The sequence below is a fragment of the Achromobacter sp. GW823-FHT04E03 genome (assembly GCF_058796095.1).
Genome location: NZ_JBXAIJ010000001.1, coordinates 616,265 through 673,751 on the forward strand (window position 1 = coordinate 616,265; position 57,487 = coordinate 673,751).

Consider the following 57,487-nt stretch of genomic DNA (forward strand, 5'->3'; position numbering starts at 1 on the left):
GCGACTACGCGGGCAAGGTGATAGCCGGACCCGCGGAATGGATGGGGCAGGAGGTGTGGGGCACGGGCGGCGACCTGGGCATTACGCGCGACGGGACCCACGCGCGCTACCTGGTGCTGCCCGTGGCCGCCTTGGTGCGCAGGCCTGCCCACATCGCAGCGGCCAGCGCCGCCATGGCGGGCGTGCCGTTTGTCACCGCCTATGAAGGGCTGCGCCGCGCCGGCCTGTCTGGCCCGGGCCAGACGGTGGTGGTGTTCGGCTCGAACGGCAAGGTCGGGCAGGCCGCCATCCAGCTGGCCAGCCGCGCCGGCGCCCGGGTGATCGGGGTGGAGCGCGGCGGCGAAGGCTACGTCGGCCATGCGGTTTCAGGCGTGTCGGTCATCGATGGCAGCCGCGACGGGATCGCCCAGCGTGTCATGGAGCTGACCAGCCAGACGGGCGCGGACATTGCCTACAACACGGTGGGCTCGCCGTACTTCGCCGCGGCGCTGGAATCGTTGAAGGTGGGCGGGCGGCAGATCGTCATTTCCACCCCTGACCGCAACGTGCCCTTCGACATCCAGGCCTTCTACCGCCGCGACCTCCAATTGATCGGCGTGGACAGCCTGAAGCTGGACTCGGCCCGCTGCGCCGCGGTGTTCCGCGAGCTGCTGCCCGGCTTCGGGGACGGCAGCCTGCAGTCCTTTCCGGTCAGTCCGGCCGCCGTGGTGCCGCTGGCGCAAGCCCGCGAGGCCTACATCAAGGTGCTGGAAGGCGCGCAGGACCGGCCCGTCCTCGCCCCCTGATCCGCGACCCGCTTTATCCGGCCGATCGCCTGTCCGTCATGGGCGATCGGCTTTTTTTTCGCGCAGCAGAAGCATAAAAGGAGACAAACCATGACACTGCACCGCAGACATTTTCTTCAATACGCGACGGCCCTGGCCGGCGTCGTGGGGCTTAGCGCCACGCTGCAGGCCCAGCCGGACTATCCGGCGCGCCCCATCAGGATGGTAGTGCCGTTCACGGCGGGGTCGACCACCGATGTCATCGGCAGGACGGTGGCGGAACAGCTGGAGAAGAAACTCGGCCAGCCGGTGGTGGTGGAGAACCGGCCGGGCGCAGGCGGCGTGCTGGGCGCCACCATGGTGGCGGGCGCCGCGGCCGATGGCTACACGGTGCTGGTGCACTCCGCCGCCCACGTGGCCAACCAGTCGCTCTACGCCAACCTCAAATACGACACCCTCAAGGACTTCACGCCCGTGACCATGCTGGCCTCGATGCCGAACGTGATCGTGGCGTCGAACGCGCGCAACTTCAAGTCGCTGAAGGACCTGGTGGAGCGCGCCCGCGCCGAACCCGACCAATATACCTACGGCTCGTCCGGCAGCGGCAGCGGCGCGCACATCGCGGGCGAAAAGTTCAGGGCCGCGACTGGCATCCAGGCTATCCACGTGCCGTACCGCGGCACGCCGGAGGCGGTCAACGACGTGATCGCCGGCCGGGTCGACTGGTTCTTCCTGCCATTGCCGCTGGCGCTGCCCATGGTCAAGGCTGGCAAGCTGACCGCGCTGGCGATCAGCGCCGACCACCGCTCGCCCGCGTTGCCGGACGTGCCCACGACAGCAGAGGCTGGCTACCGCGACGTGGACCAGCTGTTCTGGGTGGCCATGTTCGTGCCGGCCGCGACGCCGCCGGCGGTCCTGGCCAAGCTGCATGCCGGCACCGAACAGGCGCTGCGCTCGGACGCCACGCGCGAGCGCTTCGACAACCTGGGGGCCGAGCCCGCGCCCATGCCGCAGCAGCAATTCGCCGAGCTGATCGGCCGCGAAATGGAAAGCACCGGCAGCCTGATCCGCGGCGCCGGCATACGCGTCGGCAATTGAGTCGGGGAAACTGGGGGGAATATGTCAATAATCAGAAGAATCGGGCTGTTGGGAGCCTGTGCGCTGGCGGGACCGGCGCTTGCGCAATCGTCGTCGCTGACCCTGTTCGGCCACATCGACCTGAACGTGACCAGCGCCACCGCAGGCAGCACTTCCAAGATCGGCATGGACCAGGGCGGCTACATGCTGCCCAGCCGCATCGGCATGCGCGGCACCGAGAATCTGGGCAACGGCAACTCGGTGGGGTTCTGGCTGGAGGCGCCCATCCTGCCGAATAGTGGCGGGCCGCAAGGCCTGAACTGGACACGGCGTTCGACCATCAGCTTGAGCAACGAGCGCTACGGCGAACTGCGGCTGGGGCGGGACTACACCGCGGCGTTCTGGAACGTGTCCTCGTTCTCGCCCTTCGGCACCGTGGGCGTGGGCGGCAGCAGCAACATCATCAAGGGCTGGCCCTTGGGGATGGAGGGCGCCACCACGCTCTCGCGCGCCAGCAACATGGTGGCGTACTTCCTGCCGAAGAAACTCGGCGGGATATACGGACACCTGAACTATGCGCGCGAAGAAGACCTGCGCGGCGCCGACTATGCCGGCGGGCGGCTGGGCTACCAGTCCGGTCCGCTCAATGTCGCCGCCGCATACGGCAGGACGTCGATGGGCAGCGGCGAGCACTACGAAACCGCGACCCTGGGCGCCAGCTATGACTTCCGCGTGGTGAAGCTGTTTGCCAACTACCTGCAGCAGAAGATCGGGTCGGACAAGCAGCACGTGGCCCTGGCGGGCGCGTCGGTGCCTGTGGGTGGCGGCCACGTGAAGCTGTCGTACTCCCGTTCCACCCAGAGCGGACAGTACGAAGGCGACGACGCGCAGCAGTTTGCGCTGGGCTACACCTACGCGCTCAGCAAGCGCACGGTGCTGTACACGGCGGCGTCCTTCATCAAGAACGAGGGCAATGCCGCCTTCGTGACCGGGGACGTCGCGCCGGAAGGCGTGCCGGGCGCGAACTCGAAGGGCTTCCAGGTCGGGATCAGCCACTCGTTCTGAGCGTGATGCGCTGCGGCCCCGCTCAGTGCGGGGCTGCAATTTTTTATTGGACCGCCTTGGCAGGCGCCGCCGGCAACACCCCGGAATCATGCACCGGCTTGCCGCCCAGCAGCGTGAGCACCGAATTGATGGCGTGGATCTGGTCCGCCGGCATCGTCAGGTAGGGCTGGTCCAGCACCGCCAGGTCGGCCAGCTTGCCGGCGTTCAGTTGCCCGCGGTCGTCTTCGTCGAATGCCAGCCAGGCGGCCTGGCGCGTGTAGAGCGCCAGCGCTTCCTCCCGCGTGAGCAAGGCGCCGGGCTCGCGCAGCACGGTGGCGCCGATGGCGCGTCCCTGCACGTGGTACTCCACGGCCTGCCAGACGCCAGCCACGCCGATGCGGGTCGAATCGGTGCCGCCCGCGACCGGCAGACCCAGGTCCAGCGCCGTGCGCACCGGCGGCGAATCCTGCTCCGCCCCCTTGGGATTGGCCTCGCGTATCGCCTCGCCCTCGAAGTGCGGACCCATCTGCACCGTATAGGCCAGCCCCAAACGCGCCATGCGTTCCAGCGTGCGGCGCGAGCCGGTGTTCAGGTGGGCGATGGACCAGCGCAGCGGGCGCAGGTCGTGGTCGCGGCCGACTTCCTCGAACACGTCGAGGATGGCGCTGGCGGCATCGTCGGTGTAGGCGTGGATCTCCAGCGGGATGCGGCGTTCGGCCGCGTAGCGGGCGATGCGGGCGAGTTCCTGGCGCGCTTCGGCCGGCGGGTTGAATCCCGGGCCCATGCGCACGCCGTCGTTCATGGCGGATACCAGGTTTTCACCCAATCCCAGGAACGCGAGCTTGCCGTCGTCGTGGCGCGGCGGGCGGAAGGCCATGATGTCGCGGAACCATTGCGCCTCGCCGCCCGCGCGCATGGCCGAAATCCGGTAACCCGCGCGCACGGTGAGTTCGCCACGGTCGCGCAGCGCGTAGAGCGGCTCGTAGGCTTCAGCGCCGCCGGCCGACGGATCGATGAAGCCCGTCAGCCCGCGCGCGTTCATGGCGCGCAGAAAGGCTTGCAGCCCGGCGGGGCGGTCGGCGGTATGGCTCAGGCGGGCGAACAGCGCGTTGAACGGGCCGATGCCGCCCAGCAGCCTGCCGGTGGCGCGGCCCTGCGCGTCGCGCTCGACCGTGATGCCGTGCAGTTCCGGCGGCTGCGGGCCGTCCAGGCCCAGGGCTTCGATGCCGCGGCTGTTGAGCAGGGCGTAGTCGTACAGGTATTGGACATAGGCGGGATGCCCGGGGACCGCCTGGTCCAGGTCGGCGCGGGTGGGCGCGCGGCGCTCGCGAAATTGCCGCGGATGCCAGGATCCGACCACCGCGACCCAATGGTCGCGCGGGCGTTGCGCGGCGTCGCGGGTCAGCCGGCCCAGCGCGTCTGACAGGCTGGGCGCGTCGTACCAGTAGGTTTCGAACGCATAGGTCTGGCCGCCGCGGATGGCGTGGATATGCGTGTCGATGAGGCCGGGTATCACCGTGCGGCCCTGCAGGTCCAACTGGCGCGTGGCCGGTCCGACGTGTTGCTCGACATCGCCGTCCCCGCCCACCGCCACGATGCGTTCGCCCTGGATCGCCAGGGCTGTTGCGCGCGGCGCCGCGGGGTCCATGGTGATGATCTGGCCATTGCGCAGCACCAGGTCGGCGTCGCGGCTGTGGGCGGCGCAGGGCAGCGCGGCTGCCAATGCGAGGACAAGCGCCGTGGTTCTTTTCATGTGTCGTCTCCGGTCATCGAGGGGGTTCAGTAGCGCCATAGCGCTTCCAGGCCAAAAAAATGGACGGTTTCGGCGCGGCCGGTGTCGCGGATGAAGCTTCCGGGCCGGAACACCGAGTAGGCGGCTTCGAAACTCAGGTGGCGCGACACTTCCCAGCCCAGCACCACGTCGGCCTGCGTGCCGATGTAGCGGGCGCGGCTGGCGCCGGCCGGGCGCAGCAGATTGCCGGCCACGCCGTACACGCCGTCCTGCAGGCTTTGACGCCAATAGAAGACCGCCGCGGTTCCCAACGTCCAGCCGGAGCCCAGGTCCAGCGTGAGCGAGGGATGCAGGTTGATCAGGTTGGAAGGGCCGATCAGGCCCGCTTCGCCGAAGTACTTGCCCTTGGGGAAGAAGACGGCAAAGGTCTGGAGCTTGGGATCGTCCGGATTGCGGTCGCCGCTGATGATGTTGGCCTTCAGGCCTACGCGCGGCTGCAATGGCGTGCCGCGGAAGGTGTAGCTCACGTCGCTGGCGAGCGACCAGGCGCGCGCCGGCGCGCCGGCGAAGCTGCCGTATTGGTAGACCGCTTCCAGGTCCCAGCGCCAGGAGGCGTGCTGGCCGAAGTAGCGCGCGCCCAGCGCGTTGCGGGTTTCGGGGCCGCTGCCCTGGTTGTAGGTGGCCGAGTCGCTGGACAGCGACAGCAGGTAGGCATCCAGGCCGGTGTCGCCCAGGCCGCCGGGCGCGGACCAGGTGCCGTAGAGGCCGCCGAGCCGGCGCTGGGAGTCGGCGCGGTCGCTGAAATCGTCCGGATCGTTGCGCACCGGGCGCACCAGGAAACCGTCCACGCGCAGCCCCTGGCCTGCCCAGCTGAGCGCGCCGCCGTCGAACGAGCGCAGCACGTTGGGACCGTAGCGCGCCGAGATCAGCCGTTCGCTGCCATAGGCCATGACCTGGCGGCCCGCGCGCGCGGTCCAGGTGCCCCCAGCGCCGGCAAGAGAGACGTCGACGAAAGCCTGCAGCACGTCGCTGCCGGTGTCGTCGGGCGGTCCGATGGAGCCGGTGTCGCGTTCGGCATGGGTCAGGTTCAACTGGCCGAAGGCGCGCACCTGCCGGCCCAGCCGCAGGTCGGCATAGGGCAGGAAACGGTACAGCTGGTAACCCTCGTCGGGTACAGCCGCGTCGCCGAATTCGTTGTTGCGGTAGCGCTCATAGCGGGCGCGCAGCTCGGCGCCCAGGGTCAGCGCGGAGGAATCGCCCAGCCGGATCCACTTGCCGGCTTCGCCCCAGGCGCCCGTGCGCTTGGCCGGGTCGTCCAGGTAGCTGTAGTCCTCGGTATAACGCCAGGGATCGATGGGCGGCAGCGCGGACCCGGCGGCCTGCGCGGCGCCGATTGCCAGCGCGGCCAGCGGGAGGATTGCGAGTCTGTGGAAGTTCAAGTTGCCTGGGCTGCAGCCGACGCGTGCAAGCGTCGACAGCGGTAAAAGTGACCAGGCGGCAAGATAGATTAAGGACAATGGCGTCGGTAGTCGCCATTTTTAGCCCTGGCTGTCCTGAAAACGGAACGCTGGGCTAGTCTTCCTGCAACTTCCCGAAGCGCTCCGCCAGATAATCCACCAAGGTCCTGACCGACGACAGCAGGCCGCGCCGCGACGGGAACACCGCATGTATCAGCTCGCGGCGCGGGGCCCAGTCAGGCAGCAGCCGGACCAGCTGTCCCGCCTGCAGCTGTTCGCGCACCATCATGGTGGGCAGTTGCACGACGCCCACGCCGGCCACCGCCGCGTTGCGCAAGGCGATCATGTCGGTGGTGATCATCCTGGGGGCAAGCGAGACGGTGGCCTGCTGGCCGTCCTGCTTGTACAGCTCCAGGCGATAGGCCTGGTTGGGCGAGCCCAGCGCCAGGCTGGGCCAGGCGCCCAGGTCGTCCGGGGTTGCGGGCTGGCCGCATTGGGCCGTCAGGCCCGGGCTGGCGACCAGGCTCTGGCCGCGGTCCGACAGCACGCGCATGACCAGTTCGCTGTCTTCCAGCGGAGGCGGCCGCACGCGGATCGCCACGTCCACGGCTTCACCCAGCACGTCGACCCGGCGGTTGGTGGCCTCCAACTGTATGACCACGCGCGGGTACTTGATCATGAAGTCGGCGAGCATGCCGCCCACATGGGTATGCAGCAGGGCGATCGGGCAGGTCAGCTTGACCACGCCGCGCGGCTCGACCTGGGCCGCGTCGATCACTTCCTGCGCGGCTTCCGCTTCGGCCAGCATGGCCTTGCAGCGCTCGTAGTAGGTCTGGCCTATGTCCGTGACCATGAAATGCCGGGTCGAGCGCTGGATGAGGCGCACGCCGAGGCGCTCTTCCAGCAGGGCCAGCCTGCGGCTGAGGCGGGACTTGGGCATGCCCAGCGCACGTCCCGCGGGGGCAAAGCCCTGGTGCTCGACGGTCTGCACGAAATAGAAAAGGTCGTTGAGATCCTGCATGGGCATCCCTTTGGTTCAAAAAATAGAACGCTGAAAGCAAAAAATCGGTCTTCCGACAATTTTGTTCTATTTTTAATATTTGTGCAGCCATAAGGCTTCTGATTCGGCCACAAGCCGTCGACCTTTCAAATTAGGAGTACACCATGTCCGCACCCGCCAACTTCAACGGCCAACGTCCTGTTATCGACGCCGACGACGCCGTCATGCTGCTGATCGATCATCAGAGCGGCCTGTTCCAGACCGTGGGCGACATGCCCATGCCGGAACTGCGTGCCCGCGCTGGCGCCTTGGCGTCGATGGCCACGCTGGCCAAGATGCCCGTCATCACCACGGCTTCCGTGCCGCAAGGCCCGAATGGTCCGCTGATTCCCGAGATCCACGCCAACGCCCCGCATGCGCAATACATTGCGCGCAAGGGCGAGATCAACGCCTGGGACAACCCCGAATTCGTTGCCGCCGTGAAGGCCACCGGCCGCAAGACGCTCATCATCGCCGGCACCATCACCAGCGTGTGCATGGCGTTCCCGGCCATCAGCGCCGTCGCCGACGGCTACAAGGTGTTCGCGGTGATCGACGCCTCTGGCACGTACACCAAGATGGCCCAGGAAATCACGCTGGCGCGCGTGGTGCAGGCCGGCGTGGTGCCGATGGACACTGCCGCCGTGGCCTCGGAACTGCAGAAGACCTGGAACCGTGAAGACGCCATGCAGTGGGCCGAGGTCTACACCAAGGTGTTCCCGGCCTACCAGCTGTTGATCGAAAGCTACTCCAAGGCGCAGGAAGTGGTGAAGAACAACGAAGTCCTGGATTCGCAGCGCTGATCCGCTTCGATATAAGCGGAGGCCCGGGCCTCGCGGCCCGGATCAAGCCGCCACGCCATGCCGCTCGGCGATGCGCAGCAGCAAGGCTTCCAGTTCCTGGAGAATGGGCCGGTGGTCGTCCACCCGCCTGACCAGGGCAGAAGGCATGGCGGGCAGGTCGATCTCGACGAATGCGATCTCGGGTGTCGCGTAATAACTGGCGGCGCGCTTGGTCAGCATCAGCAGGCCTTCGCGCGTGTTCACGGCCGCGATGCCCTCGCGGATCGTGCGCACCACCGGGCCGTCGCCGATGGGCTTGCCCTTGGGCGTGTGGCGCGGAAAGTGGTAGTCCTGCCATTCCTGGTTGACCGATCCCGGCACCATGCGCACCAGCCGTTCCTCGGCCAGCAGCTCAGGGTCCAGCAGGGTCGCCGCGGCAAACGGGTGATCAAGCGGGACGCACAGCATGCGCTGGTCCCGCAACACGATGGGCCCATGGCACAGGCCGTCCGCGCCCAGCGGCAAACGGCAGAACGCAATGTCGACCGAGCCGTCGGCCACCGCCGCGTAGTGGGTGACGTAGGTCAGTTCCACGAACTCCAGCTCCACGTTGGGATGCGCGGCCTTGAATTCCGAGACCAGCGGGCGGTATAGCTCGTAGAAACCGCCGCCCAGGAAGCCGATGCGCAGATGGCGCGGCTTGCCCGCGGCCTGGCGCTTGCAGTCGTCCAGCGCGGCTTTCAGCATGACCACGGCCGGTCCCGCGCCCAGCTTCAGGGTTTCGCCCAACGGCGTAAGCGCGACGCGGCGGCTGCTGCGCTCGAATAAGGGGGCGCCCAGCGTCTTTTCCAACGCCTTGACCGCTTCCGATACGGATGACTGGCTCATGTGCAGCGCTTCCGCCGCGCGGCCGAAATGCAGCTTGTCCGCAACGGCCAGAAAACAATCGAATTGGCGTAGATCCATGGCTCCGGGGCACCTTCCGTGCGCGTAGTAGTCGTTCTTATATCAATCGGGATTAACGATTGATGGCTTGAATAATAGCGCTTGTTCGCGCCAGGCCCGATGGGCAGAATTCGACCTGTTCACACAAGCTTAGCTCATTGATGAGCGATAAGGAGACAGGCATGAGTTCATCTATGCCAGAACGATCAGGCCCAAAAGAATCGGCAGAACCGATTGAATTCCTGGTCGAAGGGGATCTGGTGCGCGGTACCTTCTACCGGCCCGAGCAGGCCAGCGGCCCGGTCGGCGCGGTCGCGCTCGCGCACGGCTGGTCCATGGTCGCCGGCGGCGACCTGGAAGAGTACGCGGCCGCTGTGGTGGCCCGGGGCCTGGCCGCGCTGACCTTCGACTTCCGCAATCTCGGCCGCAGCGAGGGCATGCCGCGCCAGGAGATCGATCCGCAGCGGCAGATCCAGGATTTCCGCTCGGCAATTTCCTATCTGCGCCAACGTCCGGAAGTCGACCGCGAGCGCATCGGCATCTGGGGCAGCAGCTACAGCGGCGGCCACGCGCTGACGGTGGCCGCCATCGACCGCCGCGTCAAGTGCGTGGTCAGCCAGGTTCCGACCACCAGCGGTTTCTCCGCGGCCCAACGGCGCGTGCGCTACGACAAGGCGCAGGCGCTGCAGGCCGCGTTCGAAGCCGACCGCGAGGCACGCGACGCGGGCCAGCCGCCTGCGATGCTGCGCATGGTCGATGCCGATCCCGACGCGCCGGTCGCCTATCCGGGCCCGGACTCCTACAACTACATGACGGGCGAAGCGCGCCGCTGCCCAAGCTGGGTCAATGAGGTCACGTTGCGGTCGCTGGAACTGGCCCGCGCCTATGAGCCCGGCATGTACGTGCGCCGTATCGCGCCCACGCCGCTGCTGATGATCGTCGCCACCGGCGACGGCCTGACGCCTGCCGATCTGCAGCAGGACGCTTTCAACGCAGCGCATCAGCCCAAGGAGTTGCTGCTGCTGCCCGGCGGCCATTACTCGGTCTACACGGAACATTTCGAACGCACCAGCAACGCCGCGGCCAATTGGTTCGCGCGGCACCTCGGCCAAGACCAGCACGGATAAAAAAATGACGACGACAATAATGATGGAGACACAGGACCGCCAACGCCGCCACGCTTCGCTGCGCGCGGCGGCCGTGGGCAATGCCCTGGAATGGTTCGACTGGACCTTGTACGGCACGTTCTCGGCCTATCTGGCCATGAACCTGTTCGACCCGTCCGACCGCGGTTCGGCGCTGCTGGCCACGCTGGCCGTGTTCGCGGGCGGATTCCTGGCGCGGCCGATCGGCGGCTGGCTGTTCGGCCGCATCGGCGACCGCTACGGCCGCAAGTTCACGCTGGTCCTGACCATGTGCCTGCTGGCCCTGACCAGCCTGGCGATCGCGCTGCTGCCCACCTATGAGCAGGCCGGCGTGCTGGCTTCGGTATTGCTTTTCATCTGCCGCCTGATGCAGGGGCTGGCGCATGGCGGCGAGTCCGGCGTGGCCTATACCTATGTTGCCGAAATCGCGCCGCCCGCGCGGCGCGGGCTGTGGTCGAGTTCGGTGTTCGTCAGCGTGACCATCGGCGTCATGGCCGCGACCGCGCTGGCGGCGTTGCTGACGTCCTGGCTGGGCAAGCCCGCGATGGAAGCCTGGGGCTGGCGCGTGGGCTTTGGCGTGGGGGCGCTGCTGGGCGTCTACGCGCTGTTCCTGCGCCGCAGCGCAAGCGAAAGCGAGGTCTTCGAACACAGCGCGGAGCAGGGCGGTACGCAGAAGGTGTCGGCGCGGCAGGCCTTGAAGATCGCCCGCAACATCGTGATGATCGCCGCGGCGTCCAACGCCACGTATTACACCTGGGTCACCTTCGCGCCGGCCACGGCCATCGCGACCAAGGGCATGGATCCGGCGGGCGCCTACACGGCCAGCCTGATCGCGCAGTTGGTGTGCCTGTTGTGGCTGCCGGTCTGCGGCTGGCTGGCGGACCGCTACGGCCGCAAGCCGATGGTGATGGCCTTCGGCCTGGGCGTGGCGCTGGCGGTGTTCCCGGTATCGCACATCGTGACCGACCAGCCCTGGACGCTGTTCGTGGGGCAGTTGATAGGCCTCCTGGTTTGGGCGCTGCTGGCGGCGATCTTCCCCGCCGTGGTGGCCGAACAGGTGCCGACCGGCGCGCGCGCCATGGGCGTGGGCTTCATCTCTTCGCTGTCGGTCGCGATCTTTGGCGGCACCGCGCCCTACATCAATGCCTGGCTGGGCGCCCAAGGGCTGGATTGGGTCTACACGGCCTACGTGGGGGCGCTGGGGCTGATGGCGTTTGCCGGCGCCTTCCTCATCAAGGAGACGGCGGGCATGGACCTGAACGACATCCGCCTGCCGGGCGAGGAAGCCGGCAACACAGCAGTCAACAAGGCCGCCAAGCGCGCGGCATTCAACTGAACTCCAATTTTTTCATCATCACATGAGCAAAATGAACTATCCGGATCTGGCAGGGAAAATCGCGGTTGTCACGGGGGCCGGGGGCGGTATTGGACGCGCCATGGCGGCGGCGTTCCGCCAGCAGGGCGCGACCGTGGTCGCCACCGACCTGGACCTTGGGGCGCCGTCCGGCGTGGACGCGGATTGCCGCCAACTGGACGTCACGCAAGCGCAGGCGGTACGCGCACTGGCCGACGCGGTGGCTGCCCAGTACGGCGCGCTGGACGTGTGGGTCAACAACGCCGGCTTCATGGCCCGCATGCCCGCCCTGGACCTGGACGAAGCCGCATGGCAACGCACCATGGACATCAACCTGAAAGGCACGTTCTTCGGCGCGCAGGCGGCTGCGCGCCACATGATCGCGCAAGGCAGCGGCGCCATCATCAACCTGTCCAGCTATGCCGGCGTCAAGCCGCGCCCGAACTGCGCCGACTATGCGGCTGCCAAGGCCGGCGTGGCCCATCTGACCCAATGCCTGGCGCTGGAGTGGAGCCCCAAGGGGCTGCGCGTCAACGCCATTGCGCCCGGCTTCATCGAAACGCCGATGAGCAGCTGGATGCACGCCGACGCCGCCACCTTTGCCGAATACGTGGAGCGCCTGCCGGCGCGCCGCGTGGGCCAGCCGTCCGAGATCGCCGACGCGGCGCTGTATCTGGCTTCGCAGGCATCCGGCTATGTCACTGGTCACGTGCTGATGGTCGACGGCGGAGTGTCCAAGACATGAGCGACGACAAGGACGTGGCATCGTGGTGGAACGGCAAGGCGGCCGTCGTGACGGGCGCGGCCAGAGGGCAGGGCGCGGCCGAGGCGCTGCGCCTGTTGCAGGCCGGCGCAACCGTCTACGCGCTGGACGTCTTGCCCGAAAGCGATGCGACCTGGGCGGAGTTGCGCGCGGCGGCGGGCGCGGATGCCGAACGGCTGCGCATCCGGGTCGCGGACGTGGCCCGCGAATCCGATTGGCTGGCGTTGGCCGATGAGATTTCGGCTGCGGGCGTGCCGCTCTACGGCCTGGTCAACAACGCTGGCGTGACCCTGCGCAAAACCGTGACCGAGACCACGCACGCGGAATGGCGGCGCCTGCTGGACATCAATCTGGACGGGCCATTCCTCGCCATCCGCAACCTGGCCGCACTGATGCCGCAGGGCGCGGCCATCGTCAATACGTCGTCGACGGCGGGGCTTACCGGCTACTTCAGCGCAGCCTACACCGCCAGCAAGTGGGCCCTGCGCGGCCTGACGCGGGCGGCATCGCTGGAACTGGCGGGGCGGGGCATACGCGTCAACACCGTATGCCCCGGCCTGGTGGAAACGCCGATGATCATGCAGCCCAATGCCGTGCATGACGCCGGCCGGGCGCGCCTGTTCTATGAAGGCAACCGCGACGCCACGCCGCTGTCGCGCGGCGCGGATGCCGATGAGATCGCGGCGGCGGTAATGTTCCTGTTGGGGCCCGAGGCTTCGTTCATCACCGGCGCGGACCTGCCGGTCGACGGCGGCATGACGGGAGGAGGCGTGTACTGGCGGATCGGCAAGTCCACCGGCAATCTGTAGCCGCAGTCCCGGGCCGCGGCCCGGGACTGGCCATTGCGCAAGGGCGGAGGCTTAGTGCTTGTCGCCGTAGATATTGCCGGCAATGCCGCCGGCGGCGGCGCCGATGGCGGCCCCAGTCCAGCCGCTGCCGCCCGCGATGGCGGCAATGCCCGCGCCGGCCGCGGCGCCGATGGCCGCGCCCGACAGGGTGCCTTGCTGCTTGGAACTCATGTTGGTGCAGGCTACCAGCGACCCCATCATGAGGCCTATGGCGATCGATCGGATGACTTTCATGGTTGACTCCTAGCGGGCGCGCTTGGCGGGAGCGGCCGGCGTGGCCGGCGCCGCGGGCGCGACGATTTCGAACCAGAGCGTTTCGACCACGGGGCGGTCCATCCGGGTCGGATTGGCCGCGTACCAGCTATCCAGCCGTTCGCGCACCGAATCGAGCGTATGGCTCTGCAAACCCTTGGCGAAACGCGGGATCAGCGTCTGGTTGTCCGCCGGCGCGCGGCGCTGCTGATAGGCCTGCTCCACCTGGATGAGGTTCGCCATGCCCAGCAGGTAGGCCTTCTTCAGATTCGCGTCGGACTCCGACCATTGCTTGCCGGTGATGATGGGCGCCGGGTCGGTAGGCGCCGCTACCACCGGCGCGGCGACCAGCAGTGACAGCGCAAGGGCTGCCGGGCCTAACAGGTGTTTCACTTTCATCATATCGCTCCTTGGTGGAACAAAAGACAGAAAAACAACCAGAACGCCATGCGCGCAGTTCGCTTGCAATGGCCAAGCGCCAGGCGACCAGATCAATTTAGGCTTGAAAGCATGCTTGCGCAAGAGGCGTGCCGCTCTGCCATCGGGCTTCAACACGGACCTGGCGCAGACGTTACCGATTCTGGCAAGCCTGTTCAAATGAAACAGCGTTCGCCGCCTTTGGAATTTCGCTGTACATATTGCTAGCTGTCGCGTCGGGCGGCATGGCCCCCTCGATGCCGGCAGGCACATAGAAGACAAATAAACCCGAGGAGGAGTCAATGCGTACGTTCAATCGCAGGGCCGCGGCATTCCTGGCGAGCGGGCTGATTGCAGTGCTGGCAGGCTGCGCGTCGCCCGGAGGCAAGAAAGAAACCGTCGATATGAAGGGGCTGTCCCAGCCAGTGGAGATCGTGCGCGACCGCCACGGCGTGTCCCACATCTACGCGCAGAACCAGGATGACCTGTTCTTCGCCCAAGGCTTCAACGCGGCGCGCGACCGCCTCTGGCAACTGGACCTCTGGCGCCGCCAGGGCGAGGGCAAGATGGCCGAACAGTTCGGTCCGCGCTTTGTCGAGCAGGACCGCGCGGCTCGCCTGTTCCTGTACCGCGGCGACATGCAGGCCGAATTCGCCAGCTACCACCCGCAGGGCAAGGCGATCCTCACGTCCTTCGCGGCGGGCATCAATGCCTACATCGATTGGGTCAAGGCGAATCCCGATCAGATGCCGCCGGAATTCAAGCTGACCGGCACCGAGCCCGGCTATTGGAGCCCCGAGACCTCGCTCATCCGCATCTATGGCCTGACCCGCAATCTCAACGAAGAGGTGCGGATGGCGCAACGCGTCGCGGCGCTGGGCCTGAACGCCGTGCAGGGACTCAGCACCTTCGAGCCGCCCTTGGCGCTGCAGGTGCCTGCCGGACTGGACGTGCGCGACGTCGACAGCAAGGTCCTGGGCGACTACAACCTGGCGCGCAACGGCCAGAAATTCGTCGCCGCCGACTTCCCGCGCAGCCCGCTCGCGGCCGCCGAGCGCGAAAAACTTGCGCAGGAATTGTCCGCGAATCTGCTGGCGTCGCTGGATCCGGCGTTCGACCCCATGGCGACCCGCTACGAGAGCAACAACTGGACCATAGCCGGCCAGCATACGGCCAGCGGCAAGCCCATTCTTGCGGGCGATCCGCACCGGTCCATCACCATGCCTTCGCTGCGCTACATGGTGCACCTGAACGCGCCGGGCTGGAACGTGATCGGCGCGGGCGAGCCGGCGCTGCCCGGCGTGTCCATGGGCCACAACGACCGCATCGCTTTCGGGCTGACGATCTTCGCCTTTGGCGACGAAGAAGACCTGTACGTCTACGACACCAATCCAGCCAGGCCGGACGAATACCGCTACAACGGCCGCTGGGAAAAGATGCGCCAGGTGGATGAGTCGATCCCCGTGCGCGGGCAGGCAGCGGCAACGCGCCAGCTGAAGTTCACCCGCCACGGCCCGGTGATCTACGTGGATCCGGTGAAGCGCAAGGCCTACGCCTTGCGCGCGGCCTACCTGGAATTCCCCGGAACCGCGGCCTATCTGGCCAGCCTGCGGCTGAACCAGGCGCAGAACTGGAACGAGTTCGTCGCCGGCATGGAAAAGCACTACACGCCCAGCGAGAACATGGTGTATGCCGACGTGGACGGCAACATCGGCTGGTTCGGCGGCAGCATCGCGCCGATACGCCCGCGCGCGGATTGGTCCGGCATGCTCCCCGTGCCCGGCAATGGCGAGTTCGAATGGCGCGGCGTCCTGCCGGGCAGCGCGCTGCCCCGCGCCTACAACCCTCCCGAGGGCTATGTCGCCACCGCCAACGAATACAACCTGCCGGCCGACTACCGCTACAAGGACATGTCCGCCCGCACCTGGGCCGAACCCTACCGCGTGCAGCGCATACGCGAGGTGCTGGCCGACAGCAAGGGGCAGACGGTCCAGAGTTCGCAGGCGCTGCAGTACGACAACCTGTCCATTCCGGCACGCACTCTGACGGGCTACGCGAAGTCGCTGAATTCGGCCGATCCCGCGACGTCGCAGGCCTTGAGCATGCTGAAGGACTGGGACGCCCGAGTGGGAACGGAATCGCGCGCGGCCACGGTGTACGAGTTCTGGCTGCCCGAGGTCGTCAAGCGCGTGACTGAACTCTACGTGCCTGCCAACGGCCGGGCCGCCTTCGGCAATCTGTCCACCGCCAAAACGCTGGAAAAGCTGGCTACGCCGGACAGCGCTTTCGGTGCGCAGCCGCAGCAGGGCCGTGACGCGCTGCTGCTGCAGGCGCTGAACGACGGCTTGCAGAAGCTGCGCGCCAAGCTGGGACCGGATTCCTCGCAATGGCAGTGGGGCAAGCTGCATCACATCCAGTTCGAGCACAGCCTGGCCAGCCTGTTGCCCGAGGCCACCGCCAATGCCTACGGCACGCCGCGCTATCCGGTCAGCGGCGACAACGACACCGTGCACCGCGCCACCTTCCGCGCCAGCGACTTCCGCCAGACCAGCGGCGCGTCATACCGCCAGGTGATCGACGTGGCCGACTGGGACAACTCGCGCATGCAGAACGTGCCGGGACAATCCGCCGACCCGCGCAGCCCGTATTACCAGAACCTGCTCAAGGACTGGGCAACGGGCGAGTATTTCCCCATGGCGTTCAGCCGCGCCAAGGTGGATAGCGAGAAGGCGGGTACCTTGAATCTGCGTCCGGTACAGCGCTGATTCAGGCCAGCCTGCCGGCGGAGCGCCGTTCGATCAGCGTGGCCTCGCTGATCGAACGGCGCAATAACGCAGGGCAGGAGAGAGTTATGCAACTTAAACTCTCCGCGTGCGGCCGCGCATGGGCGCGGCGGGCGTGCCTTTCAAGACCGAATTGACAAGGGTGCTTACCGACGGTTGCGGGTGCGGCGGGGCTTGCGCAGTTAAGGTTTTGGGGTCGCACGGCATTCCCGATCCAGGAGACTGAGGCCCCCATGCATTCCACGCAATCCTACAAGACCGTTATCCCGCGCCAGTCCGCGAGCCGCTCGCCGTTGGGCTGGCTGCAGGAGCGTACGCAGTTCGTCCGGGCGCTGCTGTCCAATCCCGCGGCCATAGGCGCTGTGGCGCCGTCCGGCCCGGCACTGGCAGCGGCCATCACCGCCTGCATACCGCCCGGCGCGGGCAAAGTCCTGGAGCTGGGCTGCGGCACAGGTGTTTTTACCCGCGAAATGCTGCGCCGGGGCGTGGATCCGGCCAATCTGGTGCTGGTCGAACAGGACATGGCCATGAGCAGCAGCTTGCAGGCGCAGTTTCCGGAGGCAGCGGTGCTACGGGTGCCGGCGCAGGAACTCTGCCGCAAGCGCCATCCCGAGATGGATGGGATTGGCGCCGCCATCTGCGGCCTGCCGTTGCGCAACATGAGCCAGGCGCATCACCAGCAACTGCTGGCCGCCGTGTTCGACGCGCTGCCGGCAGAGGGCTCGATGGCGCTATTCACCTATGGCGTGCGTTGTCCGATATCCGCCAGTGTGCTGGAGGCCTGCGGCTTGCAGGCCAGCAAGGTCGGGTTCGTGCCGCTGAACCTGCCGCCGGCGTCGGTGTACAGCCTGGCCCGGCGGGCCTAGGCCGCGCTGGCTGGCATGGGCTCGTCCTATCCAAATGGGCTAGGGCAGGGTATTGCAAATAACTAATTGACACGAAAAGATCGCTCAACCAACATCGCAGTCATAACTATTGGCGGCCTGGGACACGTGCGTGCGGGGTAGACAGCCACGTCGTAGCAGGCCGGCAGGGTTCTGGAACACCAACGATTCCGGACCCCAACGAGGAGACTGCAATGCGTTCATCCCTGATCGAGAGCGCGGCGCGGCGGCGCCTGTTGGCTGGCGGCGCCAGCGCGCTGGCCGCAGCGGGCCTGGGACGCGCGGCCTTGGCCGCGGAACAGAAAGCCGCGCCAGCCGCGGCCGCGCCACCGGCCCCGGCATCCGCCGCCAAGCCGCTGCCAGCCTACGCGGCCTGGAAGCAGCCCGATGCGATGATCGTGCACAGCGCCAACACCATAGAAACGCGGCGCGAGGCATTCGGCAGCGGGGTGGTCACGCCGCTGCGTCAACTCTACGTGCGCAACAACCTGCCGCCGCCCGACGAGTCCATCGTGGCCGACCGCGACGCATGGGTCCTTGAAATCGCCGGCGTGGCAAAACCCATGTCGCTGAGCGTGGGGCAACTGAAGAGCATGGGCCTGCAGACGCTGGCGATGGTCTTGCAGTGCTCGGGCAATGGCCGCGGCTATTTCCCCAACAAACCCAGCGGCACGCCTTGGCAGGTCGGCGCGGCCGGATGCGTGATCTGGAGCGGCTTGCCGGTCAGCGTCCTGGTCGAGCATTGCGGCGGACTGGAGGCGGCCGCCGTGTACATGACCGGCACCGGCGGCGAAAAACTGCCTGACGGCCTGGATCCGAACATGGTCATGGTCGAGCGTTCGGTGCCCAAGGAAGCGATGCGGGATGCGCTCCTGGCTTGGGAGCTCAACGGCGAACCGATCCCGCTGGCTCATGGCGGCCCCTTGCGCCTGATCGTGCCGGGCTACACAGGCGTGAACAGCGTCAAATACATCAAGCGGCTGGCCTTCACTGAAAAGGAAAGCCCGGCCGCGATCCAGCAGACCGGCTATCGCCTCGCGCCACCTGGGCAGAAAGGGAATCCGAGCCAGCCCTCTGTCTGGGCCATGGGCGTGAAGTCGTGGATCAATACGCCCAATCCGGCTGCGTCCACCCTGAAGGCCGGGCGCGTGGTGGTGCAGGGCGTGGCGTTTGGCGGCACCAACGGCATCAAGCAGGTCGAGGTCTCGATAGACGGCGGCAAGAACTGGCAGAAGGCGGAGCTGGTCGGCCCGGACCTCGGGCGCTATGCCTGGCGCCAGTTCGCGTTGCCGGTGGAATTGGCGGCGGGCGAACACGTGCTGGTCAGCCGGGCCACGGATACCGAGGGCCGCGTGCAGGAAGAAGAGCGTCCGCAGAATGCCGGCGGCTACATCAATAGCAGTTGGCGCGATCACGCCGTGACGGTGGTGGCCAAGGCATGAGGGAAGCTGCACTGGCGTTACCCAGGAAGCGCGCATTAGGCGCCGGATTGCTGATCGCCAGCCTCCATGCCGGCGTGTCGGCAGCCGAACCCGACATGGAGGCTGGCCGCGCCTTGTTCGTTGGCGCAACGCCAGCCTGCGCGATCTGCCATACCCTGAACGACGCGCAATCCAGCGGCGCCATCGGTCCCAAGCTCGACGAAATCAAGCCCGATGCGGCGCGCGTGGCGACGGCCATCCGCAATGGCATCGGCCAGATGCCGGCTTATACGAGCTTGTCGGATCAGGAAATCGAGGTATTGGCGGCATATGTTGCCAAGGCGACTGGGGGGCAGCCCTGAGCGGACTCCAGTTGCGGTGACGTTCCTCCGGAAAAAACCGGGCTGCGTCATACTCAATTTGGAGGATGTTGTGGTGGTGTTTGAACGAATCCACGCGTGGTAAAAATTCGAGAGCAACGCTCCCACGATCCATGCTCCCAGCAGCTTTCCGCGCTCTCTGAAGCGCAGCGGTGCTGAAGTCTGGCTGCCGGGTATGCCGTCTCTTCAGGTGCCTGCCATGCGACAACTCGTATCCTGGTCACTGCTCGTTGCGCCTGCCACGATGGCGGCAGTGTTGTCCTTTTCCGTGGGCGCACAGTCGATGCCACCCCCCCAGGCCGAGGCCTCGAATTGGTGCGAAGAAGCCAGGAAAGCGCTGACAGATGCCAATGGCAACGCGGTCGAGTGCGCCGCGGTTGCGAAGCGCTGCATCAAAATGAATAACTACTGGTGCCAGAAACATGGGGCCAGCTATTGGCGGGGAACGACCGACGCGCAGGGCAACGACGGCAACCGCGACGTGGACGGGCATGCGATCTTCGATTCGGCGGCCTGGTCGGCCCGCGCGATTGCGATGGACCTTCGGTCCAAGTACCGGCGGGGCCTGGTGTCTGCCGTGGATATTGCCGCAGCGCATTCGCCATGGTGCGACACGCTGGGGTCAAAAGCTGTCGTCAACGGGCATGGCAGGACCTGCAAGGATGGACGGGCAAAGCCGGCTGCGACCTTCGCGGGCCCGTGGTGCGAAGCGCCAAAGAAAGCGGCGCCCGGGACGGCCGATTGCGCTGCGGGCTGCAATTGCCCGCCTGAAATCGCGAGCGTGTTGGTGCGCGACTTGAACCTTGATATCAATGCGGACTTGAAATTGTTCGATGCCGCCGGTATGCCTCTGCCCAATCTGACAATTGTGCTTCGGAATCTGGCATTGCAGGAGCAGGGCGTCCGAGTGCGTACCAGTGTCATCGAACAAGGCATCGGTCAACTCGGAAAATGAAAAAGGCGTATCAGTGATTCAGTTGTCTCGGCGGTGTCGCGACCATCGAGTTCGACAGAGGAGGGCGCGTGTCATACCCAACATCTCGTTGCATCGTCCGAACAGCCGTCAGATTGGCGTTGGTGAGCTTCGCGGGTGGTATATCCGGATGCGCCTGGACACCGCCAAATGCCTATCCGGTTCTGGACGTCTGGAGCGATCCCAGCAAGACGAACACAGGAGAAAAAACCAATGCGCAAAAGGCATTCGACCTGTCGTCCGAAACCACCGTTGACGACGTCGTTGCGAAGCTGCAAGTTCAGACCGAATACTACCGCTACCGTTCGGAAAGGGCGCGGACCGGGGGGCTTGAGCTGCGTACGGGCGCGATTGGCGGCGCTGTGACGGGAGCCGTAGGCGCGATTATCGGCAATGTTGCTACGACCGCAGTGGGAGCGGGCATCGCGACGGGCTCCGCATTGTTAATGGCGCAGTATTCCCTGACGGCGCAGGACGCCATTTTTTCGGCGGCAGCGGCTCAATTGACTTGTGTCGTGGCTGCGGCAAGTCCGGTTCTGGGTTCCAGCCGACTGGTCCCCGAGCTGAAAAATGCCAGTAATCGCATCTTGGGCAATGTCCAGTCGAGCTTGTCGGCGTTGCAGCCCAAATGGCCCAGCGCAAGTGATCTGGCGCAGGCCTTCGATAGTGCTCGCATTGTGCTTATGACGTCGCCGGGTGCGCGTGATGAAGGCGCTGTGGACACGTTGGTAAGGGCCAACCTTGTTTCGTGCATCGAAACCGGCCGCCTGGCATCGGAATCCATTGTGCAGAAGTAAGGTTCAGTTGCGCTACGGGCTTAAGACACATTCTTGGTAGTTCGGGATTGGTGTTGCGTTCGACTCCACTCTGGAGATCATCGGGGTCTCCAAATCTGCGTTGCGGTCCCCGCTGTGCTTCTTGTGTTGCGCATGAGATGGCGGCTAACGCAACACTGATTGATTGCAAACTCACAGCTCACCTCGTAGGTGTTGCGTCGAAATGAGCAGCGAGTTCAAGCTCGGGCCATGGATGGCCAAATGACCTTCGCTGGGAAGCCGGCCAGTACCGCGTCACAGCAATGCTGCGGCGCTGTTCACAGGGAGCAGGTCAATGCCATGCTGGAGCAGGCGCGGGCTTGCGGCGCGGACGCGGACCCTTGCGGCGTGTTGCACGACGCGCCGGCTTCGTTGCAGTAGGCGCCCGCCCAACGACAAAGACCCGCCCGAGCCGGCGGGCATGGGGGCGAACACCGGGCTTGGGCCGGTATTCGTCTGGATATAATAGGAACAATTCCCATTCCCAATATATCCCCATGCCCGCTACCCCTAGCGCCAGTCCCGACGCCGGCATCGCGACGCTGTACCGCGACCATCATTCCTGGCTGCACGGCTGGCTGCGGCTGAAGCTGGGCGATGCGCATCGCGCGGCGGATCTGGCGCAGGACACGTTTGTGCGCCTGCTGTCGGCAAACTCCCCCTCTGACACCGTGCTGCGCGAGCCGCGGGCCTACCTGCGCACCATCGCGAACCGCTTGCTGGTGGACCATTGGCGGCGGTTGGAGATCGAGCGCAGTTATCTGGCGGTGTTGCAGACTTATCCGCAGAGCCATTGGCCCTCGGAAGAGTCGCGGCTGTTGATTCTGGAGTCGCTGGAGCAGGTGGCGCAGATGCTGGGCCGGTTGAAGCCGGAGGTGCGTGAGGTGTTTCTGTTGGCGCAGATGGAGGGGCATACGTGCCCGCAGATTGCGCGGCAGGTGGGGAGGTCGGTGGCGACGGTGGAGCGTTATCTGGCGCAGGCGTTGCAGCACTGCTATCGGCTGGTCTATGGGGTTTGATCGGGCGGGCGTGTCGCCAGGGGCGCCAGGCGCGCGTCCGGAGGACGGCGCGGAGGGCGCGGTGGATCGGGCGATGTTGGACGAAGCGATCCGCTGGCGCATCAAGCTGCAATACAACACGGCGGACGCGTCGGCGTGGCAGGCGTTCGATGCCTGGCTGCGGGCGCAGCCCGCGCATGCGTTGGTGTGGGAGCGTTTGCAGGCGCTGGGCGCGCGTTTGCAGCGGCCAGCGGTGGAGATGCCGGGCGAGGCGGCGGCGCGGATTCTGCGGCAGACAGAGGCGGCACAGGCACGGAGGTCGCGCCGCAAGGCCTTGATGTCGCTGGGTGCGCTGGCGGCGGGCGGTTGGGTGGCGTGGCGGGCGGGGGATGTGCCTGCGGTGCGGCAGGCGCTGGCCGATGTGTCTACGTCGCGGGGCGAGCGGCGTCGCGTCGCGCTGCCGGATGGCGGGACGCTGGTGCTGAATACGGAGACGGCGGTCGATATCGATTACGGCGGGCCAGTGCGGCGCATTCGTTTGCTGGTGGGCGAGGTGTATGTGATTTCTGGGCATGACCCGCTGTCGCGGCCGCTGTTCGTGGAGACGCGCGACGGGCGGGCGCACGCGCTGGGAACGCGGTATCGGGTGCGGCAGTGGGACGACGGCAGCGAGGTGGCGGTGGATGAAGGCGCGGTGGCGTTGCTGCCGCGCGATGGCGCGGGCGAGACGGCGGGCGCGACGCTGCGGGCCGGGGAGTCTGCGCGGATGACGCCGCAAGGTGTGCGGGCGCTGGTGCCGGTGGAGGGGCGCGTGATGGATGGCGGGGCCTGGGTCGAGGGGGCCTTGTCGGTGCGCGATATGCCGCTGGACGCCTTCTTGCAGGAGCTGTCGCGCTATCACGGGGCGATCGAGTGTGACCCGGCGGTGGCGCGGTTGCCGGTGTCGGGGGTGTTCCAGTTGGACGATACGCGCAAGGTGCTGGCGCTGCTGCGTCAGATTCTGCCGGTGGAGCCGCAGGCGGGACGCTTGTGGTGGGGCGGGCGGGTGACGCGGGTTCGGGCACGCGCACGGGCGCCGGAACGGGCGCGGGGCTGAACAAACAAAAAAATCTGAGGGGATGGGCGAATTCGTTCGTCATATCGGTTGTAGCAGTGCGCACTGCCCAGCACCGACCGACCCTCATTGGAGTATCCCTTTCGTGAAGACCCATCGTCTCCGGGCCGCGACGCCGTCGTCCGGCGCGCGGGCTTGCTTGCGCGCTTGCCCCCAGCCCTTCTTTACCGTGCTGTTGCCGTTGGCGGCGGCCTTGGCCGCCTTGTCGGCGCCGTCACCCTCCTACGCCCAGGCCGCGCCGGCCACGGCGGCGCAGTCCGAATCTGCCCGCATGTACGCGATTGCGCCGGGGCCGTTGAATGACGCGCTGGCCGCGTTTGCGCGGCAGGCGGAGATTTCGTTGGGGTATTCCTCGTCGCAGTTGAGCGGGGCGCGCAGCGCGGGCCTGAATGGCCAGTATGGCGTGGCGGATGGCTTGCGCGCGCTGTTGGCGGGTACGGGCTATCGCGCGGTGAATGTGGACGGCGGTATCCGTGTGGAAGCCGAGCCGCCGTCCGCCACCAGCACGCTGGCGCCGGTGCTGGTGACGGGCGCCTATCATGCGCAGACCGAGGGCACGCAGTCTTACGGGTCCAGCATGGCGACCATCGGCAAGACCGAGCAGGCGTTGAAGGACATTCCGCAGTCGGTCACGGTGGTGACGCGCAAGCGGTTGGATGACCAGAACCTGTCGACCATCAGCGAGGTCTTGGAGAACACCACGGGCGTGACAATCAGCGAGGTGGCCGACGGCGGGCGCAATTTCTATTCTCGCGGGTTCAAGATCACGAATATCCAGTACGACGGCGTGCCGCTGTCGCGCAGTTTCTATGCGGTGGGCAATAGCTTCACCGGCAGCACGGCGTATCTGGACCGGGTGGAGGTGTTCCGCGGCGCGCAGGGCCTGTTCGAAGGCGCGGGGCAACCGGGCGGCTCGGTGAACCTGGTGCGCAAGCGCCCTACCGCCGAGACGCAGGTGTTGATGGAGGCGCGCGCGGGCTCGTGGGATCACGTGGGCGGTATGCTGGATGCGGGCGGGGCCTTGAACGCGGACGGCAGCCTGCGGGCGCGGGCGGTGCTGGATCTGGATTCCAAGGGTTCGTTCATCGACGTGGTGAAGGAGCGCAACACCAATCTGTACTTCGCGCTGGATTACGACCTGTCGCCTAGCACGACGATGGGCGCGGGCGTGCTGGTGTCACGCCTGCGGTCCACGCCGTTTTTCGGCGGCCTGCCGCGTTATAGCGATGGCAGTTCGCTGGGGCTGAAGCGGTCGACCTTTCTGGGCGCGGACTGGAACCAGTGGGATCGGGACGAGACGCAGCTGTTCGCGGACCTGACGCATCGCTTCAACAGCGATTGGCGCGTGAACGTGGCGGCCACCTACGTGAAGGAGACGAGCCTGACCTCGGCGCTGGACGCGACGGGCGCGGTGGATCCGGTGACCTTGATGGGGCCGATGCGCAATGCGTGGAATTACGACAAGTCGGCGGAGCACATCGGTTTTGATGCGAATGTGAACGGGCGCTTCACGGTGCTGGGCATGGCGCAGGACCTGACGGTGGGCGTGAGTATGTCGCGGCTGACGTCGAAGGATCGCATCGAGTACGCGTCCAACTATCTGCCGCTGGACGTGTTCCACCCCAATCCGCATGTGCCCAAGCCGGACAGCTTTCCAGATTCTCAGCGCACGTCGCGCTATGAACCGCATGTGCAGAAAGGCATCTATGCGCAGTTGCGCAGCAGCCTGACGGAAGACCTGACGCTGGTGTCGGGCGGGCGTTTCAGTTGGTTTGAAAGCCGCTACACCACGCAGGCCGCGACGTGGGACGATGTCAGCACCGCCAAGGCCAGCGCGGAGTTCACGCCCATGGTGGGGCTGGTCTACGCGCTGACGCCGCAATGGTCGGCCTACGCCAGCTATGCGGATATCTTCGAGCCGCAAACGGCCACCACGCTGGACGGCAGCATCTTGAAGCCCATCGTCGGCGCGAACTACGAAGTGGGCGTGAAGGGCGAGTTGATGGACGGCAAGCTAAATACGTCGTTCGCCCTGTACCGCATCGACCAGAAGAACCGCGCGGTGCAGGCCTACGAGGCCGGGCCGGTGTGCAACGGCGGCTACTGCTCGCGTGCCGCGGGCAAGGTTCGAAGCCAGGGCTTCGAGACGGAGATGAGTGGCGAGCTGATGCGGGGCCTGCAAGTGGCGGCGGGCTATACCTTCAACAGCAACAACTACCTGAGCGACCCGGACCGCGAAGGCCAGACCTTCAGCGAGGAAACGCCGCGGCACCTGTTGCGTCTGTGGAGCGAATACCGCTTGCCCGGCCAGTTGAACCGCCTGAGCGTGGGCGCGGGCGTGAATTGGCAGAGCGCGCTGACCAACAGCATCTCGAAGGTGCGCCGGCCGTCGTACAGCGTGTGGAACGCGCGGGTCGCGTATGACGTGACGTCGAATTGGACGGCTGCGTTGAACGTGAACAATCTGTTCGACAAGGTGTATTACGAGTATCCGGGCTATGTCGAGAACCGCAACAACTACGGCGCGCCGCGCAACATGATGCTGACGTTGCGCGGGCGGTTCTGATGCTTGCGCGGGCGGGGGGGGCGACGCGATATCATGCCCTAGCCTTTCCCCGCCGGGGTATTGCCTGGCCCGGCCTCTTGCAATGCCCCGTTCCTTCCCGCCTCGGACACAGGAACCCAGAACGACGCCGCTTTTCCCCACGCTTGCCTGCGTTGGCCTGCTTGCCCTTACGCCCCGGCGCTGGCAATGGCTCAGCCCGCCGAGCCGAATTTCGCCGCGCGCACTGCGGCGTTGATGGAGCGCCATCGCGTGAATGTGGATGAATTGCTGGGCAATGCGCGGCAGGAGGGAATGGCGCTGCTGGTGATTCCAACCCTGAACCTGGATGCGGGGCCCCAGTGCGATTTCAATGACGACGCGACGCGCGACCGTTTGTGCGTCAGTGCAGCACGTTCGTGTACCGGAACCACAAGACGGAACAGGGCTACGCGATCAGCGCCGGCGCGGGAGACCACAAGTTGGACCCGACGGACCCCGGGCCGCAGTTCCAGACCGTGCGCGGCAAGCTGCGGTATCAGGTGATTCCGGTGTGGTCGGGCGAATACCGGCTCAACCGCATCACCTATCATCAGCCCCGTACCGAACTGCCCGAAACGGTGCCGCCCCAGAGCGCCATGGAGAGGCTGAAGAAGATCGGCCTCGCGACGCTGGATTACGCGGTGGATCGCGAGTTCAAGATGACCACGCCAAGACCGCCATCCGGGAACGAGGACGAAGACGGCCTGGGCAAGGGCTGCGAGGTGATGTTGCGGGTCGGCGGTGGTTGCGACGAAGCGGCGCGCGAGGTGCGCTGGCGGATCAACGGCCGAAATTGTAGTCTGGCACCGAGGGCATGCCGATGATCTACGCCCCATAAGCCAAGGGTTGGACGGGAAGGACGGCCATGGTCACCGCCAGCATCAACGGTGCGTTCCAGGCGGCAATGTTCATCGTCAGCAAAGCATGCGCCGGATAGCCGATCACGGCGGACATCAGGTAATGCAGCGTGCCATCAGCAGCGCAATGTCGACTGCGATGGACTTTGATACCTACTTGCTGGGTCGTCGATGAGCGACCGCGACAGCGACGGGGCCGTCTGGCAGCCGATACTTCCCATCGCGCAACCATGTTACGGGCTCGCCCGATGGTAATGAACAGATGTATTGCGGCTCTGGTGGGGCCGCATCGCTGCGTTTGATGACCAGGCACGTTGTACGAGGCAGGTCGATCGATCTGGCAGCTTGACGATGACGTCCGCTAGTCGAGTGCTTGAGGCCATAGAGTCTCCCCCCAAGATCGGCGCGCCTGCGTCGGGATTTGAATTGCCTGCAGACGCGTTCTCCCGTGGCGTGTTCATCTTTAGCACCGGCATTTGGAGGAGGAGCATCCGTCGTACAGGGTATGGCTCCGGCGATGAATCGGGCGCACGCGCGCGCAGGCCGCAGGGAGAGAGACAAGGAAAAAAGCGCCCAGGGAGGGGGCAGTGCCGGCATCCTCCCAACGCGGACGGTCGGCCGGATAGCGTGAAATATATTGAGATTTATTTGCCATAGTGTGTCAATTGTTCCGGTTGGCGCGCCTATCGCTTGCGCGCTTGCCGCGAAGCCGCCTGTCGCCAGGACCTCGTCGGGCGGACGCCCGAAAACACCGTCTTCCTAGGGTTTACCCCGCGCGCAAGCAAGGCTTTGGCGTGGAAACATCGCGGCGGCGCTGCGCGAGGCTTGCGGATCTCCACCAGACGCTACATCGTGTAGCGCAGCGTCAGGATAGCGCTGTGCGGCGCGCCATAGAGGTTGTAGAAAATGTCGTAGCCCGGCGTGCGCAGGTACTCCCGGTCGAAAAGGTTGCTGATCGAAAGCGCGGCGTCCCATTGCTTGTTGATCTGGTAGCCCAGGCGCGCGGAGACAACCGCGTAGCCGCCCTGGCGCATGGATGAGGTGTAGACATCGCTTTGCGCCTGCAAGCCCATGCCGACGCGCCAGCCGTTCAGCGCGCCGTTGAAATCGCGGGGTTGGAACCGGTATTGCGTCCAGAGTTTGAAAAGGTGCTTGGGCAGAACATCGGCAGCGAAGCGCTGGCCCACGTTGTCGGCGTCGGCGTCACGCAGGAATTTTGCGTTGGTGAAGGTATAGCCGGCGGCTATGTCCCAGCCCGGCAAGGGGCTGCCGCTGATTTCCGCTTCCCAACCCTGGCTTTGCACCAGGCCGGCCGCGCGCGAGCACGAACCGGTGGGCGTGCCGCCGCAACCGATGTGGTCCGGATCGGTAATGGCGCGGTTCTGGTCGCGAATCCGGAACATCGCCAGCGATGCATTCAAGCGGCCATCGAAGAACTCGCCCTTGACGCCGGCTTCGGTTTGCCAACCCTTGCGCGGCTTGAGCGTTTGCCCCGTGTAGTCCTGCTCGCTTTGGGGCACGAAGATGTCCGTATAACTGGCGTAGACCGAGACCTGTTGATTCAGGTCCAGCACAATGCCGCCGAACGGCGTGAATTCGTCCTTCGTATTGGCCGCGCTGTATTCCCAGTCTCCGGTCTGTGGCGACACCGGGCGGCTTTTCTGGCGGTAGTCCGTCCAGCGGCCCCCCAGGATCAGGCTCAGCGGCTCGGCCAGCTTGAATCGCCCCGAGGCGTAGATGCCAGATTGCGTGGTGATGGTGTTGTTGCGATTGATTACCGGCAGCGCGTATTCCTGATCGAAGTCGTGATCGGTCAGCGGTGCGACGTTCTCGATGTAGCTGAAGCGGCTTCCGGTCGTTTCGTCAGAGCGCGCGTAGTTGTAGCCCAGCGTGAGCGTGTGCTCCTGTCCAAACAGGGAGACGGGCCCCGACACGTGGACGTCGCCCTGATCCCACTTGAAGTCGTTCGCGATGCGTCCGACCGACATGCCGGCGGCCAGGCCGGTGTCGATATCGATACGGCTGCCGGTAAACGCCGAATAGCCGCGATAGCGCGTGTCGCGATGCAGATAGGCCGCCTTGAATTCCCAGCCATTGCTCCATCGATGTGTCAGGTCGGTCCCGACGTCATAGGTCGACATGTCCGACATTTTCGACGGGCCGACATACGCGTCGCGATCTGGCACGCTGCCATCCGAGTAAAGGGGCAGGCCGTTGAAGTTGCGGAAGCGGCGATCGTTGTAGGTAGCGGTCACGCCGATCGTTGTGCGCGGCGCGAGGTCGTATTCCAGCACACCGTAAAAGGTGCGCGGTTCCGAACGTCCCCAGTCATAGAATTTGTTTTCGTCCTTGTAGGCGCCGACGAGGCGGCCGCGCAGCGTGCCCGATTCATTGAGCGGACCCCCGCCGTCGGCCTCCAGACGGTACTGGTCCCAGGAGCCGCCGGAGACGGAGGCGGAAAAATGGCTCTCGGCGCGCGGACGCTTGCGCACGTAGTTGATGGCTCCGCCAGGTTCTCCCGTCCCGGTCAGCAGGCCGGTGGGGCCTCGCAGGATCTCGATGCGGTCGTAGATGGCGAGATCCATGTTGGTGCTGGCTGCCTGCTGAGGCAGACCGTCGTATTGCGCGCTGGTGCCGAACCCGCGCGCATTGAATTTCTCGGTGTCTTCATAGTCGGAGGCCGTCAGGCCCGTTACATAGCCCATGGCGTCGGCGATCGTGGTCAGGCCCTGGTCGTCCATTTGCTGCCGGGTCATCACCGACACCGACTGAGGTATTTCACGCAGGGTCTGGGCGCCCTTGGTGATCGTGACCGCGCGCGCGGCATAGGAGCCCGTTTCTTCGGTGGTGGCGTTGCGCCACGCGTCGCCGTCCACGCGCACGGATTCCAGCGTAACGGCGCTGGCGCGCGGTTCGGGCTCGATGACGTAGCCGGCGGGGGTCTGCCTGGCGCTGTAGCCGGTGCCGCGCAGCAGGATGTCGAAGCCGCCGGCAACGGTGTGGCTGCCCTGCAGCCCCTGGGTCGTCAGGCCTTGCAGATTGCGCGTGTCGACCACGATGTCCGCGCCGGACAACTGCGCATAACGGTTCAGCGCCGGGGCCAGCGGACCGGCCGGGATGTCGTATTGGGTGACGGCCATGCCTGTTGCGGCCTGGGCCCGCGCAGCATGCGGATGCAGGGCGACGAGCGCCAGGGCGACGGCCAGCGGCAGGTGGCGGAGCAGGTAGGGCTGGCGGGAAGAAACGGGGTGCGCGGTGATGCGGGGCAGGGCCATATCGGGAATTCCTGTTCGTGATGTCTTTTGGTTTGACGAACGAGAATTCGGAAGTGGAACCTGCTGTCCAAAAAAATTCGCGTGCCTGAGGGGCCGGAACCGCCCGGTTCAGTCTCCCGGCGCCACGTCCACGCGCAGGAAATAGGGAGTGAAGCTGCGCACGCGCAGCGTCGGCAAATTGGCTGTCAGCAGCTGCATGGCGCGATCTGTGTCATCGAGAGGCAGCACCGCCGAAATGCGGATGCTGGCTAGCGCCTGGGCGTCGTACTGAATCAGGCCGCTGCGATGGCGCGCCAGGGTGTCGAGCACCTCGGCGAGCGGACGATCGTGTATGAACAGCCGGTGCTGCTTCCAGCCATCTTCGATCTGGCCGGTGTCGATCTCCGTTACTGGATCCAGGCCGTTTGGACGGATCCGCACGGCCTGGCCGGCTTCAACCACGGTGGCGTCGCGCGATCCGCCGCGGCGTTGCGCGTCGGTCTGGACCGATACGCGCGATTCCAGCACGCTCAATCGCGTTGCGCCGTCCTCGCGGCTGACGACGAACTTCGTGCCCAGGGCGCGCATGGTTCCGTCCCGGGTTTCGACCAGGAAGGGGCGCGTGGCATCTTTGGCGACCTCGACCAGAATCTCGCCCTGGATCAGTTCCAAAGCCCGGAGCCGGGAGTCGTAGCGGAGATTGACGGCAGTGCCGCTGTTGATGCTGATGCGAGTGCCATCGTCCAAAACCTGCGTCCTCCATTGGCCGCTGGTAGCTCGCAGGTCGGCCATCAGCCAGGAGGGGGGATAGGCTTGCAACGTCAGCCATGCGGGCGCGGCCAGGACGCAGCCCAGCAGGGCGGCGGCGGCGTATTTCTTGATGCGGCTGCGCTTGCCGCGCGCATTGAGCGCGGCGGCCAGGGCGGCGCTGCCCGGTTCACCCACGCCGCCGACGCGGATCGCGTCTACTTGGTCCAACAGGCCCTCCATGCGTTCCGCGGCCGTGGCATGGAGCGGGTCTGCCGCCTTCCAGGCTTCAAAGGCCTGCCTGGCCGCGCGCCGTTGCGCGGCGTCGTCGCAGGAAAGCTGGACGATCCATTGCGCGGCCTGTGCGGCAACCGAGGCAGGCGAGGGCGCAGCCACGGTTCAGGCAAGCCGTTGATGGCAATGCAACAGCACCTGGACCAGGTACTTCTGCACCATCTTGGTCGAGACCTTCAGTTGCCCGGCGACGTAGGCGTGCGTGTGGCCTTCAAGGTAGTGCAGCAGGAAGGCTGCGCGGGCCTTGGCGGATACGCCTTCCAGCGCTTGGCAGATCTGTTCCAACGCCTGCATGGCGATAAGCAATTGCTCGGGCGAGGGATGCTGAGCCAGTTCCGGAGCCAGCCGTTCGAGCTCGGCCAGGTAAGTTCGTTCGAGCAGCTCGCGGCGCGCCCGGTCGATGAGCAGGCGTTTGGCGGTGGTGGTCAGGTAGGCACGCGGCTCTTGCAGCCCCAGCGGCTGGCCCAGCAGTGCGTCGCGCGAGGCCAGCAAGCGCTCAAACGTGTCGTGAGCGAGATCTGCCGCGTGATGGGTGCAACCCATGCGTCTGCGTAGCCAGCTAAAAAGCCAGGAATGATGATCGCGGTACAGCAAATGAAATTGCTGCTGTACGCCCGAATCAGTGCCCACCACGCTTCCTCGTGCCTTTATGTAAATGAGAATGGTTTTCAACTTTAATACAAAAGCACGGCATCACGCAAGGGCGTAGGGAATGCGGGCGCGGCGAACGCGCGCTCCGTTGGGCGACAGCGCGCCGGCGAGAGGGCCGGACGCGCCGTCCGATGCGGCCTACCAGCGATAGCTGACCGTGCCGTACACCTGACGTTCCTGGCCCAGTAGCACGCGGTGGTGCTGCCGCAGCTGGCTACGTAGCGGCGGTCTTCCCCGCCTCTGCAAGCAATTTCCGCTTTCGACCCGCAGTGGCCACTCGTAGTCTGTCCGCGAACGACTGCTCCGCAGCGGTTGCTGCCGGTGGATTTGCAAGGTTGTGGGGTCGGACTTCGCCATGTTGCGGTCATTCCGACATATGCATCCGGCGAAATCATCTTGAGTAGGCGTGGGCTCAGCATCCTATTGATGCGTGACGGCTGAACGCCCACCATGTTCCCAGAAAATGCCATTGCACAGCGGGCCGTGATGCCGGACTAACGTTCATCTTTTTAAGTCGTGGCGTCATCGATCTCAAGTGCACATCTCTGCCGTTGCCACCGTCCAACCGAGACCTGGCACCTAACCCCAAGGCATGGCCGGTTCGTTCCGCGTCCAGCTTCAGCAGCCGGGCCGCCGCCGCGGTGGCGCCGAACAGCCTATGGGTGGCGGTGTAGGCCCAGCCACGGACCACGGGCGAGACCCGCGTCGCCACGCCCAGCCGGCAGGCCAGGTCCAGGCCGCCGTCACGGCCACGGCCAGGTCCTCGCCGTTGACGCCGCCGATGCGGTCCGCCATCGCCAGCGCGGCCGGCACCACCGATACGCCCGCATGCAGGACCGCGAGGTCGTGCGTGTCGTCGAAGTATGGCGCCGACCGCCGCGGCGCAGCCGGGCGCGGTGGCGCCGGCGATCGCCACGCCGACCGTGTCGAGCAGGTTCCTGCGGGTCGCTTCGACGGCGGATGCCGGCAGGTCCTGGAACGCCAGGCCGGCGACGTGCCGGGCGATGATCTGCGATGAGTCCAGTGGGGCTACCACCAGCTAGTTGTTGCGGTCATAAAGCACCAGACGTCCGGGATCCCGCAACAGCGCCAAACATACCAGGTATACGCATAATGTGTATTATGTAAAGTGATAGATAGGCGTAGTGATCCCCCCGCTACGCCTGCTGACAATGGGCGGTATCCCGACACGCTACGAAAGAACGACGTCCGTTAGCGTTGCCGCGCTGGTATCCCTGATCAGCGACACAAATTCAACCAGGTAAGGCTTGGTGCTCTCGGACGCACGCATGGCGGCCCAGACTTCGGCCGTCAGGCCGGCATCCGTGATCGGCCTGGCGCTGACGTACTGCCGCTGCAAATAGCTTTGGATCGCCCACCGAGGCAAGACGGCAATCCCCCTGCTTGTCGCGACGAGCATCAGGATGGCGACGGTCAGCTCGGTGGTCCGGCGTTTGGGATTGATCCCTGCCGGCGCCAGGAGTTGGCGAATGATATCCAGCGACTCATCCGGGACCGGATAGGTGATGAGTGTCTCGCCAGCGAAGTCTTCCGCCTGCAGGATCTTCTTCTGCGCAAGCGGGTGATCATTGGCCACCACGGCCATCAGGCGATACTTGAACAGGTGGTGGAAATCGACGCCATTCTCGGGTTCCTGGCACGATACAAGGGCTACGTCCGCCCTTTCCTTATGCAGCAAGGCCACGGGGTCGGCTTGATAGCCCGATACGAGGTCAACCTCCACCTCTGGCCAGCGGGCGCGAAAGGCGTCGACCGCTGGCATCAGCCAGTCGAAACAGGTGTGGCATTCGAGCGCGATGCGCAGCGTACCTTTTGCGCCCTTTGCCAGCCGCGTCAAGTCCCGCGTGGTCTGGTGCAGGAGCGGCACGACCGCATCGGCAGTTTCCAGTAGCCGCCTGCCCGCCGGCGTGAAAACCACGGGTGTGGATTTGCGCACGAACAGCGGCAATCCGTAGAAGTCTTCAAGCGCCTTGATGTGGTGCGAGAGCGCTCCTTGCGTCAAGCGTAGCCAGCTCGCCGCCTTGGAGACACTGCCGCTATCCCGCAATGCAATCAGGGTTTGAAGATGACGGACGTCGATCGGTATTCTTTCCATTAATTTTATTGAGGTTAGTTCTCTAGATTATTCGTTTGAATAATAAATCTGAAGCGATCACACTGCCAACCGCATACTCACGGCCCAGCAGCCGCGAGCAGACCTTGACCAGTTGCAGTGAGGAATTCAAGTCGATGAGCGGCTACACCATGCACCGCCAGGTGTTCATCCTGGCGACGGCGCAAGCCCTGTTTCAAACCGCTTCCGTCTTGGTGATGACCGTAGGCGGATTGGCTGGCGGCCTTGTAGCGAGCCGTCCAGAATTGGCTACGACCCCGATCGCTGCCATGTTCCTCGGGACAGCGCTAAGCACATTTCCAGCATCCTCCTGGATGGCGAAAATTGGCCGCCGGGCAGGCTTTCTCGCCGGATCCTCTCTTGGAGTCCTGGGCGGGCTGATCGCCGCCCTGGGCGTCTGGCTGGCATCGTTGCCCATACTATGCGCAGGCACTTTCCTCGTGGGCGCGTACCAGGCATTTGCCCAGTTCTACCGGTTCGCGGCCAGCGAGGTCGCGGACGAGAGATTCCGCTCACGCGCTATCTCGGTAGTCCTGGCTGGCGGGATAGTCGCCGCCTTGCTCGGGCCCTCCTTGGCCCGATATGGCGGTCCGCTCCTGCAACCGGTCTACACCGGTTCGTTCCTCATCTTGGCCGTAGTCTCCCTGGTGGCGACCTGCGCACTGACGGGGTTGCGCATGCCTGACTCTCAGATCGACCATGCGGATACGGCCACGGGGCGGAGCTGGTTCGCCATTGTGAGCCAGCCCGCCTACCTGGTTGCGCTGTTCGGCGCGGTCACCGGGTACGGGACCATGATCCTGGCGATGACGGCGACCCCGCTCGCCATGCTCCATCATCGCCACGAACTGTCGGCGGCGTCCACCGTGATCCAGTTGCATGTCCTGGGTATGTTCCTTCCTTCATTCTTCACGGGAGCGTTGATAGCCCGTTTCGGCGTAACCCGGATCATGTTCGTCGGCGTTGCGCTATTGGCAAGCCACGTTTTCATGACCTGGACGGGCACCTCTTTCCATTCGTTTGCAGCGGCCCTGGTGTTGCTGGGTGTGGGTTGGAATTTTCTATACATCGGCGGGACCACGCTCCTGACGACGACGTACACGCCGGCGGAGAAGAGTCGGGCCCAGGCCACCAATGACATGACCATTTTTGCGGTTGGCCTTGCATGTTCGTTTGGCGCTGCAGGATTACTGGAGAAATTTGGCTGGCAGACACTCAATGGGCTGTTGTTGCCGTGGCTGGCCGCGGCTGCCGTTGTGTTGACATGGCATGGCATCAGCAGCGCGCGCAGAACACCCGCCAAACACGTACTACATTTGGGTCGACAATGAAGAGGAATGCAGCGTGAGCAACAAGAATCACTGGAACGATGTCTACCGCACCAAATCCGAGGATGCGGTGAGTTGGTACGCCGCTCATCTCGATACGTCTTTGCGCATGATCCAGCACGTGGCCCCGATGCCCGAGGCCGCAATCATCGATGTCGGCGGCGGCGAAGCCACACTGGCAGATGATTTGCTGGCTCTCGGCTACCGGGATCTGACCGTGCTGGATATTTCGGAAACGGCCATTCAGGCGATGCGGGAACGACTGGGGACGAAGTCCGCGAGTGTGGAATGGCTGGTCACTGACGTGACTACCGCTACCCTGCCCTCCGCTCGCTACGACGTTTGGCATGATCGCGCTGTTTTCCATTTCCTGACGGATCCAGCCGACCGCCAAGCGTACATTGCGCAGGCGACGCAGTCGGTGAAAGCGGATGGTTTCCTCATTGTTGCAACGTTCGGACCCGATGGCCCGCTCAAGTGCAGCGGATTGGATACCGTCCGCTACGATGCCGCGGCGCTTCAGGCGGAGTTTGGAGCTGGCTTCGCGCTTATGGACAGCACGGTAGAATCTCACCAGACGCCCTTCGGTACCAGCCAGCAGTTCGTTTATTGTCTGTTTAATCGGAAGTAAATGGGCGTACGCTTGTCCTCCAAGCCATTCCCGCCGTCTACACGTCCACATGTCGATCCGCTCAGCATCCCCCGCGCTGGCCGCGGCGCTCCTGTTCGGCGCGAGCACGCCATTCGCCAAAACCTTGGTCGAAGGCGTCGCACCGTTGCTGCTGGCTGGACTTCTCTATCTGGGCAGCGGGCTGGGTCTCGGCATCCTGCTGGCGCTACGTCACATCGGCCGTGGCCACAGCCCGGGGGATGCGCCTGGCTTGCGCATTCCGCGCGCAGACCTGCCCTGGCTGGCGGGTGCGATTGCGACAGGCGGCGTGCTCGGCCCGGCGCTGCTGATGCTCGGGCTGACCCAGACGAGCGGCGCCTCGGCCTCGCTTTTGCTGAATATCGAAGGGGTGCTCACGGCCATTATCGCGTGGTGCGTGTTCAAGGAAAACGCCGACCGCCAGATCGTGCTCGGCATGGTCGCGATCGTGCTCGGCGGCGTACTGCTGTCTTGGGAGCCGGGCGGCACGGCGCCGTCACCCGGGGCGCTGCTCATAGTTGGGGCCTGTCTCTGCTGGGCCATAGACAACAACCTGACGCGTCGGGTCGCCACCAATGACGCCATGCTGATCGCCGGTCTGAAAGGCTTGTCTGCCGGAGCGGTCAGTACGATCCTGGCGCTGCTTGGTGGCGCCGAACTTCCGCCGGTTACCATGCTGGGGGCCAGTCTTGTCGTGGGATTTCTGGGGTACGGCCTGAGCCTGACGCTATTCGTCCTGGCGCTAAGAACGCTGGGAACCGCCAGGACTGGGGCCTACTTTTCAGTGGCGCCGCTAGTCGGGGTGATCATTTCCTTCATCTTGTGGCCCGAGAATCCGGGCCTTCTATTCTGGCCGGCGGCCGCCCTGATGGCGCTGGGCGTGTGGTTGCACCTGCGCGAACGGCATGCGCACGAACATACCCACGAAGCCATGGAACATAGCCACCGTCACGTGCACGACGAGCACCACCAGCACGCGCATCCCTTTGCCTGGGATGGCGCGGAGCCGCATACGCATCCGCACCGCCATGAAGCGCTGACGCACACGCATCCCCACTATCCGGATATTCATCACCGGCATCGTCATGGGCCAGGGCATGGAGTCCGCGCGCGGAAGGCATAGGTTTTCGCTACCGCCCTCCTCGCCTGCGTGCCTTGGCGTCCAAGGCGGATCCCGTCTTGGATTCAGCGCGGCCCCAACACCTCGGCCAATTGCGCACCCTGGGGCATGCCTCTGAATTTCTTGACCGAGCCGTCGCTCTCCCGCACCACGATGCCGGGCGTGCCTCGGAACCCGCTCGACAGCATCAGCATGTGGTTGTCTTCGAGGGCCTGGAGTACAGCGTCGGGAATGCTGTCGGCAGGCTTGATGCCGCCCTGATCAAACTTGTGTTCGTTTTCGATCAGTGCGGCCGTTGGGTCGGGAGCGCCAAGGATAGCCGCGGCCTTTGCCGGACTGTCTGCCCGGATCACGCCCACGAGCAGATGGCGAAGCTGCACCTTTCCGGCGTCCACCCAGGGGCGCGCTGCTTCCCAGAACTGGTGGCAGTAGGGACAGTTTGCATCGGAGAAAGTGTAGATAATGCGGGGCGCGTCGGGTTTGCCGTCCTGTACCCAGGTCGCGGATTCCAATTGACTCCACGTCTTTTCGCCCATCGGCTTTTCAACCAGGTCCCGCAGCTTCATCCGGTCGATGGGCTTGCCATTGGCGTCCAGGCGCGTGCCCACGATGGCGTTGCCATCGCTGGTGAGGTAGACGGCGATGGGGCGGTCTTCTGCCGTGCCGGCGAAAGCGCGCAGGCCGCCTTCCACATCGAACTCTCCCACGATGGTGAGGCCTTGCGCTTCCAGTGCCTGGATGGCCGGCGGTCGAGCTCCGGTCTGGGCCTGGCTGTAGCCGGCTGCCAGCACGAGCGGGATGGCTGCGATGGATGAAATACGCATACGCAATGCAAACATGGTCATTCCTTACTTGGGTAAATCTTGGATGCCGTCTCGGGGCATATCGAAACGCCGCGACATCTTGTCCTTGAGGGCTGCCATGGTGATCTCGCCCAGATGCGTATCCACCAGGCGTCCCTGCGCGTCATAGAACAAGGTCGTGGGCAGGCCGCGCGAATTCACCGCCCGCATGGACGCGGACGCAGGGTCGAGCAAGACGTTGCGCAATGCCAGGCCTTCGCTCTGGATGAAGTCATGCGCCTGTTGCGCGCCCTCCCCCTGATTGACCAGGACGATGCTGACGCCCGGGAACTCGGACTGCGCCTGTTCCAGGGCGGGCATCTCACGGCGGCAAGGCGGGCACCAGCTCGCCCAGAGGTTGACGACTAGCGGTTTGCCCTCGTATGACCTCAGCGCGATGGGGTTCCCATCCAGCGTTTGCAACTGCAAGTCCGGCAGACGCGGCGGCTCGAGCAGCAGCGGCAGCAGCGCGCCGCCTGCGAACCAGGCCACGACCCCGGCCAATATGCCCGCGTATATGGGACGGCGCGGCGCCGGCATGGTACGGGTCCGCCACCAGACGAAGGCCAGCGTGGCTGGCACCCCAACCCACCAGTAGTATCCGCCATCGCCGATTGCGATCAGCGCCATGGGAGCCGCGAAGTAGTCTTCCCACCAGAAGGCGATGTATCCCAGGCGCGCCGCCACAATGCCCCAAAACACGCCGTCGAGCAGCACGGCGCCGGCAAGCCGATGAGAAGCGTCCGGCAGGCGTTTGGCCAGCGCGCGGGTCACCAGCCAGGAAAACAGTACAGCCGCGAAGACGCCCATGCTTTGAATGGAGAAGGGACCGATGCCTATCATGGCGTTCCCGCCTTGTTCAGTCGCCCCAGGAAATCAGCGGCGCTGACCTCGCCCACCACGCGGAGGTCTCGGCGCTCCGTGCCGTCGGGTCCCACCAGGATGAGCGTGGGCGGCCCCATGACGCCCCAACGTTTGAGCAGGGCCTGATCCGTTGCGTCGTTGCGTGTCACGTCCGGCCGCAGCACCTGCATGCGCGCCAGCCGCTGCGCCACAGCGGGGTCGCCGAACACATTGCGTTCGATCACGTGGCAACTGATGCACCAGTCGGCGTAGAAGTCGATCAAGGTCCATTGGCCGCGCGCGGCCGCGTCCGCCAGGCGCCTGTCCACGTCCTCGACCGACTTGGCCTCGACGTAGGCTGGCTTGTTGGCGATGGCTGGCACGGCGGCCGACGAGGCGGCGCGCAGGTGCGCCAGCGGCTGTGACAGTGAATCACCGCCCGACGCGGCGCCCACCAGCATGAGAATGGACCACAGGCCTGCGATGGCTCCCAGTGTGCGCAAGGCCCACATCAGGCGCAGCTTTTGCGCGACCGCTTGCGCCCAGGCCAGCAGGCCGATGGCGATGGACAGTATCCAGGCCCCCCAGAGCACCAGGCTCAGGGTGGCCGGCAGGAAGCGGTCGAGCATCATCACCGCCATCCCGACCATCACGTAGCCGAACGCTATGCGCACGCGATCCATCCACGCTCCCGGCTTGGGCAGTACGCGGGCGCCGAATATGGCGATCACCAGCAGCGGCAGGCCCATGCCCAGGCCCAGGGCAAACAATGCCAGGCCGCCATACAGCGCGCTGCCGGTCTGGCTGATGTAGAGCAGCGCTCCCGCCAAGGGCGCGGTCATGCATGGCCCGACCAGCAATGCCGACAAGAAGCCCAGCGCCGCAGCGCCGACCGCGCTGCCGCCCGCGCGCCCCTGGTTGGCGGACCCGACCCGGTTCAACAAGGCGGACGGCAGGCGCAGTTCGAACATTCCGAACAAGGAACTGGCGAGAATCAGGAACAAGGCCGCGAACGCTCCCAGCAGCCAGGGGGATTGCAGGGTCGCCTGGAGATTCGCGCCTGCCAAGCCGGCTGCCACGCCCACGGCGGCATAGGTGGCGGCCATTGCCAGCACATAGGACAGGGACGTGACGAAAGCGCGCCGCGGACTGGCCTGAGCGCCCACGACCATGCTGGAGATGATGGGGATCATCGGCAAGGTGCAAGGCGTGAAAGCCAGGAGCAGGCCGAAGCCGAAGAACAGCAATGTGCCTGCGATCGGCCCCAGCGTCGCCAGGCGTTGGGCAGCAGCCTGGTCCTCGGCGACGTTGGCTGCGCCGCCGGCGCCCACCTCCGGCTGATTGGTGGTGGCAGGAGGCTCGGCAGCGCTACCTGCCCCCGCCGCCATCGCGGGCAAGTTCAATGCCATGGTCTGCGGGGGGTAGCAGATGCCCCCTTCCGCACAGCCTTGCCAGTGCAGTGTCAACGGACCTGTGACGGAGGCGGGAAAACGCAGTCGCAGCGCATCTCCAAGATAGATTTCCGTATCGCCAAAGAACTCGTCATTCTTGGGCGTACCAGGGGGAAGATCCAGGCGGACTTCCTCGCCCTTCCCCGAAACCAGCTTCAATGAGTGGCGATAGACATAGTAGTTCTCGGCAATGTGCCCTTGCGCCGCCAGTTCCGTCCCCTGCTGCTGAACCTGCGCCAGGTTGAATACATCGACAGGATCCAGAAATTCAGCCTCCTCCTGCCAGGAAAACAGGCCTGCACTCCCCCATGCACTGCCGATGGCGAAAAAAAACAGAAAGACAACGGCCAGTACTCGTCGATATACAAACAACCTCATTCCTCCGGGGCAATAGTCGGCCTTCCCCAACCGCCCTCATGTTGAGGCGCAGGGGAGCTTATCCAGCCATGATGGAGGAGATCGATTAACCGAAACTAAAGAAGGGAAAGCAAGCGCGGAATGGTCGGCAATCAGGGACGCCGGCCATTCTGGTCTGAAAAGTTCTGGCCTAACATATAGGCTCTTGGTTGCAGCAGATTGGGATTCAAATGCGGGTATTGCTGGTAGAAGACGACGAACTGATCGGCAAAGGAATCGTGGCTGGCTTACGCGCGCACGGCATCACGGTGCACCACGTTTGCACGGCCGTTGACGCTGAAACCGCCCAAACGGAAAACTCCTTCAGTGCCTTGGTGCTCGACCTGGGGCTTCCAGACCGTGACGGAATGGAATTGCTTTCCGCCGTGCGAGCCATTGAACCCTGTTTGCCCGTGCTGATACTGTCCGCCCGGGATGCCATGGACCACAGGCTCGCGGGCCTGCACCAGGGCGCGGACGACTACATGACCAAGCCGTTTGATCTGCGCGAACTGGCAGCGCGATTGCATGCGCTGGTGAGGCGCACACAGGGGCGCGCAGCCCAGACCATTACGGCGGGACCTTTGCGCCTGGAGCCCGAAAGCGGCCTTGCCTGGCTGGAAGGCCAAGCCATCTCGCTATCGCGTCGCGAGGTGGATCTGCTGGCGCACCTGGCCACGGCTAATGCGAGATGGATTCCTCCTGATGTGCTCAACGAACGCCTGTACGGGTTGGGCGAGGAAGTGAGCAGCAACGCACTCAACGTCCATATTCACAACCTGCGCCGCAAGCTTGGAGCTGAAGTGATTGAGACCTCGCGTGGTTTGGGATACCGGCTGGGCTGGAGGCTCAGCGCATGAGTTTGCGTCTTCGTGCCGTCCTGATCGCAGGGATTGCTCTCATGGTCTTGTGGGCGGCGGCGGCTGCCTGGATGATGCTGGGCGTGCGCGCCGACCTGGCCCGCACACTTGATGGCCGCCTGGCCATGTCGGCTCGCATGGTCTCGGGCTTGCTTGCCGGGTCTGTCATAGATCCCAACGCCAAGACTATGGATTTCACGCAAGCCATCCGCGTCAACGGCAGCGAAGGAATCGCTTGCGAGATTCGCGCGCTGCGCGGCGAGGTCCTGGCGCGCACCAGCGGCAGTCCGGCCTCGGATTTCGACAGCCTGCCTGCCGGTTACAGCACGCGCATGGTCGCCGGACACGAGTGGCGGATTTATGTGCTTCGCGATGACAGTTATCAAATAACGACAGCGGATCGCGTCGAGCAAAGGAACACGCTGATCAATGAACTGCTGTTTGCGGCTGGCGTGCCCTTCCTGATCGCGCTTCTTGGCGGGCTGGCTGCCCTGTGGATCGGTATCGGGCAAGGCCTTGCGCCGCTGCAAGCCTTGCGCATGCAGTTGCGGGCCAAGCAAACGGACGATACCACCCCTATCGCTGTCGCAAAGCCGCCCACCGAGCTTCGTCCTGTGCTGGATGCCATGAACGGATTGTTGGGACGCTTATCCCTGGCACTCTCCGGTCAGCGAGCGTTTACCGACGCGGCGGCGCACGAGTTGCGGACCCCGCTGACCGTGATCGATACCCACCTGCAAGTGGCCAGATTGACCGAAGGCGTAGAGGCCGAATCGTCACTCTGCAGCGCCGAGGAAGGCGTGAGACGCCTGCGGGGCACGCTCGAACAGATGATGGTTCTGGCGCGTGCCGAAGCATCGACCAATCTGGAGGACCGGAGTACGTCCATCCGGGAAGTCATCGCCAGCGTCATCGATGCGGCAACTGCCGAAGCACAGCTGCGCCTGGCGGTATCCGTCCACGGCACCGATGCTTGCTGCTCCATTCCACGAGAGATGCTGGAGGCCGCCATCCGCAACCTGGTGGACAACGCAGTCCGCTACTCCCCCGAAGACATGCCTGTCGAAGTCCTGGCGCGCTTCGATTCTGCAACCCGACAATGCCGCATCGTCGTGGCGGACCGGGGACCGGGGCTCAGCGAGGATCAGGCAGCCAAGATTGGCCAACGCTTCTGGCGCGGGGACCAAGGCCGAAGCCGCAACGACGGCGCGGGCCTTGGCATCTCGATCGTGCATGCCATTGCCAAGCGGTTCGGGGGAGCATTGCATCTCAAGCCCCGGGAAGGTGGCGGTTTGGTCGCGGAACTTGTGTTTCCGTGCTGTCCGTAATTGGAGCGTGTTATGAACTTTGGAGCGACCGTGACCGAACCGACCGCCATTGAAGTTTCAGCCGAAGCCGCATCTCATAAGGGCGAATTTTTCCTGATCGACGCCAGCTTCTTGGGAAACGGCAGGATTCCCGGCATCGAAATCGCCAACGAAGAGAAGCTGATCGATCCGGGGATGAATGTCGTCTCGCGTCCTAATGGAATGCCAGATCAGTATCCGGAGCGTCCCCGCCTGGTTCATGTGCCGGAGAAAGGCGGAATGCCACGCGATCTGGAGGTGCTTGCTGGCATATGGATTGTGTCGGAGCCATTGAAGCAACTGTTTGAGCAGTTGGACGCCGAGGCGTTTGCATTTGTGGCGTGCGACTTCAGCCTGGCTGACGGCAGCCCCGCCCCTCAGTACTACCTAGGCAATGTGCTGCGCAGACTCGACGCCCTGGATGAAGCCTCTTCCCGCGTGAGGATCAAGTTCGACCGCAACTATCAGACCGGCGAGGACGAGAAACTTTACAGCCTCGTCGGCGGAGCCAGCCTGGTGTTCAAACAGGATGTGGTGGGAGATGCCCATATCTTCCGCCAGGATCGCATGGGAGCGCCTCCCATCTGCGACCGCGCGATGTTTGATGCATTGAGTGCGGCCAACTTCTCCGGCGTACGGCTGCGCGATGTAGCCGATATCTAGAGGCACGTTTAGTTAGGCCCGCGGCGGGCCTGCATGCATAAATAGTTCAATAATTGTTGTATCATTGATCAATGAATGAAGATCAAGCCGTTACTGCCCTGAATGCCCTGGCCCATGCCCAACGCCTGCGCGTGTTTCGTGCGCTTGTCGTCGCGGGGCCCGACGGCCTTACACCCAGTGTCATGGCGGAGGGGCTTGGCGTTGCCCGCAACGCGTTGTCTTTCCACTTGAAGGAGCTTGCGCACGCAGCCCTGGTCAGCGTCGAGCAGCAAGGCCGGAATCTGATCTACCGCGCGGATTTCTCCCAGATGAATGGCTTGCTCGGATACCTTACCGAGCATTGCTGCGCGGGCGCGGCTGGTGAGGGAGCCGAGACCGGCGCCAGCGCGGCATGCAGCCCGCCATCCCGCCTCCTCCAGCGGCATTGATACATGCTCGACGCTCCCGTACGCGTCGTTGGCTCCCTGGGCACGGCTCAGACGCTCGCCTGGGCGTCTTCCTATTACCTGCCGGCGATGCTGGCGGATCCGATGGCCCGCGACCTGGGGGTGTCGGCGCCGGCGGTGTATGCGGCGTTTTCCGCTGCGATGGTGGCTTCGGCCGTGGTCGGTCCCTGGGCGGGACTAGCGATCGACCGCCATGGCGGGCGCGTCGTATTGGCCGGCACGAGCCTGCTGTTTGCGCTGGGGCTGGGCTTGCTGGGCGCCGCCCAGGGCCTCTGGACGATGGTCGCCGCCTGGCTGGTTATCGGCGCGGCGATGGGGGCCGGACTCTACGAGGCAGCCTTCTCCAGCCTGGTGCGGCTGTATGGCCATCACGCCCGCGGCGCCATTACGGGGATCACGCTGATTGCCGGTTTTGCGAGCACGGTGGGATGGCCGCTTTCGGCCTGGATGGAAACCCAATTCGGTTGGCGCGGCGCGTGCCTGGGGTGGGCAGGATTGCACCTGCTGGTCGGCCTGCCGTTGAACGCATGGTTTCCGAAAGCGCCGGGCGCGGGACGAACGCAAGAGCCTGCGGACAATGCGCAGGATGTCCCCTCCTCTGCCCCCCAGCCGCGGCAGCAGAGGTATGCCACTGCCCTCCTCGCCTTCGTGTTTGCGGCGACCTGGTTCATCAGCACCGCGATGGCCACGCATTTGCCGCGCATGCTGGAAGCCACGGGCGCCACGCTCGCAGCCGCCGTGGCCGTGGGTGCGCTCATCGGTCCGGCGCAGGTGGCGGGCCGCCTGCTGGAATTCGGTTTCTTGCGGCGGGTTCATCCCTTGTTGTCCGCGCGCCTGGCTGCGCTGGCGCATCCGGCGGGGGTTGCCCTGCTGCTGGGAGGCGGTCCGGTAATGGCGCCGGTGTTCGCCGTCCTGCATGGGGCGGGCAACGGCATCCTGACCATTGCCAAGGGGACCTTGCCGCTGGTGCTGTTCGGCCCCCAGGGCTATGGCGCGCGCCAGGGCTGGCTGATGATGCCGGCGCGGGTGGCGCAGGCGCTAGCGCCATTTCTTTTCGGGGTGGCGCTGGACCGCTGGGGGGTCAACGCGCTGTGGCTGTCCGGGGGCATAGGGCTTGGCGCCTTTGCCGCGCTATTGCTGCTGCGTGCGCGGGCGTCGGCCGATTGAAATCTGAGTGTCGTATGTATAGAGGTGTTGCATGAAGTTGATCCAGAAAACCGTTGAGACCCGCATCGGCGCGGAGGTGGTCCGTGTCTGAAACCCTGGCCGATTTGCCCAACATTGATTCGTCGTTGTTCCATCGACCCGGCGAGGCCGGGCTGTTTCCTGCCGTGCGGGCCGCGCACGCGCCGCGGTTCCTGCTGCTGTACGGTTCGTTGCGCGAACGCTCCTATAGCCGCCTGGTGGCCGAGGAAGCCGCGCGCCTGTTGCAGGCGCTGGGCGGCGAGACCCGGCTGTTCAATCCTTCGGGACTGCCGCTGGTCGATGACGCCAGCGATGACCATCCCAAGGTGCGCGAGCTGCATGAGCTGGTCCAATGGGCCGAAGGCATGGTCTGGAGTTCGCCCGAGCGTCACGGCGCAATGACGGGATTGATGAAGACGCAGATCGACTGGATTCCGCTGTCGGTGGGCGCGGTGCGCCCGACCCAGGGCAAGACGCTGGCGGTGATGCAGGTGTCGGGCGGATCGCAGTCCTTCAATGCCGTGAACCAGATGCGGGTGCTGGGGCGCTGGATGCGCATGTTGACCATTCCCAATCAATCGTCGGTGGCCAAGGCCTACCAGGAATTCGACGAGGCGGGACGCATGAAGCCATCGCCCTACTACGACCGTGTCGTCGACGTCGTCGAGGAACTGATGAAGTTCACCTTGCTTACGCGGGACGCCTCGCCCTACCTGGTGGATCGCTATAGCGAACGCAAGGAGGCGGCCGCCGATCTGTCGCGCCGGATGAAGCAGGCGTCCATCTAGATGGACTCATCGCGGCGCGCGGGCCTGGATTTTCAACTGGGCTTTCCATGCGCGCCTGCGCCACCACAGCCAGATGCCGCTGATGCCCAGCACGCCCAGGCCCAGGCCGAGCAAGGCCACGATGGCTTCGCCGGCCACCCCGCCCAACTCTCCCGTGTGCAGCGGATAAAGCATCGAGTTGATCCGGGCGCCCGGATCCAGCTGATTCCAGCGCTGCGCCGCCAGCACTGTGCCGTCGCGCGGGTCGAGCCAGACGGTGGATCTGCCATTGGGATGCGGATCGTCGGGCACGCGCATGCGTATGGCCAAAGGCCGGTCGCTGCGCGGCGTGTATAGCAAGTAGCCGATCGTGCCGTCCGGAAATTGCGCCTGCGCGGCTGCGGCCAGTTCGTCCAGCGAGCGCGGCGGGATCGGGCCTGCGGGCTGCGCCGGCAGCTTGGGCGCCACGACCGGGGGCTGGCCGCTGGCCAGCGTGATCCAGCCGCCTATCGGACGCCATGCCAGATAGGCGCCGCTGGCCATGCACACCGCCAGCAGCAGCGCGAGGATGGCGCCGCCGTTGCGGTGCACGTCGAACAAGGCGCGCAGCGCGCCCTTGTTGAACACCATGCGCAAGGACGGCGGCCATTTGCGCGGCCACCATGCGATCAGGCCTGACACCGTCAGGACCAGATAGGCCAGCGCGGTCCAGGCCAGCACGGCCTTGCCGGTGCGATCCAGCATCAGGGCGCTGTGCAGCTTGTAGACGATGGCGACCAGGCCCTCGTCTTCTCCCCTTCTGCCCTGCTCCCGGCCGCTGACTGGATCGAGATAGACAGTGCCGTCCCAGGCGTCAGGCGCCCTCACCCTGACCTGCATGGTTTCGCCGGATTCGCGCGGCGGGCGGAAGGTGTAGGAGGCTTGCGGGCCGAACTCGGCGGCCAGGTTGCGGCGCATGGATTCGAACGATGCGGGCTGGCCGCCGCCTGCGTTGCCGGCCCGGAAGAGCTCCGGATGCAGCAGCTTGTCCAGCGGCCGCGCGGCCACGAGGAAGGCGCCGGTCAGTCCGGACAGGATCAGGATCCCGCCCAGGCCCAGCGCCACCCAGCGATGGCAGAGCAGCCAGATGCGCCTGGGCATCAGTAGGCCAGGCGCGCCTGCAGGTAGACCATGCGCGGCGCGCCCACCATGCGGCCGCCGTTGGTGTCGACGTTGCGGGTGTAGTAGCGCCGGTCAAACAGGTTGTTCACGCCCACCGCCAGCTCGCTGCCCTTCCATTGGGGCAATTTGTAGCTGAGCTGCGTGTTCCAGACGCTGAAACCCGGCACGCGGCCGTTGGTCGCGGCGGCGTTCTCCTCTTCGGTGTTGGCGGTGTCCGAGTACTGGCCGCTCTGTGCCGTCGTGTAGAGGTTGAAAGTCCAGTTGTTGCGCATGTAGCGTCCGCCCAGCGTGCCGGTCTGGCGCGAATAGAACGGCACGTCCCGGCCTTCGAATTCGCCGGATTTCTGGATGGCGCGCACGTAGGTGTAGTTGGCGTAGAGATTCAGGCCGGCGAGCGGGCCGGACTTGTCGAAGTCGTAGTCGATGGCGAATTCGACGCCGTTGTGGGTGGTGGCGCCCAGGTTGCGGAACACGGCCGGATTGGTGCCGGGTATCGACAGGATCTGGTTGTCGAACTTCAGGTTGAAGACCGTGAACTCGGTGTGGGTCTGTTCGCCCGAGTAGCGCAGGCCGGCTTCCAGGGTCTTGGCGACTTCCGGGCTGAGCGGATTGGAGGCCGACATCGAGTTCAGCTGCGTGTACTGCACCGCGCCGAACGAGGTGTTGTAGTTGGTATAGAGCGTCAACGCATCGTCGACCAGATAGGCGATGTTCAGCGAAGGCAGGCCGCGGCTGTTGCGCAGGTCGAACGGCGTGTCGTTGGCGGTGCCGCTGGGCTGGCGGTTGGTGCGGATGTGTTCATAGCGCACGCCGGGCGTGACGCGCCATTTGCCGTAGGCGATGCGGTCGTCCAGATAGATGGAGTGCGCTTCGGTCTTGTTGTCGAAGACCTGTGCCGCGCCGATGCGTTGGCCCGTGGCCAGGGATTCCGAATAGCGCCGGTCCTGGCCGGTTTCGTGGATGTAGCGGTAGCCGATGGTCACGTCGTGCGTGGTCGGCCCCCATTCCAGGCGCTGCGTGTAACGCGGCTCTATGCCCAGTACCTGGTTGTTGCGCGGCTGATAATCGTTGCGGCCCGTCGCGGTATTGATGAGCGAACTCTGGCGCGAGCTGTCGTAGTGATAGACCCGGGCCTCGAATTCCTGGGTGTCCGAGATCGAATTGAGGTATCCGATGTCGACCTGATCGCGCTGCCCTTTCCAGTAATCGGTGGGATGGGTGTTCTGGAATGGATCGTCGCGGTACTGCGCCACCGTCAGGCCGCCCGGCGTCATCGATTTGACGTCGTAATGGGCGAACTTGCCGTAGATTTCCGACGTCGGGGTCAGCTCGAAGCGCCATTTCAGCGCCACGTCGTTGTAGCGGTCATGGCTGGCATCGCGCCATTGTTCGCCGTCCATGCCGGAGTACATCAGCGCCACGCCCAGCCCGTTTTCGAACTGCGTGCCCAGGAAGCCGGTGTACTGGGTATTGGTGCCGCCCTGGCTGAAGATGTTGTAGCGGGCGGAGGCCTCGGCGGTGAGTCCGCTGCCAGTCGGAATCGAGCGGGTCTTGAAGTTGATTACGCCGCCCACGTTCTGCGGGCCATAGCGCACCGCCCCGCCGCCCCGCACCACGTCGATGGCTTCGATGTTGCCCAGGCTGGTCGGCGACATCACCAGGTTCGGCTGGCCATAAGGGGCCATGGCCATGGGGATGCCGTCCAGCAGCATGGTGGTGCGGAATGAATTGCGCGGGTTCAGGCCGCGGATGCCGACGTGCAGGCCGACCGAGCTGCCGCTGGCGCTGGTGCTGCCGCTGATCTGCACACCTGGCACGCGCCGCAGCACGTCGGCCACGCTGGTGGCGCCGCTGTTCTGGATCTCGTCGCGCTTGACCAGCGTGCGGGCGCCGCCAAAGGTCTGCACGCTGTTTTCCAGGCCGGTGCCCAGCCAGTCGCCGCTGACCTGGATCGATTCCAGCGTGTTGGCGTTGCCGGCAGGCACGGCCTTGGCCGCAGGGGCTGGCGCGCGCACCACGTATCCCTGGCCGCCCTGCTCCTCCGCGGCGAGGCCGGTGCCGGCCAGCAGCCTGGCCAGCCCCGATTCCACGCCATAGCTGCCGTCCAGGCCCTGCGTCCTCAGTCCGCGCGTGTCCTCGGGCCGGAAGGAAACGGTGATGCCGCCCGCCTTGGCGAAGGCGGAAAGCGCCTGGTCCAGGGGACCTGCCGGAATGCGATAGTCGTGCGTCGCGGCCGGGGCCGAGCTTTGGGCCGCGGCGGGCGGCGCGGCGGCGAAGGCGGCGGCCAGGCTCAGTGTCAATCCGGCCAAGCGCAGGACGCGGGGTTGGGTTTTGTCTACGACTGCCACTTGGTCACATCCCTACAGGTCATCAATGCGCGGTATGCCGGATGAGCGCGGGGAAAAGGGACAAGGGCGTAGCGGCAAAGTTGTAAGCGAGTGAAACCAGGCGGCTTTCAGCGCGTCAGGGTGACCCAGTAGGCGGTACGCGTGACGACGCGCAGATCCAGGGTCTTGGCCACGACGGCAAGTAGCGCGTCGGTGTCTTGCAGGCGGAATACGCCAGATACCCGCAGGCCGCCCACCGCCGGGTCGCAGCGCAATACGCCGCGCCGGTAGCGCGAGACCTCGGCCAGCAACGCGTCCAGGCGCATGTTGTCGGCTTCGAGGACGCCGCGCGTCCATCCTGGCGCGTCTGACCTGGCCTGGGCGTTCGGCAGAAAGGCATTGGCGGTGAAGCGCACCGACTCGCCGGCATTGAAGATCCGCTCCGGACTGCCATTCCCGAGGGTGACGGCGACGCGATGTTCCAGCACGGTCAGCTCGGTCTGGGCGTCGCCATCGTCCAGTTGCCGGACGACAAAACGGGTGCCCAAGGCACGCAAGCGGCCCTGGGGAGTCTCCACGATAAAGGGCCGCGCCCTGCCCGCCGGGTCGGCGGCCGTGCGCACATAGATTTCGCCGCCGCGCAGGTGCAGCAGGCGCATTTCGTCGGAGTAGCCCACCTCCATGGCCGTATCGGTATTCAGATGGACCTGGCTGCCGTCGGCCAGCCGCAGGTCCTGGTTTTCGCCCACCGCCGTGCGATAGGCGCCTGCCGGCTCCGCATACAGGCGGTAGGTCAGCAAGGCGGCGGGCGCGGCAACCCCCAGGACCGCCAGCGTACGCAGCACGGCGCGCCGGCTGACCTGCGACGGGCGCGTCAAGAGCGGCACGCCCACCGAGGCCGGCACCGTGTCGAACTGCTGCATCAGGCGCTGGGCGCGTTGCCAGGCAAGCTCGCGTTCGGGATGGCCATGGCGCCAGCGTTCGAAGGCGGCGTGATCCGCCGGTCCGGCCTCGCCGGAATGCAGGCGCACGAGCCAGCGGGCGGCTTCCCGTATGACGGAGGCGTCTAGCGGTTTGGATTCGGCGGCGGCCATGGGTCAGGAATCCAGCATGGTCAGGCAGATTTCGAAGCCCTGGGCCATGTAGCGCCTCACCGTGCGGTCGCTCAAGCCGGTGCGGGCGGCGATTTCGACGTAGGTGAGCCCTTCCAGTTGCGACAGGACGAACACCTCGCGCGCCTGGGGCGCCAGATTGCCGAGCATGCGGTCCAACTGTTGCAGCGCTTGCTGCACGCCCAGCAGCATCTCGGGCGAGGCTTCCAATTCGGGCGGCAGCGCGGCCAAGGCCTCGAGCCAGGCGCGTTCCAGCGAGCGGCGGCGCCAGTGATCGTTGAGCAGCCCCCGCGCGATGGTGGTCAGATAGGCCCTGGGCTGGCGCAGCGTGCGGACTTCCTCGGGATGGCGCAGCACGCGCAGAAAGGTGTCGTGCGCGAAGTCCGCGGCCTCATCGCCATGGCCGAGGCGATGCCGCCACCATTGGCAGAGCCAGTCGTAGTGGTTTTCGCAGAGTAGCTGGAGCGGCTGTAGGGGCTTGGACATGCTCGAACGCCCCCGATAGGCAGCGCGATGACACGGAATGGCGGCCTGGCCGGATTCAGCCCGGCGGCCAGCGGGGCTAAATGATACCAAGAACCGTTCGCAGTATCGAATCGCGCGGAGCCCTGCGGGGCGTTCAGAACGGCACCATCACCTTCAACGTGCCGCGATGGCTTTGTATGTGGGACGAAAAATCCCCGTCGTACTGCAACCGGAAGTCCAGGCCGCCCGCGTTGGATACCTGCAGGCCCGCGCCGATGCGGCCGATGACGTCGTCCATGGGCACCGAGGTCTCGAAGGCGCCCGAGCCTGCCGGCGCGCCCTGCAAGCGCGACTTGACCGTGTACTCGTCCTTGGACAGGAACGACACGCCGCCATACATGTAGGGGCGCATGGTTGCGCCGTTCTTCAGCGCCACCTTGCCGCCCAGTTCCAGCGTCGGCGACAGGGCCATGACGAATTCATTGCTGCTTTCCACGTCCAGATGCAGGGCGTCGCGGGATTCGCTGTAGCCGGGCATGTGGGTGTAGGACGCGTCCACGTCCACATAGGGTTTCAGGTAAACGTGTTCCCCGGCGTAGGTGCGCGCGATGCGCAGGCGCAAGGCCGCGCCGTAGACGTCCAGGTCCGCGTCGGCCGTGCTTTGCATGCCGGGGATGCGGATGCTGCGGTTGATGTCGTACTGGCCGTAGCCGCCGCCCAGGGCCGCGGACAGGGTCCAGGGTCCGGTTTCGCGCTTGACCACCACGCCGGCATAACCGCTGTCGCCCTTGCCGCTGACCCGTCCGTCGTCGCCGCTCAGATGGCTGTTTTGGTAGGCAACGGACCCGCCCAGGAACCAGCCCGGACTGACCTGGCGCTGGCCGCCGAACTGGTAGGTGACGCCATCGAACGAAAATCCGGAGACCCCGCCGTCGCCGTCCTGGTTGGTATTGATGCCGGACACCTGGCCCCACAGGCAATCCTGCTCGCCGGTCAGCGCGTCGCCGCCCTGGAATGCCGGGCACGACATCATGGCGCCGGTAAAGCGCGCCATGCTGGCCTGCATCTGCGCGGCAGGCGCCACGGTGACGCCGGCCGACAGGTCGGACAGCCGGTTCGAATAGGTGTCGGCGCTTTCGCGGGAGGCCATGTCCAGCGCCGCGAACAAGGACGCCATGGCGGCGTTGCCACCCAGGTTCCAGGCGCCTTGCAGATGATTCGCAACCGAGCGCTGATTGGCGGCCAATTGCATGGACGGCGCGGCGAAGTCGGCCTGCGTTGCGCGCACGCGCACGTTCTTGCCGTCCAGCCTGGCGTCGTAGTCGATCACCGGGCTGTCCTTGGCAACGGGGCTGCCTTGCACATCGCCTTGCAGCGTCGCCACGGTGACTTCGTGATCGGGCAGCAAGGTGATGGGCTGGACATTGACCTGGCCGTTCAGGCGGGTATCGCCCTGCACCACCATGCTCGGCGATTTGAGGTTGGCGAAGTCCACGTCCGCCTGCAGCAGGCCGCCGGCCTGCAGGTTGAAATTCCCCGTAACCGTGAGCGTGTCGAAGGCGCCGGACCTGCCTATGGCGACCAGCCCCGCGTTGTCGATGTTGGCCTGATAAAGCGTGGCGTCGCTCAGGGTGCCGCTGGCGGCGTTCCAGACGTTGCAGGCGATGCCGCCCGCGCCGCCGCCGCATTCGATGTTGCCCAGCACGGTCCCCGCATTGTTGACGGACAGGCTGGCGCCGGGGGCGCTGGCCAGGAAGCTCACGGTCTTGGCCTGCTGCAGGGCGGCGCCGTCGTAGCGTACGGCGCTGCCGCCTGCGCCGGCGATGATCATGCCCGCCGAGCCCACGGTCAGCGTGTTCTGCTTGTCGCCCACGATCCAGACGCCATATGCGCCCGCGCCGGTGCCGCTGCTGACCGAACCGTCGACGGTGACCGCGACCTGGCCCGAACCTTGCGGACCGGCGCTTTGCGCAAAGATGCCGGTGGCGCCGGCGCCGGTGGCGGCGATGCTGCCGCTCTGCGTCAGCGTGACGTTCCCGCCGGTTCCCGTACTGCCCGCGCCTGCCGTGCTGCCGGCGAAGCCGCCGGCGGCATTGCCGCCCAGCCCGCCCCCGCCGCCGATGGATTGGGCGATCACGCCGAAGGCGTAGGCCCCCTGGGTCGTGATGTTGCTGGCGACATTGAGGTTAACCGCGCCGCCGTTGCCGTTGCCACCCGTCTGGCCGCTGCCTGGGGTCCAGCCGCCCGAGTCCAGCTGCAAGCCCTTGCTGGTGTCGCCCGCGATGCCTCCGCCGCCGCCGATGGACTGGGCGATCAGGCCATGTGAGCCCGCGCCGCTGGTGCTGATGTGGCTGCCGGCATTCAAGGTCAGGGTCACGGCGCCGCCGTCGCCCGCCGCGCCGCCGCGCCCGCCCAGCGACACGCCAGACAGGTTGCTGGCGTCGCCCGCGCCGCCCAGCCCGCCGCCGCCGCCGATCGATTGGGCCAGCACGCCATAGGCGCGTGCGCCTTGCGTGGTGGCGGCGATGCCGGTGGCGACGTCGATGGCGCCGCCCGAGCCGGACAAGCCGCCGTTGCCGCCCACTGCGACGCTCATGGAATGGCTGTCCTGCTGCAGCTTGGAGCTGCTGTTGCCCGCGCCGGCCGTGCCGCCGCCTCCGCCGATAGATTGCATCGCCAGCGCCGGGGAGTCGTCGCCCGCGGTCTGGACATTCAGCCAGCTTCCGCCGCCAGAGGTCAGGATGTTGCCGCCGTTGCCGGCCACGCCGCCTGTGCCGCCAAACGAGGCGCCGACGGTGATGGTGCCTTGGGCCTGGTCCGAGCCATCGCCGCCCTGCCCGCCGCCGCCGCCGATCGATTGCAGCAGCACGCCATAGGCGTTGTAGCCGGTGGTGGCGATGTTGTTGCCATGGTCGTCGTCGAAGAGGAAGCTCAGGACGCCGCCATTGCCGCCGGCGCCGCCGCTGCCGCCCACGCCGATGATCGCGTTGGCCTTGATCTTGCTGCCCGAGGCGCTGGACGATCCGCCCACGCCGCCGCCCCCGCCTATGGATTGGGCCACCAGGCCGTCGGCCCAGTCGCCGGCGGTGGCGATCTTGCCCGCGTAGTTCACGGTGACGTTGCCGCCATGGCCGCCCGTGCCGCCGGTGCCGCCCACGTCCACGCCGAATTGATACGTGCTGTTTTCGTCGTCGAGCCGTTCCTTGTTGTCGCTGTGATTGCCGATGCGGTCCAGGATGGGATAGGACGAGGCGTCGGCGCCCAGCGATCCGCCCAGCCCGCCGCCGCCGCCGATCGATTGCAGCAGCACGCCATCGGCGTCGCCGCCTTCGGTGCGGATGGCGCCTTGCAATGTCGCATTGATGCTGCCGCCAGTGGCGCCGGAACCGCCGGTCGCGCCCAGGCCCACCTGCAGACGGGCTGACGGACGCTCTTCGGCGCTGCCAGCCACATTCAGAGTGCCGCCCTGCGAGGCCCCGCCGCCGCCGCCGATGGACTGCGCCACGATGCCGCGCGAACCCGAGCCCAGCGTGCGGATGGCGAAGTTGGGATTCAGCGTCACGTCCACATTGCCGCCGGTGCCGCCCGAGCCGCCGGTACCGCCCAGGGCCAGGGTCAGCTTGACGTTAGTGGGCCCGCCGTGGGTGTAGGCGTTGCTGCTGCCGACCCCGCCGTTGCCGCCGCCTCCGCCTATGGATTGCGCCAGCACGCCATTGGCGTAGTCGCCATAGGTCACGATGGTGGATGCCGGAGGGACGCGCACGCCAGGCGGGGTCAGCAACGACGGCGGCATGCCGACATAGGCGCCGTTGGCATCGCCCAGGCTCACGCCCACCGCGCCGCCGTTGCCGCCTGCCGAACCGGAACCGCCCAGCGTCATGCCGGCCGACAGCGAGATCGTGGTCGCATCGCCCAGCACGGTGGATAGCACGGACGAATCGCCGCCATTGCCGCCGCCGCCGCCGATGGACTGGGCCATCACGGCGTGGGAGCCGTCGCCCAAGGTGGCGACCGTGGAACCGTTGCTGAGGTTGACCTGGGTGACGCACGCGCCATCCCCCGGCGGGCAGGCGCTGCCGCCCGCCCCGCCGCTGCCGCCCACCGCGGCTTCGAAATTGAACGCCAGGGACGCGCCCTCGCCGGTGGGTACCGCCACCACCAGGTCGCTGGCGCTGGAGCTGCCGCCATTGCCGCCGCCTCCGCCTATGGTCTGCGCCAGGATGCCGAAGGAATCGTTGGGCGCGTAGGTCGAGGGATCGATGTTCGGGCTGGCGTAATCCATGCCGGTGGCGACGTGGGAACCGCTCAGGTTCACGATGGAGGAATAGCCGGTGCCGCCCGAGCCGCCGCTGCCGCCCAACACCACCGCGGCATTGAAGCCCACCGTGACGTCGTAATAGCTGGCGTCGCCGCCGTTGCCGCCGCCTCCGCCTATGGATTGGGCCAGGATGCCGGCCGAGTGGGCGCCGCCGGTGCTGATGTTGAGGTTGCTGTAGCCCACCTTGACCTCGGCGGCATTGCCGCCGGCGCCGCCGCTACCGCCCAATTGCAGCGCCGCGAAGGATGCCACGCTGGCGTTCTTGACGCTGCCGCCCGTGCCGCCGCCGCCGCCAATGCTTTGCGCGATGATGCCGGGTGCGTAGTTGCCGTGGGTGGTGAGGTTCGCGGTCGAGTACGTCAATGTGCCGTCGCAGCCGCCCTGGTTGCTCATGCAGACCGTGCCGCCGTTGCCGCCGCCGCTGGCGCTGCCGCCGATCGCCACCGACACGCCCACCGATGCGGTGAAGGTATCGCCGCCGTTGCCGCCGCCGCCGCCCACGGACTGGGCCAGCACGCCTGCGCCGAACTGGCCGGCGGTCTGGATCGAGCCCAGGTCCTGGATGACGACGTTGCCGCCCGCCCCGCCGCCCGCGCCGCCGCCGCCCACGCCCAGCACGCCGATACTGTCGCCGCCGCTGCCGCCGCCGCCGCCGATGGACTGGGCCACCAGGCCGATGGCGGCGTTGCCGGCCGTCGTGATGGAGCCGGTATTGCCGATCACCACCGTGCTGCCCGACGAGCCGGTGGCCCCGGCCGAGCTGCCGCCTACGCTGAGCAGGCCAGTGGCGCTGCCCGAGGCCCCGCCGCCGCCGCCGATGGACTGGCCTATCATGCCGTGCGAGTTGTAGCCCGAGGTGGCGATGGACCCCGTGTTGCTCAGGGTGACCTGGCCGGCCGCGCCGCCGCCCGCGCCGTCCCCGCCCAAGGAAACCAGTTCGGCCGTGTCCGCGCCGCCCGCCCCGCCGCTGCCGGCAATGGACTGGGCCAGCACGCCGTAGGCGTGGTCGCCGACAGTGGTGACCGTGGCGCCTGTCGCCACATTGACCGCGCCAGCGTTGCCGCCATTGCCGCCATTGCCGCCCTGGCCACCCAACACCGACACGAAGTCGCTGCCCGTGCCGCCGCCGCCGCCGACCGACTGCGCCACGATGCCGGTGGAAAAATTGCCCGTCGTGCTGATGGCGCTGCCGCTGGCGGTGGAAATGTTGACGGCGCTGGCGTTGCCGCCAAACCCGCCGCCCCCGCCCTGCCCGGCCAGCTTGGTGCTGTCGGTGCCGTCGCCGCCCTGCCCGCCCAGGCTTTGCGCCGCCAGGCCGGGCAGGTTGTCGCCGCGGGTCGCGACGCTGCCGCCCTGATAGAGATTGATCGCCACGGCGCCGCCCGCGCCGCCATTGCCGCCGGAATGGTCCTTGTCCGGGCCTTTGCCGCCCTTGCCGCCGATGGCGCGGGCGGCAACGCCGGCGCCCTGCACGGTCGCGCCGGCCGCCGAACCGGCCACGTCCAGCAGCACCGAGCCGTTCACGTCCACCGTCACCTTCTGGGTCCAGGTGTCGGAGTTGCCGCCGCCATTGCCGCCGTTATCGCTGTTGTCGGTCGACGCGGTGCCGTCGCCGCCTATGCTTTGCGCGTAGATGCCAAAGACCGTGGCGCTGTCAAAAACCTGCCAATAGCTGTTGGCCTGGCCCTGGTGCGTCACTTGCACGGTGCCGCCGGTGCCCGCATTGCCGTTGTTGTAGCCGCCCATGCCGCCCACGGAATTCGCGTAGATGGCAGCTCCGTTGGCATAGGTGCGCAGCCGCGTGGCGCTGCTGCCCAGGTTGATGGCGCCGGTGTTGCTGACCGTGACCGTGCTGGCGTTGCCGCCATTGCCGCCCACCTGGTCGCCGTATTCCAGCGTCGGATCGTTCTGGTCGCCGCCGGCCCCGCCCAGGGCCCGCGCGTTGATGCCGTACAGGCCTTGGCGCGGCGTGGGCAGGGAACCGGACATCGTCAGGTTGCCGGAATTGGTCACGGTGACGTTCTGGCCCAGTCCGCCGTGTCCGCCGTTCGAGTCGTTGTTGTCGTTGGTGGGGTCGCCGATGCCGCCGGACGAGACTGCCATGATCAGGCTGTTGAAATTGCTGAGCGCCGTGCCGTTGAGCGCGATGTCGCCCGTGCTGGATACGGTAATGTGGCCGCCGTCTCCTGCCGTGCCTTCGTCCACGCCGTCGCCGCCGCGCGATATGGCCGTGACCACGCCCACCGGGTTCAGCCGGGTCTGGTTCTCGTCGGCGTTGTAGTTGCCCGAGGACGTGACCGACACGTCCGGTCCGTTCTGGCCGTTCTTTTCGTTGTCATGGTCTACGCCGCTGTCGCCCTCGCAGATGGCCTGGGCGCTTGGGTAGTTGCCGGACGGCACGTTCAGGGTGGGGCCGCCTGCGCATGCATAGCCGGCCTGTGCGCCGCCCGCTACGCTCCAGGCGCAGGCGCCCAGCGCGGACGCGATGGCCAGCCGCAACGTGTTCTGCCGCAGCAGGGGAAAAGGCAGACTGGGGCTGTGCGCCGGGCGTGATGAGGGCTTCATGGATGAGCGGATTCTTGTGACCCGAGCGCGGTTTACCCGGGTCGGCGGGCGCGCGCTCAGTAGTAACTGGCAAAGTTTCGCCACTAGAATCCGCAGGCAGCGCACCTCGCGCAACTTTTTTTCGACGAATCAGTG

The 57,487-nt window shown here is 65.9% G+C and carries 48 protein-coding genes (1 of these 48 only partly in view); 28 read left to right on the plus strand and 20 right to left on the minus strand.

The genetic code is table 11. The annotated features are described in order from the left end of the window. The 3 genes from AC1RHV_RS02880 to AC1RHV_RS02890 form a co-directional block, all read left to right on the plus strand. Positions 1-785, plus strand: the 3' portion of a protein-coding gene (locus tag AC1RHV_RS02880) for a quinone oxidoreductase family protein (RefSeq protein WP_492299684.1). 205 nt of this gene lie to the left of the window's left edge; the window shows 785 of its 990 coding nt (coding positions 206-990); the start codon falls outside the window, past its left edge; it ends in the stop codon at positions 783-785. Between the two features lie 90 nt (positions 786-875). Then, positions 876-1,862 carry a Bug family tripartite tricarboxylate transporter substrate binding protein gene (locus AC1RHV_RS02885; RefSeq protein WP_192352103.1) on the plus strand — a complete coding sequence of 329 codons (987 nt, stop codon included), beginning with the start codon at positions 876-878 and terminating at the stop codon, positions 1,860-1,862. Positions 1,863-1,883: 21 nt separating this feature from the next. Beyond that, the gene (locus AC1RHV_RS02890; protein WP_175180928.1) at positions 1,884-2,906 is read left to right on the plus strand and encodes a porin; all 1,023 of its coding nucleotides are present in this window, start codon (positions 1,884-1,886) and stop codon (positions 2,904-2,906) included. Between the two features lie 43 nt (positions 2,907-2,949). Here the strand turns inward: AC1RHV_RS02890 and AC1RHV_RS02895 are convergent, their stop codons facing one another. The 3 genes from AC1RHV_RS02895 to AC1RHV_RS02905 form a co-directional block, all read right to left on the minus strand. Beyond that, positions 2,950-4,638 (minus strand): amidohydrolase, encoded by a 1,689-nt coding sequence (locus AC1RHV_RS02895; RefSeq protein WP_492299685.1) that lies wholly within the window; start codon positions 4,636-4,638, stop codon positions 2,950-2,952. Positions 4,639-4,664: 26 nt separating this feature from the next. Further along, entirely contained in the window at positions 4,665-6,056 is a 1,392-nt protein-coding gene (locus tag AC1RHV_RS02900; RefSeq protein ID WP_492299686.1) for an alginate export family protein, read from the minus strand. Positions 6,057-6,189: 133 nt separating this feature from the next. Further along, a complete protein-coding gene (locus AC1RHV_RS02905; protein ID WP_492299687.1) occupies positions 6,190-7,095 on the minus strand; it encodes a LysR family transcriptional regulator in 906 nt (301 codons plus the stop codon). Between the two features lie 143 nt (positions 7,096-7,238). Between AC1RHV_RS02905 and AC1RHV_RS02910 the strand changes: the two genes are divergently transcribed. Further along, positions 7,239-7,916 (plus strand): hydrolase, encoded by a 678-nt coding sequence (locus tag AC1RHV_RS02910; RefSeq protein ID WP_054454449.1) that lies wholly within the window; start codon positions 7,239-7,241, stop codon positions 7,914-7,916. A gap of 42 nt (positions 7,917-7,958) precedes the next feature. Here AC1RHV_RS02910 and AC1RHV_RS02915 read toward each other — a convergent pair whose 3' ends face one another. After that, positions 7,959-8,861 (minus strand): LysR family transcriptional regulator, encoded by a 903-nt coding sequence (locus tag AC1RHV_RS02915; RefSeq protein ID WP_054454448.1) that lies wholly within the window; start codon positions 8,859-8,861, stop codon positions 7,959-7,961. 173 nt (positions 8,862-9,034) lie between these two features. Here AC1RHV_RS02915 and AC1RHV_RS02920 point away from each other — a divergent pair, with 173 nt between their 5' ends. From AC1RHV_RS02920 to AC1RHV_RS02935, 4 genes are read left to right on the plus strand one after another with little or no spacing between them, the layout of a single operon-like run. Then, positions 9,035-9,967: an alpha/beta hydrolase gene (locus AC1RHV_RS02920; protein ID WP_492300780.1), complete on the plus strand. Its 933-nt coding sequence runs from the start codon at positions 9,035-9,037 to the stop codon at positions 9,965-9,967. Positions 9,968-9,989: 22 nt separating this feature from the next. Continuing rightward, positions 9,990-11,321, plus strand: a complete 1,332-nt coding sequence (locus AC1RHV_RS02925) for an MFS transporter (protein ID WP_054454873.1) — start codon at positions 9,990-9,992, stop codon at positions 11,319-11,321. Positions 11,322-11,343: 22 nt separating this feature from the next. Beyond that, the gene (locus tag AC1RHV_RS02930; RefSeq protein WP_492299688.1) at positions 11,344-12,084 is read left to right on the plus strand and encodes an SDR family NAD(P)-dependent oxidoreductase; all 741 of its coding nucleotides are present in this window, start codon (positions 11,344-11,346) and stop codon (positions 12,082-12,084) included. Continuing rightward, positions 12,081-12,911, plus strand: coding sequence for an SDR family NAD(P)-dependent oxidoreductase (locus tag AC1RHV_RS02935; protein ID WP_225591363.1), 831 nt, complete (start codon positions 12,081-12,083; stop codon positions 12,909-12,911). Before AC1RHV_RS02930 ends, AC1RHV_RS02935 begins: the two co-directional genes overlap by 4 nt. 51 nt (positions 12,912-12,962) lie before the next feature. Here AC1RHV_RS02935 and AC1RHV_RS02940 read toward each other — a convergent pair whose 3' ends face one another. Further along, positions 12,963-13,184: a YMGG-like glycine zipper-containing protein gene (locus tag AC1RHV_RS02940; protein ID WP_013393765.1), complete on the minus strand. Its 222-nt coding sequence runs from the start codon at positions 13,182-13,184 to the stop codon at positions 12,963-12,965. A gap of 9 nt (positions 13,185-13,193) precedes the next feature. Beyond that, on the minus strand, positions 13,194-13,601 hold the full coding sequence (locus AC1RHV_RS02945; RefSeq protein ID WP_082401051.1) for a hypothetical protein: 408 nt from the start codon (positions 13,599-13,601) through the stop codon (positions 13,194-13,196). A 320-nt stretch (positions 13,602-13,921) separates the two neighbouring features. On the opposite strand from AC1RHV_RS02945, the gene AC1RHV_RS02950 reads away from it, so the two are divergent. From AC1RHV_RS02950 to AC1RHV_RS03000, 11 genes are all read left to right on the plus strand, one after another. Then, a complete protein-coding gene (locus AC1RHV_RS02950; protein ID WP_192327825.1) occupies positions 13,922-16,384 on the plus strand; it encodes a penicillin acylase family protein in 2,463 nt (820 codons plus the stop codon). A 251-nt stretch (positions 16,385-16,635) separates the two neighbouring features. Further along, positions 16,636-17,268: a class I SAM-dependent methyltransferase gene (locus AC1RHV_RS02955; protein WP_192327829.1), complete on the plus strand. Its 633-nt coding sequence runs from the start codon at positions 16,636-16,638 to the stop codon at positions 17,266-17,268. Positions 17,269-17,480: 212 nt separating this feature from the next. After that, positions 17,481-18,728 (plus strand): SorT family sulfite dehydrogenase catalytic subunit, encoded by a 1,248-nt coding sequence (gene sorT / locus AC1RHV_RS02960; RefSeq protein ID WP_492299689.1) that lies wholly within the window; start codon positions 17,481-17,483, stop codon positions 18,726-18,728. Positions 18,729-18,775: 47 nt separating this feature from the next. Continuing rightward, positions 18,776-19,069, plus strand: a complete 294-nt coding sequence (gene sorU, locus AC1RHV_RS02965; protein WP_302476938.1) for a SorU family sulfite dehydrogenase c-type cytochrome subunit — start codon at positions 18,776-18,778, stop codon at positions 19,067-19,069. 217 nt (positions 19,070-19,286) lie between these two features. Next, positions 19,287-20,042 (plus strand): hypothetical protein, encoded by a 756-nt coding sequence (locus AC1RHV_RS02970; protein WP_492299690.1) that lies wholly within the window; start codon positions 19,287-19,289, stop codon positions 20,040-20,042. Between the two features lie 113 nt (positions 20,043-20,155). Continuing rightward, entirely contained in the window at positions 20,156-20,857 is a 702-nt protein-coding gene (locus AC1RHV_RS02975) for a hypothetical protein (protein ID WP_492299691.1), read from the plus strand. Positions 20,858-21,097: 240 nt separating this feature from the next. Beyond that, positions 21,098-21,256 (plus strand): hypothetical protein, encoded by a 159-nt coding sequence (locus AC1RHV_RS02980; RefSeq protein WP_166738321.1) that lies wholly within the window; start codon positions 21,098-21,100, stop codon positions 21,254-21,256. A gap of 116 nt (positions 21,257-21,372) precedes the next feature. Next, positions 21,373-21,894 carry a sigma-70 family RNA polymerase sigma factor gene (locus tag AC1RHV_RS02985; protein ID WP_125471308.1) on the plus strand — a complete coding sequence of 174 codons (522 nt, stop codon included), beginning with the start codon at positions 21,373-21,375 and terminating at the stop codon, positions 21,892-21,894. 73 nt (positions 21,895-21,967) lie between these two features. Then, the gene (locus AC1RHV_RS02990) at positions 21,968-22,969 is read left to right on the plus strand and encodes a FecR domain-containing protein (protein WP_492299692.1); all 1,002 of its coding nucleotides are present in this window, start codon (positions 21,968-21,970) and stop codon (positions 22,967-22,969) included. A gap of 103 nt (positions 22,970-23,072) precedes the next feature. Beyond that, positions 23,073-25,553: a TonB-dependent siderophore receptor gene (locus AC1RHV_RS02995; RefSeq protein ID WP_492299693.1), complete on the plus strand. Its 2,481-nt coding sequence runs from the start codon at positions 23,073-23,075 to the stop codon at positions 25,551-25,553. A gap of 395 nt (positions 25,554-25,948) precedes the next feature. After that, a complete protein-coding gene (locus AC1RHV_RS03000; RefSeq protein ID WP_254593294.1) occupies positions 25,949-26,395 on the plus strand; it encodes a hypothetical protein in 447 nt (148 codons plus the stop codon). 1 nt (position 26,396) lies between these two features. On the opposite strand, the gene AC1RHV_RS03005 is transcribed toward AC1RHV_RS03000, so the two are convergent. The 6 genes from AC1RHV_RS03005 to AC1RHV_RS03030 all read right to left on the minus strand — a co-directional run bounded on the left by AC1RHV_RS03005 (position 26,397) and on the right by AC1RHV_RS03030 (position 33,490). After that, complete coding sequence (locus tag AC1RHV_RS03005) at positions 26,397-26,525, minus strand: hypothetical protein (protein ID WP_302476939.1); 129 nt, start codon at positions 26,523-26,525, stop codon at positions 26,397-26,399. Positions 26,526-27,273: 748 nt separating this feature from the next. Then, a complete protein-coding gene (locus AC1RHV_RS03010) occupies positions 27,274-29,703 on the minus strand; it encodes a TonB-dependent siderophore receptor (protein ID WP_492299694.1) in 2,430 nt (809 codons plus the stop codon). 108 nt (positions 29,704-29,811) lie between these two features. Beyond that, positions 29,812-30,825, minus strand: a complete 1,014-nt coding sequence (locus AC1RHV_RS03015; RefSeq protein WP_175164028.1) for a FecR family protein — start codon at positions 30,823-30,825, stop codon at positions 29,812-29,814. A gap of 3 nt (positions 30,826-30,828) precedes the next feature. Continuing rightward, on the minus strand, positions 30,829-31,356 hold the full coding sequence (locus AC1RHV_RS03020; protein WP_166738323.1) for a sigma-70 family RNA polymerase sigma factor: 528 nt from the start codon (positions 31,354-31,356) through the stop codon (positions 30,829-30,831). 430 nt (positions 31,357-31,786) lie between these two features. Next, positions 31,787-32,410, minus strand: a complete 624-nt coding sequence (locus AC1RHV_RS03025) for an MmgE/PrpD family protein (protein ID WP_175164030.1) — start codon at positions 32,408-32,410, stop codon at positions 31,787-31,789. Between the two features lie 156 nt (positions 32,411-32,566). Next, complete coding sequence (locus tag AC1RHV_RS03030) at positions 32,567-33,490, minus strand: LysR family transcriptional regulator (protein WP_175213374.1); 924 nt, start codon at positions 33,488-33,490, stop codon at positions 32,567-32,569. 134 nt (positions 33,491-33,624) lie between these two features. Here AC1RHV_RS03030 and AC1RHV_RS03035 point away from each other — a divergent pair, with 134 nt between their 5' ends. Genes AC1RHV_RS03035 through AC1RHV_RS03045 form a run of 3 tightly spaced genes read left to right on the plus strand, consistent with a single transcriptional unit; the run spans position 33,625 to position 36,608 of the window. Then, positions 33,625-34,839, plus strand: coding sequence for an MFS transporter (locus AC1RHV_RS03035; protein WP_492299695.1), 1,215 nt, complete (start codon positions 33,625-33,627; stop codon positions 34,837-34,839). A gap of 13 nt (positions 34,840-34,852) precedes the next feature. Then, complete coding sequence (locus AC1RHV_RS03040; protein ID WP_175213375.1) at positions 34,853-35,467, plus strand: class I SAM-dependent methyltransferase; 615 nt, start codon at positions 34,853-34,855, stop codon at positions 35,465-35,467. A gap of 49 nt (positions 35,468-35,516) precedes the next feature. Then, positions 35,517-36,608, plus strand: coding sequence for a DMT family transporter (locus tag AC1RHV_RS03045; protein WP_492299696.1), 1,092 nt, complete (start codon positions 35,517-35,519; stop codon positions 36,606-36,608). Positions 36,609-36,670: 62 nt separating this feature from the next. Here the strand turns inward: AC1RHV_RS03045 and dsbG are convergent, their stop codons facing one another. From dsbG to dsbD, 3 genes are read right to left on the minus strand one after another with little or no spacing between them, the layout of a single operon-like run. Beyond that, positions 36,671-37,444 (minus strand): thiol:disulfide interchange protein DsbG, encoded by a 774-nt coding sequence (dsbG, locus tag AC1RHV_RS03050; protein WP_492299697.1) that lies wholly within the window; start codon positions 37,442-37,444, stop codon positions 36,671-36,673. A 9-nt stretch (positions 37,445-37,453) separates the two neighbouring features. After that, positions 37,454-38,290 carry a TlpA disulfide reductase family protein gene (locus tag AC1RHV_RS03055; protein ID WP_175180942.1) on the minus strand — a complete coding sequence of 279 codons (837 nt, stop codon included), beginning with the start codon at positions 38,288-38,290 and terminating at the stop codon, positions 37,454-37,456. Next, positions 38,287-40,119 (minus strand): protein-disulfide reductase DsbD, encoded by a 1,833-nt coding sequence (gene dsbD, locus AC1RHV_RS03060; RefSeq protein WP_492299698.1) that lies wholly within the window; start codon positions 40,117-40,119, stop codon positions 38,287-38,289. The genes AC1RHV_RS03055 and dsbD overlap by 4 nt, the downstream gene beginning before the upstream one ends. Positions 40,120-40,328: 209 nt before the next feature. Between dsbD and AC1RHV_RS03065 the strand changes: the two genes are divergently transcribed. The 6 genes from AC1RHV_RS03065 to arsH all read left to right on the plus strand — a co-directional run bounded on the left by AC1RHV_RS03065 (position 40,329) and on the right by arsH (position 45,425). Beyond that, positions 40,329-40,997 carry a response regulator gene (locus tag AC1RHV_RS03065; protein ID WP_492299699.1) on the plus strand — a complete coding sequence of 223 codons (669 nt, stop codon included), beginning with the start codon at positions 40,329-40,331 and terminating at the stop codon, positions 40,995-40,997. Then, a complete protein-coding gene (locus AC1RHV_RS03070; RefSeq protein WP_492299700.1) occupies positions 40,994-42,325 on the plus strand; it encodes an ATP-binding protein in 1,332 nt (443 codons plus the stop codon). The genes AC1RHV_RS03065 and AC1RHV_RS03070 overlap by 4 nt, the downstream gene beginning before the upstream one ends. Positions 42,326-42,355: 30 nt before the next feature. Next, positions 42,356-43,006 (plus strand): imm11 family protein, encoded by a 651-nt coding sequence (locus AC1RHV_RS03075; RefSeq protein WP_492299701.1) that lies wholly within the window; start codon positions 42,356-42,358, stop codon positions 43,004-43,006. Positions 43,007-43,077: 71 nt separating this feature from the next. Continuing rightward, entirely contained in the window at positions 43,078-43,434 is a 357-nt protein-coding gene (locus AC1RHV_RS03080; RefSeq protein ID WP_054454415.1) for an ArsR/SmtB family transcription factor, read from the plus strand. A gap of 3 nt (positions 43,435-43,437) precedes the next feature. Continuing rightward, positions 43,438-44,619, plus strand: coding sequence for an MFS transporter (locus AC1RHV_RS03085; protein WP_492299702.1), 1,182 nt, complete (start codon positions 43,438-43,440; stop codon positions 44,617-44,619). Positions 44,620-44,702: 83 nt separating this feature from the next. Then, positions 44,703-45,425, plus strand: a complete 723-nt coding sequence (arsH, locus tag AC1RHV_RS03090; protein WP_175164046.1) for an arsenical resistance protein ArsH — start codon at positions 44,703-44,705, stop codon at positions 45,423-45,425. 6 nt (positions 45,426-45,431) lie between these two features. On the opposite strand, the gene AC1RHV_RS03095 is transcribed toward arsH, so the two are convergent. The 5 genes from AC1RHV_RS03095 to AC1RHV_RS03115 all read right to left on the minus strand — a co-directional run bounded on the left by AC1RHV_RS03095 (position 45,432) and on the right by AC1RHV_RS03115 (position 57,352). Then, the gene (locus AC1RHV_RS03095) at positions 45,432-46,544 is read right to left on the minus strand and encodes a PepSY-associated TM helix domain-containing protein (protein WP_460359870.1); all 1,113 of its coding nucleotides are present in this window, start codon (positions 46,542-46,544) and stop codon (positions 45,432-45,434) included. Beyond that, positions 46,544-48,874: a TonB-dependent siderophore receptor gene (locus AC1RHV_RS03100; protein WP_225588730.1), complete on the minus strand. Its 2,331-nt coding sequence runs from the start codon at positions 48,872-48,874 to the stop codon at positions 46,544-46,546. The genes AC1RHV_RS03095 and AC1RHV_RS03100 overlap by 1 nt, the downstream gene beginning before the upstream one ends. 146 nt (positions 48,875-49,020) lie before the next feature. Then, a complete protein-coding gene (locus AC1RHV_RS03105) occupies positions 49,021-49,986 on the minus strand; it encodes a FecR domain-containing protein (RefSeq protein ID WP_119452098.1) in 966 nt (321 codons plus the stop codon). 3 nt (positions 49,987-49,989) lie between these two features. Then, positions 49,990-50,490: a sigma-70 family RNA polymerase sigma factor gene (locus AC1RHV_RS03110; RefSeq protein WP_492299703.1), complete on the minus strand. Its 501-nt coding sequence runs from the start codon at positions 50,488-50,490 to the stop codon at positions 49,990-49,992. Positions 50,491-50,623: 133 nt separating this feature from the next. Beyond that, complete coding sequence (locus tag AC1RHV_RS03115) at positions 50,624-57,352, minus strand: autotransporter outer membrane beta-barrel domain-containing protein (protein WP_492299704.1); 6,729 nt, start codon at positions 57,350-57,352, stop codon at positions 50,624-50,626. Positions 57,353-57,487 lie beyond the last annotated feature (135 nt).

Excerpts from the sequence above, each read along its gene's own strand:
- AC1RHV_RS03045 (WP_492299696.1), top strand. The coding sequence starts at position 35,517 with ATGTCGATCCGCTCAGCATCCCCCGCGCTGGCCGCGGCGCTCCTGTTC.
- AC1RHV_RS02925 (WP_054454873.1), top strand. The coding sequence starts at position 9,990 with ATGGAGACACAGGACCGCCAACGCCGCCACGCTTCGCTGCGCGCGGCG.
- AC1RHV_RS02910 (WP_054454449.1), top strand. The coding sequence starts at position 7,239 with ATGTCCGCACCCGCCAACTTCAACGGCCAACGTCCTGTTATCGACGCC.
- AC1RHV_RS03065 (WP_492299699.1), top strand. The coding sequence starts at position 40,329 with ATGCGGGTATTGCTGGTAGAAGACGACGAACTGATCGGCAAAGGAATC.
- AC1RHV_RS03030 (WP_175213374.1), bottom strand. The coding sequence starts at position 33,490 with ATGGAAAGAATACCGATCGACGTCCGTCATCTTCAAACCCTGATTGCA.
- AC1RHV_RS02895 (WP_492299685.1), bottom strand. The coding sequence starts at position 4,638 with ATGAAAAGAACCACGGCGCTTGTCCTCGCATTGGCAGCCGCGCTGCCC.
- AC1RHV_RS03105 (WP_119452098.1), bottom strand. The coding sequence starts at position 49,986 with ATGGCCGCCGCCGAATCCAAACCGCTAGACGCCTCCGTCATACGGGAA.
- sorT (WP_492299689.1), top strand. The coding sequence starts at position 17,481 with ATGCGTTCATCCCTGATCGAGAGCGCGGCGCGGCGGCGCCTGTTGGCT.
- AC1RHV_RS02945 (WP_082401051.1), bottom strand. The coding sequence starts at position 13,601 with ATGAAAGTGAAACACCTGTTAGGCCCGGCAGCCCTTGCGCTGTCACTG.
- AC1RHV_RS02930 (WP_492299688.1), top strand. The coding sequence starts at position 11,344 with ATGAGCAAAATGAACTATCCGGATCTGGCAGGGAAAATCGCGGTTGTC.
- AC1RHV_RS03070 (WP_492299700.1), top strand. The coding sequence starts at position 40,994 with ATGAGTTTGCGTCTTCGTGCCGTCCTGATCGCAGGGATTGCTCTCATG.
- AC1RHV_RS02990 (WP_492299692.1), top strand. The coding sequence starts at position 21,968 with ATGTTGGACGAAGCGATCCGCTGGCGCATCAAGCTGCAATACAACACG.
- AC1RHV_RS03095 (WP_460359870.1), bottom strand. The coding sequence starts at position 46,544 with ATGCCCAGGCGCATCTGGCTGCTCTGCCATCGCTGGGTGGCGCTGGGC.
- AC1RHV_RS03115 (WP_492299704.1), bottom strand. The coding sequence starts at position 57,352 with ATGAAGCCCTCATCACGCCCGGCGCACAGCCCCAGTCTGCCTTTTCCC.
- AC1RHV_RS02935 (WP_225591363.1), top strand. The coding sequence starts at position 12,081 with ATGAGCGACGACAAGGACGTGGCATCGTGGTGGAACGGCAAGGCGGCC.
- AC1RHV_RS02920 (WP_492300780.1), top strand. The coding sequence starts at position 9,035 with ATGCCAGAACGATCAGGCCCAAAAGAATCGGCAGAACCGATTGAATTC.
- dsbG (WP_492299697.1), bottom strand. The coding sequence starts at position 37,444 with ATGTTTGCATTGCGTATGCGTATTTCATCCATCGCAGCCATCCCGCTC.
- AC1RHV_RS02950 (WP_192327825.1), top strand. The coding sequence starts at position 13,922 with ATGCGTACGTTCAATCGCAGGGCCGCGGCATTCCTGGCGAGCGGGCTG.
- AC1RHV_RS03005 (WP_302476939.1), bottom strand. The coding sequence starts at position 26,525 with ATGTCCGCCGTGATCGGCTATCCGGCGCATGCTTTGCTGACGATGAAC.
- AC1RHV_RS02970 (WP_492299690.1), top strand. The coding sequence starts at position 19,287 with ATGCGACAACTCGTATCCTGGTCACTGCTCGTTGCGCCTGCCACGATG.
- AC1RHV_RS03055 (WP_175180942.1), bottom strand. The coding sequence starts at position 38,290 with ATGATAGGCATCGGTCCCTTCTCCATTCAAAGCATGGGCGTCTTCGCG.
- AC1RHV_RS03085 (WP_492299702.1), top strand. The coding sequence starts at position 43,438 with ATGCTCGACGCTCCCGTACGCGTCGTTGGCTCCCTGGGCACGGCTCAG.
- AC1RHV_RS03110 (WP_492299703.1), bottom strand. The coding sequence starts at position 50,490 with ATGTCCAAGCCCCTACAGCCGCTCCAGCTACTCTGCGAAAACCACTAC.
- AC1RHV_RS02955 (WP_192327829.1), top strand. The coding sequence starts at position 16,636 with ATGCATTCCACGCAATCCTACAAGACCGTTATCCCGCGCCAGTCCGCG.
- AC1RHV_RS02890 (WP_175180928.1), top strand. The coding sequence starts at position 1,884 with ATGTCAATAATCAGAAGAATCGGGCTGTTGGGAGCCTGTGCGCTGGCG.
- AC1RHV_RS02940 (WP_013393765.1), bottom strand. The coding sequence starts at position 13,184 with ATGAAAGTCATCCGATCGATCGCCATAGGCCTCATGATGGGGTCGCTG.
- AC1RHV_RS02915 (WP_054454448.1), bottom strand. The coding sequence starts at position 8,861 with ATGGATCTACGCCAATTCGATTGTTTTCTGGCCGTTGCGGACAAGCTG.
- AC1RHV_RS03010 (WP_492299694.1), bottom strand. The coding sequence starts at position 29,703 with ATGGCCCTGCCCCGCATCACCGCGCACCCCGTTTCTTCCCGCCAGCCC.
- AC1RHV_RS02980 (WP_166738321.1), top strand. The coding sequence starts at position 21,098 with ATGACCTTCGCTGGGAAGCCGGCCAGTACCGCGTCACAGCAATGCTGC.
- AC1RHV_RS02905 (WP_492299687.1), bottom strand. The coding sequence starts at position 7,095 with ATGCAGGATCTCAACGACCTTTTCTATTTCGTGCAGACCGTCGAGCAC.
- dsbD (WP_492299698.1), bottom strand. The coding sequence starts at position 40,119 with ATGAGGTTGTTTGTATATCGACGAGTACTGGCCGTTGTCTTTCTGTTT.
- AC1RHV_RS03080 (WP_054454415.1), top strand. The coding sequence starts at position 43,078 with ATGAATGAAGATCAAGCCGTTACTGCCCTGAATGCCCTGGCCCATGCC.
- AC1RHV_RS02885 (WP_192352103.1), top strand. The coding sequence starts at position 876 with ATGACACTGCACCGCAGACATTTTCTTCAATACGCGACGGCCCTGGCC.
- AC1RHV_RS02985 (WP_125471308.1), top strand. The coding sequence starts at position 21,373 with ATGCCCGCTACCCCTAGCGCCAGTCCCGACGCCGGCATCGCGACGCTG.
- AC1RHV_RS03035 (WP_492299695.1), top strand. The coding sequence starts at position 33,625 with ATGAGCGGCTACACCATGCACCGCCAGGTGTTCATCCTGGCGACGGCG.